The organism is Idiomarina sp. T82-3, assembly GCF_001577655.1.
GTDB lineage: Bacteria > Pseudomonadota > Gammaproteobacteria > Enterobacterales > Alteromonadaceae > Idiomarina > Idiomarina baltica.
The window spans coordinates 1-57,671 of the sequence record NZ_LSBQ01000011.1; the positions used below are offsets into that span (position 1 = coordinate 1).

A 57,671-nucleotide genomic window follows, 5' to 3' on the forward strand; every position below is an offset into this window, starting at 1 on the left:
AGGAAAACACTGGGCTTTATTCAGCCAGACATAATTTTTAAAGAGCAATTGCAACACGCTAAGAGCGAGTGTTGCAGTTATTAGTTGAATCTAGGTTTTCCATCGCTTGATTAATGGCTTTTAATGGACGCACGATACTTCGAATAATTAATAAAAAGAGAACGAGCAATGGCACTGATAGAAATATCGCCAGTAACACTAGCTTAAAAAATTGCGCCCAAAGTAGGTCGGCGATGTTATCAACGTATTGGCCGGTGCCGACAATCAAGTTCCATGGCTGAAACACTTGCACTCGACTGATCTTATCAACCAAATTATTCTTGTCGGCACCTTTTTGCCAAATATATTCAACCGTTGCGCGATCTTGATTTTTTACCCCGTCCACCATTTGTTGAAATAGTCGCGTACCGTTGGGATCTTTGTAATCGAGTACATTTGTACCCACAAGTTGCTTAGCAAATGGATGTTGCACCATGTCACCGCTACGGTTGATGGTGAAAATATATTCTTCTCCCTCGTAGCGGATTTCATTAAGACGGGCAAACGCGCGTTGTTTGGCTTGGGTTTCAGTCAGTTCACCTTGTTCTTGAAGACTATGATAGTAGCTTATAACGCTTATCGCAGAATCCAGCACGGCATCAAGTTTGTGTTTTTCCTCATCGACAAATACACCACGCAGAATAAACATCATAAAGGCAACCATCAGTGCGGTGCCAATAGCTGCGATGCCGAGCAGGGCAATGAGTCGTTGAACGATCGAGTAGCGATTGAGTATAGCCATGTTTGCTCCAATGCAGATAACGCTTCCTAAATAGGTTTATCGGCAAAATTACAGAATATTTACAGTTTTATTTTTAATCGAAATCAAACACGCCGTCGTATTATTCGATGCCCTAATTATTCGAGGAGGCATATTATGTTTCGTAAATTCATGTTTGCAGTAGTAGGCGGTGTACTCGCATTTTCATCAACCCAAGCGTTGGCCGATCATCACGGTGGTAAAAAAGAGATGAAAGGTGATTGGGATATTGTACAAATTGCATCTAAAGATCCGCAGTTCTCAACCCTAGTCACGGCAATTAAAGAAGCCGGTTTAGTGGGCACGTTGAAAGGTGATGGTCCATTTACCGTGTTCGCACCGACTAATGATGCGTTCGCGGAGCTTCCAGACGGCGCACTTGACGAGTTGCTTAAAGACAAAGATAAGTTGCGTGCGGTACTGACTTATCACGTAGTGCCTGGCAACATTATGAGCGCAGATATCAAAGGTAAAACCACCGATGTAGAAACCGTCGAAGGCTCTACTATTGCCGTTGATGCAACAAATGGCGTAATGATAAATGATGCGATGGTCATTAAAGCGGATATCAAAGCCAAAAATGGCGTGATCCACGTAATTGATGCCGTGTTAATGCCTGGCCAATAAGTTTAGATTTCCCCCCTAGAAACTAAGCGGCAATGATATTGCCGCTTTTTTTATGTCCGCTATGCTATGCTCGTTTAATTACAATGAAAACGAGATAACTATGCTAAAAGCTGCACACGTATGCCTTCTAATAAGCACCTTACTCTTATCACCTTTAGCTTCGGCAGATGTTGTATCAAGCGATAATACTGGCTTTCATGTCAAACAAACGCATCGCTATGAAGACGACGCGACAAATGCGTATCGAGTATTTGTCGATGACATAGATAGCTGGTGGCCCGTTGATCACACTTGGTTTGGTGCCGACGGAACGTTAATGAGCTCATTTACTAAGTTTACTTCGCAAGAATAGTGCCGTTAATGCCGGTAACGTCGTTACTGTAACGATGGCTGCGCCCATTAAGCCAAACATCACGATGGTGCCGACTCCGCGATAAAGCTCGGTACCTTCGCCCGGGATGAATACTAACGGTGCGATACCGCACAAGGTAGTCACTATCGTTATGGCAATCGGGCGGATACGACTTTTCAATGCGCCGCTCAACGCTTCTTGAACCGAACACGCTTGTTGATGTTTTAAGTAAAGCGTGCGCTCAACAACGAGTATGGGGTTATTGATCACGGTACCCATGAGAATTAGGAAACCCAGCATCGTGATCATGTCGAAAGGTTGCTGAAATAAGCCAATTCCATTAAGCAGGGCTAATCCAGCGATACCTGCACTGATGCCCATGGGAATCGTCGTCATGATCAGTAACGGATGTCCCCAGTGAGCAAAAATGGCCACCATGAGTAAATAAACAATAGCCACCGCTAACAGATAATTCTCCATCAGTGCAGCTTGTGTCTCGGCAAGCTGGTCCGCTGCACCTGACAATTGTGTAGTCATGTCGTTAGGTATGACTCCTTGTTCACGCAAATAGCCAATAACATCGTTGCGAACTTGCTCGACACCTTGCTCCAAGGCAACCGATTCAGGTGGAATGATATTTAAAGTGACAGTGCGACGACTATCTACGCGCCTTACAGTACTCGTATCCACCGTCTCCACAATATCGGCAACGGATGATAAAAATATTGGCCGTCCATCGCGTTGAATGACTGGCAGGCTATCGAGATCCGACGGTTTTACTGACGTTGCCTGATCACTGAATAGATACATATCAATTTTGTCATCCCCCCGAAAGAACTCACCCACAAAGGCGCCATCCGAGAGGGAAGCCACAGCACTGCCAAGCACCTCAGCACTGATATCCAATTCGCTCAAGCGGTCCCAGTCCGGCTTTACCTCAATCAGTGGTTGCGCCAAGGTTAATGCATTGGGTGTTGTTTGAATTCGGGGTTGCTCAAACACCACCTGACTGCGTTGATAAATTGCGCGCGCAGCGGCGTACAAAGGTGCTAGCTCGTTGCCCGAGACATCGACATTGATGCTTCGCGTGCCACCATCATTACTACTGATAATCGAACCTTTCGCAGCAAACGCGCGCATGCCAGGGTAACGTTCATAGACTTCAGTGATGCGCGCCATGAGCTCATCGATGCGGTCGGGATCACGGGTTTCTGCAATAATACGCATATTGGTCGGCTGCACACTGTAGGAAATTGTTTTAAGTGCGGGGATAGTAAGCCCGCTCCGTTTGACTTCAGTGTTTTCTGTGACCAATGCAGGGTCAAAAATAGCGCGGATCTCTTTAGCGATATTCGACATGGTAGATAGGTTGTAACCCGGTGGCGCTGACATCGTCGCGAAAGTCTTAGCTTCTTCACCTTCCGGCAGATATTCAGCAGGGGGCATTAACCACCACCAAATACCAACAACAACGACCGTAGTAATTCCCACTGTGGTTAGACTGCGGCCTCGGTGCTTATATAGCTTTTCAGTACGTGAAGTGATGGCATCTGCCCAATCCATATTTTGCTTTTTAAGTGGTGGAGGAAACTGAGCGGCTAATAGTGGAACCAGTGTGACGGAAAGGATCATCGAAGCGACGATTGCTGATGAAATCGCTATTGCGACATCAGAATATAACTGTCCGGCTTCCTGTTGAATAAATAGAATGGGTAAAAAGACTAACACCGTTGTCAGTGTCGATGTGAGTACTGCCGTCCAAACCTGCTTGACGCCATCAATGGCCGCCTGCATGGGTTTTTTATTTTGCCGCCGCTCGTGCTCAATACTCTCAAGTACCACGATCGCATTATCGAGCGTCATTCCAAGAGCGAAAGCGATACCTGCAAGTGAGATTACATTAATCGTGCGATCAAGGAGTAGTAAACCAATAAACCCTGCCAGGGTACAAATCGGAATACCAATCACCGCCATCATGGTGCCACGGAAGGTTCGCATGAACGCGTACATGACTATTGTGGCGAACACCGCACCGATCAACAGGTTCACTAATACATTTGAGATTGACTGTTCGACATACCGTACATCATCGGAATTTAAGATAATCTCCATACCCGCAGGACGCAGTAATTCTTGGTTAATGCGCTCCACCTCGTCAAGCATGGCGTATTTAATATCGATAACATTACTGCCGCTTTCGCGTTGGACTTGCAGACTCAGCACTTGATTGTCTTTAAACCAAGATTCGCTGCGCAGTTCAAAGTGGGAGAGGGTAATTGATGCAACATCGCTCAACCGCACTAATTGCTGGCCATCACGACGAATAATAGTATCGCCGATATCCTCTAATGCATCGTAACGTCCCGTTGTGCGAAGCAGGTATAGCCGTTTACCTTGCTCTAAATCGCCGGCAGAGGTGTCCTGATTCCGAGCGCGTAACACGCGCTGAACATCAGCGACTGAAACGTTGTGTTGAACCAATGCTGCATCATCAAGCTGGATTCTTACTTGTCGCTCAGCACCGCCGCTTACCTCAACTTGAGAGACGCCGGTAACGGACGACATGCGCGGTCTTACATTGTCTTCGATGTAATCCCGCATCATTATCATGTCCAGTTGCTGAGGATTTCCCTCAACAGGCGCCACTCGGAAGTACATGAACGCATTACTCGAGAATGAGGCGGCAAAAATCTTAGGTTCATCGACATTTTCTGGATAATTTGGCACTTGAGTTAACGCATTGTTAACCAGTATTAATGTTTCGGCAACGTTGATGGAGTACGGAAAATCCAATTCGATGGTTGCTTGCCCTGTACTCGCCGTGCTTTCCATGCGCTGTAAGTTCGGAATCGTTCTTAAAAACTCTTCCTGCTCGATGAGGATTTCCTTTTCAATATCTTGCGGTGTTGCTCCTGGCCACTGTGTCTGAACACTGATGGTTCTGACTTCAAGATCGGGGATCATCTGGATTGGAATGCGAAACGCTGCCGTGATACCAAGCAGACAAAGGATCACGACTGCAACGATGGTCGTGTGCTTATGTCGGATGAGCCATTCAATCATATTGATCACCCGATACGATGGTTACTTTATCCCCATCATTCAACGATTCATTTCCACGCACAATAATCTGCGTAGTTTCAGGTAAACGTTCTTCAATGGCTATAAAGTCGCCAAAACGGTAGGTCACGTTAACAAACTGCTGCTTTGCGAGCGTTTGATTACCTTCGCTCTCAACCAGCCAAATCGATGTCCGTCCGTCACTGTAGCGTATCAGCGCATCCTTGTTTATTACCGTGCTTGGCTCTGACAGCTTTACTTCAAATTGAACATCAACGGGCATACCCACATAGAGCCTATCGGCCGGGAATTCACTGATGCGTACTCTAAAAGCGCGTTCACTGTTTGTCGTCGTCGGCACAATATCCGAAATGGACGCCTCATATTGCTGTATATCACCGGAAAGATCTTTGCGAACCACGGTTACATCGGTCGTTTTATCAACATACGGTAAGTAACGAAAAGGTAAGAAGGCATCAATGTATAGCTTATCCAAACGCGTTAGCTCAAACGCCGAGGTGCCAGGCGTTACCCATTCACCTAGATCGATATAGCGCGCCGATACAACGCCATCAAACGGCGCTTTTAACGAATGAAAATCAAGTTCAACTTGTGCACGCTGCAACGCCGCCTTACGGCTTTCTAATTCAGCGCGTGCCATATTGAGCGCGGCACGAGCGCGTCTAAGTTCACTTTTTGCCACGGATTGACTCGCGGTGAGTGCGTTCAGCTCATCAAACTGTTGTTGTTGATCATCCAATGTCGCTTGACTTGCGCGCACTTGCGCGCTCAACTCCGCCAACTGTGCTTCGCTTTGTTGTTTATCGAGTTCCGCGATAGTGTCGCCCTGAGATACTTTGGCGCCCACGTCAACGTTGTGGGCTTTAAGTAGGCCTTCCACAGCAAAGCTCAGCTGGCTTTGTTCTATGGTATTTACAACCGAAGGTACACGCACTTCCTTTATCGGTGCACGAAAGTGAGCCTTATCAACGGTCACTTGCGTATCTTGTGCTACAGTCAATGAAGGCATAGCAACTAGCGATGCAAATAGAAAAGTATAGGGTTTCATAACAGCCTGCGGTCGTTATTGAGTTTACTTGTATACGCGAAAAACGACGCGGTTGGATTTTAATCATTGCCGTGTACTGGAGTGTAGCGATGAGTTTAGCTGAAGCAAGAACGTTTGAATGCCCATATTGTATGGCCATTAATGAACTCGAGTTAGATTGGATTAATGATTTAGGCACACGCCAAATCGTCGACTGCCAGATTTGCTGTCAGCCAATAGAATTAGAGATCTTACAAATAGGGGACGACGCGCAACTGATTGCGCGCCGCGATGACGAATAAGTTTATAACTGTTCGATTTGCTCGGCTGCGTTTTTGAACCCTTGTTCGCGTGCTTCATCACCCATGTTCATGCCTTCAGCACGTACGACCTCGACATCCGTGATGCCAATAAAGGCGAGGGCATGTTTAAGGTAGCTTTCTTGATGATCAAGTGCAGTTAAATCGCCTGTTGAATACACACCGCCACGGCCTGAGGCAATAATTGCTTTTTTGCCCTTAAGCAGCCCTTCAGGACCTTGCTCGGTGTACTGGAAAGTCACACCAGCTTGTAAAACACGGTCAATCCATGCTTTCAACTGAGACGGAATAGTAAAGTTGTACATCGGTGCACCAATCACGAGTACATCAGCCTCTTGTAACTGGCTTACGTACTTGTCGAAATGCGGTTTTTCTTCAGCCAACAACTCTTCTGCTGTTAGATGACCAAGCGGGGCTTGAATAAGGTCAACATGGGTGACGCGTGCGTTCTGATTGCTTGCTTTTAACTGCGCTACAACATCAGCGCTGAGCTTACGGCTGACTGATTGCTCGACGAAAATACCAGAATCTACGTGTAAAATGTTCATAAACCACCTCCAATTATTTGATACTGCTATTGTATGGTGTTCCATAAAATTAAAAAGATGTCTAAAATGAGAACTCTCGTTCCATAATTGGTACACTCTATGGCGCTTCCGGATATCACTAACTATTATTTATTCGCCAAAGTGGTTGAGGCTGGCAGTATTTCATCTGCGGCTCGGGCGTTAAGCTTGCCCAAAGCCACGGTGAGCCGGCGATTACAACAGCTCGAAACAGAGCAGGGCATGCGTTTGTTTAACCGGTCTCAGTCGGGGGTGCGGCTCACCGATGTAGGCGAAGCTTTTTTATTACATTGCCAGCAACTGGTCGAAGCCGCAGAAAGTGCACAGCAAGTTACCCAGCGCTTATTAGAAAAGCCACGCGGTCGAGTTAATTTCAGTGCGCCTTATGCATTAAGCCAAAGTTTACTTGTGGATGTATTGCCCGAGTTTATGACACTGTATCCAGAAATAAACATTAATTTAGTAGTAACTAATCGCCCGATTAACTTAATTGATGAAGGCATCGATGTTGCTTTACGGGTGCGTCCAAATATTGAGGACTCGAGTTTAATTGCACGTCCATTGAGCGAATCGCCACTGACATTATTTGCCGCACCGGCATTGCTAGAACAACACCCAATAAACGAGCCTAGCGACTTATTAGCACTGAATCATTTGTCTTTGCATTACACCAGCGGTCAGTATCGTTATTTGTTGACCCACGAGAAAGGCGAGCAGCAAACCATTAAATTTGAGCCACGGCTAATTACCGACGATATGATTGTTTTGCGTGAATCGGCTATCAAGGCACAAGGTGTAACCGCATTACCAACGTACTTATGTAATGAAGCCGTACAAAACCAACAATTAGTGCAAGTGTTACCCGAATGGACATTGCCAGTGGGCATTATGCATCTCACGTATCCACACCGACGCGGATTACTGCCAGCGGTACGCGTGTTGATAGATTATCTCACCGAAAACTTACCCAAACGCGCCGAACTATTTAATTACTGACAGCCATACGCAGGGCGGCGCTCACGTAAAAATGTGTAGGTCACACGTATCATTGTCATTAAAAAAGCCCCCCAAAGACCACGAAGGCCAGTTTCCAAATAACACGTTGTCGACTTTGCTATTGGTATGGCTACCGCTGTCAAATAGAAAAGGCGTTAATATTTCTTTCCATCATGCGATGTCATCCAAATGCTGCGAGTCCAAATCCTAAAACAAGCAACAGCACAAATAATATAGCCGCTAAACCAAACGCTTGAAGCCCCCCTTGTTTGATTACACTAAAGTGAGTAAGTATACCTAAAGCGGCCATAGCCACACATAGCAAATACATTGCCACGCTCGATAAAATATCGATGAATGATGACGGTAATATTTCAAGCGAATTAATCACAATGACGCCGATGAATAAAAATGCGAACCAAGGAACCGTGATTCGTTTCTCAACAGTAGATACGTTCGAACCTTGAAAACGGTACTTTGTCCAGATAGCAACAATCAGTAGTACTGGAACCAGTAATACGACGCGAAACATCTTTTCTAAAACAGCAATATGCGCTGCTGATTCACTTATTGCATCTCCTGCAACAACCACTTGAGCGACCTCATGGATGGATACGCCAGCCCAGAGACCATATTGGTGATGCGTCAAGGGTACTAATTCCAACAATATCGGAAGCATAAGCATTGATAATGTGCCAAAGACGACCACTGTGCTAATGGCTGTCAGAACTTTGTGCGGCTTTGCATTAATGATCGGTTCGAATGCGGCGACAGCTGCCGCACCACAAATAGCACTCCCAGCTGCAACCAATATGGATTGCTCAGTATCTAAACCAAACAGCCGTATTCCCAGCCACACACCTACGCATAGAATCGTTGCTACCATGATAACCGCACTGAGTACACCATATAATCCAATATCTGCAAACGCTTGAAACGTAATATTGAAGCCGTATAAGACGATCGCGGTTCGCAAGACAGTGCCTTTTGCTACGTTCAATCCAGACGCTAACCGAAATTTCCAACCGTTGGGTAAAGCGTGGCTTATCACTATGCCTAACGCAATACTTATTAGAAGCGGAGATACCGTTTCTAAAAATGAAATTTGATGCTTTCCCCATAATACAATGGCGGCTATACCCATTGATGCGACTAGCCCGGGAATTATATTTTTCATGTGTTCCTCATCATTATCTTTTCCTAGTATTAAAACTATATCTCAATTAATATTGAATAAAACAAATTATAAATCGATAAAGATAAGTATTATTTATGATTAATTTGAGGCAACTATACATTTTTTCAGTGGTCGCAGAGTCGAATAGTCTCGCGGCAGCCAGTGAGCTGTTGAATATGACGGCTGCTGCCGTTTCGTTAAGTCTAAAGGGGTTAGAACAACAACTTAATACCCGTCTACTTCAACGCGCGCCTGGCAGAAAGAGTACAGACAAAACTATCTTGTTGACAGCAGAAGGAATCTGGTTGAAGCGAAGAGCGCAAGACATCTTAGCGCTTGAAAAAAGCACTCAAACGTATTTTAAGCAACGACAGGAATCTGAGCCGACAGCGCTGAACATTGGCGCGAGTCAGACTGTTGGAAATTATTGGCTGCCCGGTTATATTCGGGACATCAAACAACGCTATCCATGCTGCCAAGTCAACGTTTTTATCGGTAACACTGATGAGGCTTTAGATCGTGTGCAAACATTTCGTGACGATATTGCCCTAGTAGAAGGCCCAAATCACCATAATGCATTGAAGAGCCGATGCTTTAAAAAAGATAGTCTCATGCTTATCGCGCCACCTGACAACGACTTTGAGTCACTACAAACCGCGCCTTGGTTGATCCGGGAACGAGGCTCAGCAACGCGAAAATATACCGAACAACTATGGGCAGAATTAGCCATCGAACCAAAAGACGTGACACAATTAAATACCAATGAAAGCATCATTCATTCTGTAGCATCAGGTGTCGGTATCGCTTATGTTCCTCGAATCACGACACCTCTTCTATTGGATGCAGCTCTGATAAAAGAGATACCTATAAATAATAATTGTTATCGCTCCTTGTTTATTGTGAAACATAAGGAGCGGGACTCCGAGTTGGCTTGGATCGACGGACTAGTTTAGTCTCGTAATTACAACAAATCTAATTATAGGTATTCTGAATAACTGCATTATGGAAGTAGGGCGTTTCAATCGCTGTATTGGTTTCTCATTATTTAACTGGTAAAAAGTCAGCCTTATGGCATTGGCTTAACCGTCCCTAGCATGCCTGTAGCTTCTGTTGGCGAGGAGATGCAGGCTCGGTTTCAGCCTTATACAGTCTATGAAGTCAAAAAAATGACCCAGTGACACACTGTTCAGCAGATAGATAACGCCTGGTACAAAACCAAATGACAGGGTGTGCAAAAAATCACAATGACACGTGCGAACTGCAAATGTGAGCACTTCACCTTGCTCTTATGCTGATATACCAATAATTTAACATAATATACATTATACGCAATCATTAATATGGTAGTTTGGGGCGGTCGATAAGCGGCTTCGCTCGCTCGGCCCTTGCCGTAGTCGATTTAAGGATTTCGACTCTAAAATGCGCCTGTTTATTCAGGCGCTGCTACGTGAAATTTTGTCCAGTTTTGGCTGTTATGTATCGCAGATTTTGCGTACGAGCTTTAGCAATATCGTCGTGCTATTAGCTAACAGCTAAAGCCAACCTGTGCTAACATCGGTCGATTAATTTCATCTAAGATTGTTGTGGTCATATCTAAGCTGGCCATAGGATAAGGAACTCGATTTATATGCAGCTGAGCGCTTCGCAACTAACTCCTCAAACACACACATGGTTATCGCAACGGCCGAAAGAATGCAGTTCACAATTGCTTGTCGGTCAACAGCGTGCCTTAAACGGTTTAGCGGCCGCTTTACGGCAAACGGGTGCTTACGGTCACTGTTTTGCGATCGTCCCTCGTGGCTTTAATCATAGAGAGGTATTTGATGAGTGTTTTGCGACGACCACATGGCAACACAGTCGGTGGTTTGATTGGCTTTATTTAGCTGACCCGGACGATGCGTTGCGCCCGCTGTGTGTCAATGTGCCATCGGGTAACGCGTTTGCGGTAATTGGTGCGTTACAACACATCTTGCAGCAACCGCTCGATCAGCGCGATGAGCTTGTCGAAGAACTGGTTACGTCGTTCGATACACGCGCTCTACGCGACTATATCCAACGTGTTAAGCAAAAAACCTTTGATGATTTTGCGTCCGACCAATTTGCGACAGTGGTTGTCGGACATGAGCACCCTGCTCCTTATTATTATTGTGATCGGGTATCAGAATCGCAGTTATTCGGCCAAATGGGTGTACAGTCCATTGGTGGCACTGTGCGTTCAGATCTTCACCTTTTAGAGCCCGGTTGGATTCTAAAAGCCAATGGCGGTGTCCTAGCCATCGATATTGATGCTTTGTTGGACCAACCGGCAATGTACAAGCGTTTAAAAGAAGTGCTTAAGAGTGGCTATTTTGAGTGGCCGCAGCCCACCATGGAGGCGGGAGCCGCTTATTTTTATCGTCCAGAGCCGGTACCTATCGATATTAAAATCATCTTGGTGGGAAGCCGTAGCAGTTATGCGACGCTCACTGACTATGACGACGACTTCAGCGATCTATTCCCGTTTTTAGCGGACTTTCAGTCGCGTTACGACACAACACAGCAGCCCGTTTCAGAATATTTTAAATTCCTCGACTATGTATGGGATGTTGCCGACGTATTGCCATTAACCGAAGACGCATACGCCGCTGTGCTAACGGAATTGTCGCGCTGGGCTGAGCATCAACATGAACTGAGCTTAGATGCCATCGCCCTCCTTCAATTGCTTAAACAAGCGAATGCCGTTGCCTCACACGAGGAAAAGACACAAATAGACAGTGACAGCATACGTAGTGTCGTGAAACAGCAACGTGAGCGCGGTGGTTATATAGAAGAAGTGAGTCGGCGCAGTATTCTAAATAATGAAGTCCGTATCGATACTGCGGGTGAAGTAGTGGGTCAGGTGAACGGTTTAACGGTCGTCAGTGTCGCTGGCGTGGAGTTCGGCGAGCCATCGCGGATCACGGCAACCATCCATTATGGCGATGGCGATATTATCGATATCGAACGCAAATCGGAGCTCTCGGGTAACATTCACACAAAAGGTGTGATGATTTTGAGCGCTTATTTGGCACATCATTTTGCACGCCATGAACCCATGTCGGTTTCTGCTACGGTGGTATTTGAGCAGTCTTATCATGAGGTCGACGGTGATAGCGCCTCCTTAGGTGAGCTCTGCTGCTTAATCAGTGCACTTGCTGATGTCCCTTTTAAGCAGTCGGTTGCGCTGACCGGTGCGATTGACCAGTTTGGTCAGGTGCAAGCGATTGGCGGTGTAAATGAAAAAATCGAAGGCTTTTTTGATTTATGTGCATTAAGAGGCCTCGATGGCAGCCATCGTGTGTTGATTCCAGAGTCAAACCAAAAGCAGTTGGTGTTACGGCCGGATATTGTCCAAGCAGTCGAACAAGGTCAGTTTCATATCCATACCGTTGACCACGTTGATGAGGCGTTGTCATATTTATGTGATATGCCTGTGAAAGACTTATATCGGCAAGTCAAACTAAACGCACATCATGAACAAGAATCGGAGAATCGTTCATGGTGGCAACGCTGGTTTAGTTGATTCAAAGCAACCACTTCCACTAATCGGAGTTGTTTAGCGTACAGCTGTACGCTAAACTGCAATCTGATTTCAGTGGTATACAACATAAAAGGTCGTTATGAATCAATCGAGTTTTTCTCGCGAAGATCTGATTGCATGCAGTGAAGGCGAATTATTTGGCCCAGGTAACAGTCGCTTACCCGCCCCTAACATGTTGATGATGGATCGCATCGTGAACATTACCGAGAAAGGTGGCGCGCATGACAAAGGGTTTATTCATGCAGAATTAGATATTAATCCTGACTTGTGGTTTTTTGACTGTCACTTTAAGGGTGACCCTGTGATGCCAGGTTGTTTAGGCCTAGACGCTATGTGGCAATTAGTTGGGTTTTATCTAGGTTGGTCAGGTGGCCCCGGTCGTGGACGTGCGCTTGGTGTGGGTGAAGTCAAATTCACGGGTCAAATCTTGCCGCACCATAGCAAAGTCACCTATAAGATCGACATGAAACGTGTCATCAAGCGCAAACTTTTCATGGGTGTGGGTGATGGCGTAGTCGAAGTTGACGGCCGCCCTATCTATACCGCTAAAGACTTAAAGGTTGGTTTATTTACCGATACCAGTACATTCTAAAACGATGTACCAAGTGCAATAAAAAAACGCCGGCTACTTGCCGGCGTTTGTATATTAATTTGCTGAGACATTTAGCGGAACAAGCCGGTCCCCCTAGCCTCCATGGCATCTCGCCAACCGCCTAACCATTGAGACCTGAAGTCGTCTTGGGTTTGATACGGACACTGATCCTTCGAGCGTCCTGATAATCCGGCTTTAAAGCCTTGAGTGTGGGCTCTTTCAAAGCGATCACGCTTCTGTCTTTTCATAAAACTACCCCTTTTTCACTTTCTTATTCGGTTGTGATTATCAAAAGAGCGCATTAACTAATGCCCTCCCTATAATTGATAACGCGAAACCAGGATAGTTCAATGTGAAAAAGTAACACAGCCTACTTGAAAAAACTTAACAAGTTGAAACTGTGTTACTTTTTTATGATATTTTCGTTATGATTTTTTGATATTTTTTAGCTGACGACGGCGCGAAAGTGTAATAAAGAAACCGAGTAGCGATAATCCCGCTAGCGGGAAGCCGCCAAAACTAGCGCCACTACGCTCTACTTTATTCTCTTCTTCACGACAGTTGTTCAACTCACCTTCGATCGGATCCATCTTGATAGTAACTGAAACCTGGCGGGTTTGAGTGTTCCCTTCACCATCAACGTACTCTTCAGTTTTAAGTGCCGAAGCGACGACCTCGCCAGAGTCTGTAATCGCGCGTGCGTCGACTATAAAGTACGGGCTGTCACACGCAATGGCATCGTTAAGGTTAATGAACTCAGCGTTTTCGGCAGCTGTATCGTACACGAACCCAACCCGGCGACGCGATGACGATAGCGAAGGCTCGATCTCTCCTGTACCGACCACTACGCCATTATTATTAATATCACTGGGCACCGTTGACGACCCCTCAAAGAAACCCGGTAACGTTTCGAGCGTGGCGCTATCCACGTCATAGTAAAAGCCTGTGTTTCTCAAATTTGCGGCGCGTGTTGAAGTTAAATAGCCGACAACACGATTGTTGTCGTTTATCGCATTCGCAGAGCCCCAATAATATTCATCACTCTCAGTGACTGGAATAGCTTCGCCATCAATAAAAATGGCTGGCATGCGAATGGGACCACGACTAGGGTGATAAGTGAAACTCTGACCAACAGCGATACCATTATTGTTGACAGCAAACGCGTAGCTTGAGAAGTCAGATTGATCGTCTTCGCGGCGCTCCGCAAGCGTGCCTAGTTCAGTGGATGAAATCACTTCACCGTTTGCATCTAACTGCCACAAAAAACCACGAATATCGTAAATCGAACGCCGTGAGGCGTAATTTGAACGACTGTAGAATAAAATCGGCGCAATGTTATTCGCTGTAGCGTTGTGCAAGTCTATCCACAGCTCAGAGGCACACACTTCCAACGGTCGTGTTTGTATCGCATCGCTATCTTCGGCAGGTGTACAGTTGTCGATAGTCGTGGTCGCGCCAGGGCTTAGACCAATACTGGCATAGCCTGCAGCTAGTCCGCTATCATTTACGTCCATCAATGCGCTCTCGCCACCCAATACAGATTGGTCAGGTGGCGCGATGGTGGTCGTCTGGCCATCTTGATACCAAACACCTCGAGAAATAAAATCTCGCACATAGTATGTGCGCGTGACATCTTCATCATCCGCATTTTTATACGTGAACTCGACCGGTTTATAAGCACCGTACCCCATCCCCACAGCGGTATTCGCAGCGTTGATACTGTTTAAGTGCGTTATTGTGGAGACATCATCAGGTTGATCAAAGAAAGACACTGACTGGGTCACACCGTCATACATAAACGCTTGATACGGCGCAATCGACTTTTGCAGAAAGTTATTGTTTACGTTAGCGGCCAACGCGTTGACGATGTAATCATATTGAGCAGGCGTCAATTCAGTCACCTCTTCAATATCTGTAATACCCAAAGCCGCAAGCTGCGTCGCAGTTAATTGGCTTAAATCGATGTCAACATTGGTCTGAAAACTTGAGACACCAACGATGAATCCTTGCTCGTTTAAGTCACGCGGAAAGCTATTACGAAAGTTATCCGCCGTTGCAATTTCTTCAATTGAGAACGTATCCGCGCTTGCCGTAACACTGCAACCTGCTAATACACTCGCTACCAATAAATGCTTAGAAAATGGTTTCATCACGATTAACTACTCTGTTTTGATAAATTTTCGAGTTCTTCCCAACGCTCTAAGTAGCTCATTAACTGCTCCTCTAGAGCGCCCGCTTGCTCCATCACGGGCTGCGTGATATCAATGGGTTGAGAGAAAAACTCCGGTTCGTTCATTTGTTGCTGCAAGGTTTCGATGTCACTTTCTATCTTTTCTATTGCTGCAGGCAACTCATCGAGTTCACGTTGTAACTTGTAGGATAACTTTTTCTGCTTTGTTACTGAACCCTTGTTATTACTTTGTTCTGAAGACGGCTTCTCTGACTCTTTAGACGCTGATTTTGTTCCATCATTGGGCAAACTTTTACGAGCGAGATAATGCTCAATTTCAGAGAATCCCCCGAAAATCTCGGTGATCTGACCTTCACCCTCAAATAACAAAACGGAGGTCGCCGTATTATCCACGAATTCACGGTCGTGACTTACTAATAAGACAGTGCCTTCGTAATCCGCAATAATCTGTTCGAGTAACTCTAAGGTCTCTATATCAAGATCATTAGTCGGCTCATCGAGTACTAAAATATTGCTTGGTTTTAGCAATATTTTAGCCAGCAAGGCACGGTTGCGTTCACCACCAGATAAGGCGCGTACCGGAGTCCTTGATTGTTTGGGACTAAATAAGAAGTCTTGCAAATAACTGAGAATATGACGTGGACGACCTTGAAACACAATGTCCTGCTTGCCATCGCCCACGTTGTCCATCACCGACTTTTCAGGATCAAGTTGGGAGCGGTGCTGATCAAAGTACGCGACTTCCAGATTTGTACCGAGCTTAATATTTCCCGCATCAACGGCTTGTTCGCCCAAAATAACTTTAATCAGCGTACTCTTACCACAACCGTTAGGTCCCACAAGCGCCACTTTATCGCCGCGCTGTAGCAGTAAGTCAAGATCACGAATGATCGGTTTATCAAAGCTCAGTTCAACATGTTCGCCCTCAAACACGCGCTTGCCAGACCGCTGCGCTTGATTGACCTGCATCTTGGCATTACCTTGCAACTCACGTCGCTGCGCACGCTCCTTACGCAATTGCTGTAGAGCCCGAACGCGTCCCTCATTACGAGTTCTACGTGCTTTAATTCCTTGGCGAATCCAGGTTTCTTCTGCCGCGAGCTTTTTATCAAACTCAGCGTTTTGTGATTGCTCAACTTCTAGCAACTCCTGCTTTTTCGTGACATAGCTGTCATAGTTACCTGGAAATGAAGTTAAAGCGCCGCGATCCAAATCAACGATTCGTGTCGCAAGTTTACGAATAAAGGCACGGTCGTGACTAATAAATAAAATCGCACCGTTAAATTGCAGTAATTGCTCTTCTAACCACTGCACCATTTCGACATCCAGATGGTTAGTCGGCTCGTCAAGTAGCAACACATCAGGATCAACGACGAGCGCACGCGCGAGTGCAACACGACGCAACCAGCCGCCCGATAATTGCGACATCGATACGTCGGCAGGCAGACTTAAGCGCGTTAAAACCTGCTCGATACGAGTCGCAAATTGCCAGCCATTCTTAGCATCGATCTGTGTTTGCAGACTATCGAGCGCTTTCATCATTTCATCACTCGGATCGTCTGCAATCATATTTGATAAACGATGAAACTCGTTTAATTTCTCGCCCACATCGGCTAACGCCTGAGCCACATAATCATAAACCGACATTTCGAGTTGCGCGGGCGGGTCTTGAGGCAACCGGGTGACTATCGTATCTCCCACATACTGAACTTGACCATCGTCTAAGTGAATTTCTTGATCGATGACCTTAAGAAGCGTCGACTTACCCGCGCCATTGCGTCCGACCAAACAAACTCGCTCACCAGCCTCTAAAATAAACTCAGCATGATCCAGAATTGCATCAGCGCCAAAAGCCAGCTGTGCATCCTGAACGCGTATCAAACTCATGATTCAATAAACTCCTTTGCCTTTTGAGCATCAAAAGGCCAACGCAGCTCGTTATCATTGGCATCAACTAACACCGGAACGAGCCAACCATATTCTTTTTGCAATCTTTCATCCGAACAAATATCGACAACACTCAATTCAATCGACTCATCTAAATCTATTTGATTGAGCAGCAGTAACGCCTCTTTACACAGAGGACAATGTGGCTTAGTTAATAAATAAAACACATTTCCACCTAGTACTCTTTACTAATAATGAAGTAGTGATGAATCCCTTTATGACGTTTAAAATCTTCAGGGATAGAGGCCTCAGTTTGGTTATTTACCGAATAACCCGCCTTCTCTAAACCCGCTTCATCAATTTTAAACTTCTTGCGGTTGTTAGAGAATAAGATCACGCCGCCCTCGTTCAGCAGTCGTCCAGCCGTTTTAATTAAGCCAACATGATCGCGCTGAATGTCCAGCGTACCCGTCATGCGTTTTGAGTTACTAAATGTTGGGGGATCGATAAAAATGACGTCGTAACGTCTGTCGTCGCGTTGATCACGCATCCAAGTAAAACAATCGGCTTGAATAAACTCGTATTGACGACCACGCAACCCATTCAAATGAAAATTACGCTCACCCCAAGCAAGGTACGTTTTCGACATATCTACCGACGTGACCGAATGCGCACCGCCCAACGCCGCTTGCACTGAAGCGGTACAGGTGTAACTAAATAAGTTCAGAACATCGAGATCTTCGCACTTATCAAACAGCTCTTTCCGAACCAAGCGATGATCGAGGAATAAGCCAGTGTCGAGATAGTCGGTCAGATTAACCTCAAACTCGGCGCCATATTCCTGCACGTTGAAAATAACACTATCTTGTTTCTGACGATTGCGACGCTCGTATTGCTCTTGCCCTTTCTGCCGTTTACGCACCTTTAATACAATGTGGCTTGAATCAAACGGCAAAGTCTCAGCGACCATTTCCACTAAGTGCCAAAGACGATCGGTTGCAACCCCATCAGGAATAGTTTTGGGGGGCGCATACTCTTGTATTACTAAGTGATCGCCATAGATATCAATCGCCGCATTATATTCCGGTAAGTCGGCATCATAAACACGCCATGCTTCGAGCCCTTCTTTACGCGCCCACCTGCTAAGTTTTGAATAATTCTTTTTAAGCCTGTTAGACAAATCTTCAGATTGACTTTCTGTAAACTCAACTTGCTCTTTAGTTAGGTCAAATAGCGCCAATGTGGTGGCGATCGGACCGTTCATAAACGCATATTTTTTATGACTACGCAGTTTTAGACGTTTTAATAATGTCTCGTCGCCAGCAAGAAGTGCTATTTGCCAGCCTAAGAAAGACTGTTTTAATCGACGGCCCAAACGGCGGTATAGTAATAGTGTTTCGACTTCTTCACCGAGGCGTTCACCATAAGGCGGGTTTGCAATCAGAAGACCTTGATCAGCAGGGGCCTGCATATCAAGCACATCGGATGTATCAAATTGAATAAATTGACCAAGCTGACAGCGGGCCGCATTTTCTTTCGCAATACCGATGAGTTTGGGATTCATATCACTGGCATAAAAACGCGCAGTCATCGTGTTGCGACCTTCCTTAAAGCGCTTTTCAGCGTCTTCAAGCACACTGTGCCAAATACTGCGGTCATGCCCTACCCATCGCAGGAAGCCCCAGTCGCGCCGGTTTAGGCCCGGCGCTTGATCGGCCGCTATCATGGCGGCTTCAATCACCAATGTGCCCGAACCACAGAACGGGTCAAGGATAACAGGTTCATCGTGTTCTAATTGTTGATGAATTCCAGCACGTATGAGCACCGCGGCTGCCAGTGTTTCTCGTAGTGGCGCTTCACCTTGTTGTTTGCGATAACCTCGCTGATGCAGCCCACCTCCAGAGAAATCTAAAGACCAGATAAGTTCATTCTTGTGATAACGCGCGTTTACTCGAATATCAGGAACCTGTTTATCGACATTCGGGCGCTGTGCGTTACGACCCCGAAAAAAGTCAATAATACCGTCCTTAACGACCTGGGCACCAAACTGCGTGTTACGTATCTCATCATTGGTGCCATGAAAGTCAACGACAAAGCTATGTGTATCACGCATGACCTGTGTCCAATCGAAGACACTAATCGCCTGCTGAATCTGTTCTGCGTTGAGTGTTTCAGCGCGGCCTAACTCGACGAGCACACGACTAGCTAAACGCGACCATAGAGCAATGGTGTACGCAAGTTTTAAGTCTGCATCGACATAGCACCCCGCCTGAGTCACAGTAATTGATTTGGCACCGAGCCCCTGCAACTCATTCTCTAATAATTGTTCCATGCCTTTTGCGCACGATACAAATAAACGCAACATAGTTTATTCCATTCAGTAATTTGGCCGCGATTATAGCGTTTCTCAATCAATGTGTCTTTAAAACACTGTAAACTGAACAAAGGTTGTTCGGTATGTGTGTTTTTTATGCATTTGAACTGTATTTTATTAAAAAGCGCTTGCGCAAGCGGTGGGACATGTATATTATGCACCCCACATCGGACGCGGGGTGGAGCAGTCTGGTAGCTCGTCGGGCTCATAACCCGAAGGTCGTAGGTTCAAATCCTGCCCCCGCAACCAACTCCGATGCCTTCATTAAGCATTTCTAGCTGTTACCAAGATCACATCTTCCATAAAAGTATTCTCGGCACACTATCGAAAGCACTCAATTGACTTCACGCGCAGTAATTTATGCGAGCTGTTGGCTAGATAACATTGTTTGACGCATTTCTAGGGTCGAGGGAAGCAACCGATTATGAAGCACTTTGATGACGTGATACTGTTTAATCGTTTTAATCGGTGACAATTTCATATCACCTGACAACAATAGACATGAAGCAAATTCATCATCACGGTCGATTATCAAGAATAAACCGTCATCAAAACCGCTATTCAATTCACAGATATGACGTTCGGGCGCCCATTCTTCAATGTTCGACTTTTGAAAATGCCAACTTTGAGGCATTTGCGGACACCCAAAACGAACAAATGCCGCTGCGCACAACGATGCCTCTTCGACACTCGTACCTAAGTCATCTGTTGAGTAACCTTCTAATACATCGACAAAATTCTGTAAGAGAGTCAAATCTTCAACATTAAAAGGCGCAGAGCAAAAATCGACATTCACGAGTTGTTTGCCTTTATAAGGCAAACGGAAAGGTGCGCCATCCCCCGCCTGAATTGACAGTGGCTGAGCTTTATCGTCGTATAGCCAACACATGTGTTGATTAATTTCCAACTTGCACACCTTTATTATTATGAATGTTGTTATAAATTTGGCAAATAGATTACCCAAAGTCACCTAGTTTTACAAGTTATTGACAATGTCCTTTACAAGCCTAGGTCCTTTGTAAATAAAACCGGTGTAAACCTGCACTAACGATGCGCCCGCCTCAAGCTTTTCTTTCGCGGCGCCTGCAGAATCGATGCCGCCTACTCCGATAATAGGAATTGACGAGTCCAACGCTGAACGTAACAGCCGAATAATACAGGTACTGCGATCACGCACTGGTTTGCCGCTCAAGCCACCCGCTTCATCCGCTAGTTTGCTATGCGAAACACCATCACGCGAAAGCGTTGTATTCGTTGCAATAACACCATCGATGCCCTGCTCGTTAAACGCCTCAGCCATCATACGCACTTCTTCTGGGCTCAGATCAGGTGCGACTTTAACAACAAGCGGTACATACTTGCTATGCACTTTTGCTAGTTCTTTCTGCTCAGCTTTTAAGCCTGCTAGCAAACCATTTAAAGCATCGCCGTGTTGAAAATTGCGTAAGCCCGGTGTATTTGGCGAAGAAATATTGATGGTCACGTAATCGGCATAACGATAAACCTGAGTTAGGCAGGCAACGTAGTCTTGTAAAGCATCTTGCTCTTCAGTGACTTTGTTTTTACCAATATTAATGCCCAGCACACCTTTATAAGTACGTCGCTTGACCTGTTCAACCAACGCCTCGACACCGTCATTATTAAAACCCATGCGGTTAATAATGGCCTCATCATCAACCAACCGAAACAGTCTTGGCTTTTCGTTGCCTGGCTGTGGTTTCGGCGTCACCGTACCCACTTCAATAAAACCGAAGCCCATCTGTCCAAATGCAGTCATGCAACGCGCATTTTTATCGAGACCCGCTGCAAGACCGACAGGATTCGGAAACTCGATCCCCATCACGGTCACAGGCTTGGCCGGCAGACGTTGACGCCACGCGAGTGACAATGGCGTATTAGCAAACCGCCGAAGCATACCGAGCGTCCAGTCGTGAGAACGCTCGGCATCTTGGTTAAACAGCCATTTTCTGACCAGGTTATACACTAGCCCGCAACCTTAGGCGCACAGTTGTGGCTCAACAACATGAGTTCACGCAATGCAACTGAGAACTTAGCAAACTCGTGGCTCTTCGTGGTGCGGAAGTCCGATAACATTGACTGCCAACGTTGCAGCAAGGATTCGTTTTGGTCCATCCAATCATCCAACATTTGCAACGGCTCACCTATCTCTGAGGCCGATTTCAATACAACTAAGGTCAACGCACGTTGCTGCCAATCCAGTTCTTCTCGGAATGCGGCACGTGCCAGCGCTTGCCAGTGGTTAGCAACCGGTTGATTATTAATTTGATTGAGGAACCAATGTAGATTCAGACGAGCACCTAAATAGAAGTACATGTTGCCAACGGTCTGATACGACTGTTCGGTTTCGTCAGCAATTTCGGCAATGTCCATTGCCGAAAATACGGTACTCAAGCTCGCCACTTCTTGAGCCAACTCTTTCGGAAGTCCTTGCTCAATATAGCGGTCGATCGTTTTTTGAATCACAGCCGCTTCATCTTCGTTCATATAACTTAGACAGTTTTTACGCAAGTCATCAAAAGCGGGCATGTAAAAGTCAATGTGCTCTTGAATACCATTTAATTTAGTGTTGCGGTGACGCAAGAACCAACGTGTAGCTCGACGCACCATACGGCGAACCTGGAACAGAATATCGTTCTGTGTTTCAGCCGGCACTTTATTGTTCAACGCTTCAATGGCATCCCAAAGTTCCTCAACGCGGAAACACTCGCGAGCGACTACAAATGACGATGCAACTTCAGCGATGGTCGCTCCGGTGGCTTCTTGTTTACGAAACACGAAGTTAGGACCCATATCATTAACGATCGTATTAGCTAACTTAGTCGCGATAATCTGTCCCTTCAACGGGTGTGAAGCCATCGAATCAGCAAACTGTTTTTGCAACGGTTTAGGGAACGAACGGAACAATGCTTTGCCATGGAACGGATCTTCAGTGATTTCATCGGTGATTAACTGCTCCTTAAGCACCATTTTGCCATAGGCTGTTAAAACCGATAGTTCTGGACGTGTCAAACCTTTATTCTGGGCTTGGCGTTCCGCCAGCTCGTCGTCTGAAGGTAAGAACTCCAGCGAACGATTTAATGCACCGTCACGTTCTAACTGGTGAATAAAGCGTTGCAATTCTTTGATTTGGTCACTACCTCGAAGCGCAGTAATCGAGAGCGATTGTGTTTGACGATTACAATCGTCAAGAACGATTTCAGCCACTTCGTCAGTCATGTCGTACAATAACTTATCGCGTTGCTTCTTCGTGAGGTCACCGTTATTGACCAAACCATTCAGCAAGATTTTGATATTCACTTCATTATCTGAACAGTCCACGCCGCCAACATTATCAACAAAGTCGGTATTAATACGACCGCCGCGCTGAGCAAATTCAATACGACCCAACTGAGTTAAACCTAAGTTACCGCCCTCGCCGATGACTTTGGCTTTCAATTCTGCACCATTAACGCGCAGTGCGTCATTGGCTCGGTCACCCACATCAGAATCGGTTTCATCCTTACCTTTGATGTAAGTACCGATACCGCCGTTCCAAATAAGATCAACGTCCATGGTTAGACACGCACGAATGAGCTCGTTAGGTGTCATTGATTTCTTCTGGGAGCCCAGCATCTTCTTCATTTCTGGCGACAGCTCTATTGCTTTAGCACTGCGACTGAAGATACCGCCACCTTTAGAAATCAACTCTTTGTTGTAATCTTCCCAGCTTGAGCGCGGCAATTTAAATAAGCGATCACGCTCTTTCCAAGAGCTGGCTGCGTCTGGTTCTGGGTCGATAAAAATATGCATGTGGTTGAACGCAGCTTGTAGGCGAGTATGTTTAGATAGCAACATGCCGTTACCAAACACATCCCCCGCCATGTCGCCAATCGCAACACAGGTAAAGTCAGTGGTTTGGCAATCAATGCCCATTTCACGGAAGTGGCGTTTAACCGACTCCCAAGCACCACGAGCGGTGATACCCATTTTCTTATGGTCGTAGCCAACTGAACCGCCAGAAGCAAAGGCGTCGCCCAGCCAAAAGTTATATTCAGCAGAAATACCGTTAGCGATATCTGAGAACGTCGCTGTGCCTTTATCAGCGGCGACAACCAAGTAAGGGTCGTCTTCGTCCTGACGAACGACGTCAACAGGTGGTACGATTTCACCCTCGACGATATTGTCGGTGATATCTAATAACGCACGAATAAACGTTTTATAACACGCCTGTCCTTCTGCAATCATACCTTCACGGTCTTCGGGCAGGTGTTTACAGTAGAAACCACCTTTTGCACCCACAGGTACAATAACGGTGTTCTTAACTTGTTGTGCTTTCACCAGGCCTAAAATTTCAGTACGGAAGTCTTCACGACGGTCCGACCAACGCAGGCCACCACGAGCCACTTTACCACCCCGTAAATGGACACCCTCTACCCGCGGCGAGTAGACAAAGATTTCGAACTTAGGCAACGGCAACGGCATCTCAGGTACCAGTTCAGGTAAGAACTTAACTGAGATGTAAGGTTTATCATTGCCTTTTTCATTCTTCTGGAAGAAGTTTGTACGTAAAGCGGCGTCAATTAATTCAACATAGCGACGGATAATACGATCGTCGTCCAAGTTAGCGACGCTATCTAATTCGGTATTGATGCGCGTATGTAACGCGTCCAGTTTCTTCTCAACACCTTTAGTGCCGGGCTCAAAACGCGTGTAGAACATCTTAATGACGAGTTTAGCGAGTAGCGGGTACTTGCTAAACGTGCTTTCAATATAGCTTTGACTGAAGGTCGTACCAATCTGACGCATGTACTTCGCAAACATACGTAAAATAGTGACTTGGCGACCCGTCATACCGGCACCAAGTACGAGCCGGTTAAAGCCATCATCTTCAAGTTCACCTTTCCAAACTTTTGCAAACGCATCTTGGAATAATTCGCGACTGGTTTCTAAATCGAGCGCCCCACCGGTATGGATCATATGAAAATCTAAAATCCAAAATACATTGCCGTCTGCCGCTTTAACGGGATAAGGGCTCTCGCCAATCACACGCAAGCCAAAGTTTTCGAGCATCGGCAGCACGTCTGATAAGTGGATGGGTTGATCTTTATGGAAAAGCTTGAGACGCAAGTATTTGCTGTCGTCTTTCTCTTCCTGAGCGCGATAAAGCACCATGCCGAGCTTATGTTCATCGTCAAGGGACTCAAGCTGGTTGATATCTGAAATCGCAACAGAAGGCAGCACATCCTCTTTATAAGCACGCGGGAACGCTTGACCATAACGTTTATTCAAACGTGTTGAGCGCGCCTCACCAAAGGTTGAGTTTAAAATACGCTCAAAGTTATCTTCCCAAGTGCGAGCGGCCTCAATAAGATTCTGTTCCAATTCCTTCACATTTACGTCCTGCTGGTCGTCTTCTAGGCGCACGGTGTAATGCGTTCGTGCGAGATTTGATTCGGAGAAATAAGTGGTAAAGTCAACGTCGTGTTGAGTACGCAAGGTTTGTTTTAAAATGCGCTGAGTGCGTTCACGTAATAGAGTGTTGTAACGCTCTTTAGGTACATACACCATGCATGTCATAAAGCGACCAAAAATATCGCGACGCAAGAAAATCCGAGTCATATCACGCTCTTGCATCTGCAAAACGCCCAAACCAACTTGCAGTAGATCATCATCCTCTGCTTGCACGACTTCATCACGCGGATAGGTCTCTAAAATATTAACTAATGCTTTTGCTGCATGCGATTGTGGAGCAAAACCAGACGCTTCAATCACGCGCTTGAGCTTCTGCGAAACCAGTGGAATATCACGCGCGCTATTGTTGTAGAAGTTCGACGCGTAAAGACCAATAAAGCGATGCTCACCAATGACCTCGCCTTCTTTATTAAAGCGTTTGACACCAATGTAGTCGCAATGCGCTGGGCGATGAACACGTGATTTTGAATTGGTTTTCGTGAGTAACAGAATGCGATCGTCCTGTGTAATTTCACGCGCATCCTCTGGCAAGCTTGAAATTAAACGACCTTTTTCACTGACCGAATTACGCATTAGGCCCAAACTGCTATCTTCGGTTTGGCTGAGTTCGTAATCGCCTTTAACAGGCTTTAAGTCATAAGAGCGATAGCCTGTAATGGTAAAGTTATCATCCGCCAACCAGCGTAAAAACGCTTGGATATTTTGTTTTTCTTCCTTCGAGCCTGGATAATAATCGGCAGTCACTTCTTCTGCGACTTCAGAGAGCTTGGTCACCATCGGCTGCCAATCGGAGACCGCCAAGCTGATCTCTTCCATGACAGAGCTCAATTCTTTCTTCAGCGCTTTTAATTCGTCCTTGGTGCTCTGGCGGTCGACCTCAATTAAGAATGCGGTATCGACAAAATTATCATCACGAGTACCCGGGCGTAATAAATCAGTGACCTGATTATCTTTATCACGCTTATGGCTAATAGGCATGTGCAACAATAAGTGGCTCGTGATACCCAAGCGTGATAAAGCCATGCGGACTGAGTCCACCATAAACGGCATGTCACTCTGAATAATTTCAATAATCGTGTGCGGTGATTCCCAGCCATCATTCGGCACGTCTGGGTTATATACTTTAATCAGTGCTTTATCGCCGGGTTTATATTCATTAAAGCTGTGCCATAAACCCAGCACAGCACCGTACATATCACTGTCATTACGGTGACTCAAATCATCTGAGGAAATATTACGATAAAGACGTTTCGCGAAATCTTGCACAAGCGGTGCTTGGCTTGAAGCAACTTTCTTTTGAATAAGTTCGACTACTTTTTCTAAAAGTACTGGGGATTGACCATCAACCAACGACATAATTGCAGAGTCCTTGAGATTATTTTTTTGATGAAACGTCGTAGGCAAGCCACAAAGCGGCCCACGGCCTGATAATCTACCTATGATTGATGTTATTGTCGGACATTTAAGGCAGGCTTTCAACGCATATTCGTGCAATAAATGAGTGTTTAGACCAGCGAGCAGTAAAGCTTATGAAAAATAACTCAATAACTATCCAAATTAGGAGCTAAATACGCTTGAGGGAAACGAATTTATTATTGTTATCGAGCTGTATAATGAACCGACCGGATACGCCAGTTGGGTCCACAAAAGGAACCATACGACCGGCCGGAATAGCAATTCGTACGTTAGTATCAGACAGTACAACTAAATGTTGGGCGCCACCACCGTAGTAAATATCGATAAATTCCTGATACGACATAGAAATTGAAAAACGATATTCAATCACAGGATGACTCCCAACTCGCTATTTCGTGAAAATAGTTATGCAGCTAAACTATTTTCTATTTTTTCTTGTAAATCACTTGCTAAGTTCGGCAACGCTTGGATTTTTTCCAGTTGTTGCTTCATCAATGCCTGTCGCTCGGCATCGTACCGTCTCCAAGACATAAAGCTTGATATTAAACGCGACGCTACCTGCGGATTTTTATCATTTAACTGACAAATGACATCACCAATTAACGCATAACCGGCTCCATCAAACTGATGAAATCTTGCGCTATTTTGTGTAAACGCCGCCAACAATGAATAAATTCGGTTCGGATTATCTAGACTGAAATCGGGGTGTTTCATTAAGGTTTTAACATTGGCAATGGTACCGTCCGTATCGGCTAATGCCTGCGTCTGGAACCACTTATCCATCACCAGTTTATCACCGCGCCATTGCTGATCAAAAGCTTCCACAAGCGTGATAGCATTTGATGCGTTGCCCCAAACCGATGCCTGCAGTGCCGCCAGTCGATCCGTCATATTCGTTGCGTTATCAAACTGCGTTTGACTCAGATTCACGTAATTATCGCCCGCTACGGTGAGGTAACTCAATAGTACATTTTGCAATTGCCGTAGCGCTATATCCTCACCTGACAAGCGGTAGTCACGCTGCTGCAATTCATCATAAATAGCGGCATAACGTGCACTCATCGTGCCGTGCAACTGTTCAGCTAAATGACGTTTTAACTGTCGCAAGTTGTGAACAATGGTATCAATCTCAATGGTTTCAAAATACTCGCCAACGGTAGCCGCATTTGGCAACGTCAGCGTCAATGCGATTAACGCAGGATCAGTATCCGACGTGATCAAACGTTCACACGCATCGACAAGCGCCTTATCCACTTCGACTGTTGATTGCGACTTGACCGCATCCACCACGCGACTTGTAAATAGCTGCTGTGCAGCGTCCCAGCGACTCACCGGATCGTCTGCATGCGCCATTAAGGTCAACATCGCTGCTTCAGGTAAATCACGTTGCACTTTAACGGGTGCAGAAAAATCATCGAAGACCGAGACAATCGGTTCTTCATTCGACGCCAATTGAGCTGCAAATTCGCCATTGACGTAAAAGCTTTGACGTTCTTCAGTCAGTTCGAGCAGGTTTTCAGCGAGCACTATACGGTTACCGTTAGGTGCATAGGCAGATATACGCATTGGAATATGCATGGGTCGTTTTTCCGCCTGACCTGGTGTAGCTGGAACCGTCTGACGGGTGTTGATAATGAGTTGTTGCTTGTCAGTATCAAACGCGGTTTCGACTTCCACACTCGGTGTCCCAGCTTGCTCATACCAGCGACGGAATAGTGTAAAATCCCGATCGTTGGCATCTTCCATCGCTTTGACAAAATCTTCACAGGTCACTGCGGCACCGTCATGGCGTTCGACATAAAACTTCATGCCACGCTGAAAGCCAGTTTCGCCCAGTAATGTATGCATCATACGAATGACTTCAGCGCCTTTGTTATACACGGTCACCGTATAAAAGTTATTCATCTCCACAACTTTGTCAGGTCGAATGGGGTGAGCCATTGGCCCTGCGTCCTCAGTAAACTGGTGACTACGAATCACCTTGACGTTTTGAATACGATTAACCGCACGTGAACCTAAATCTGAGCTAAATTCTTGATCACGGAATACCGTCAGGCCTTCTTTCAGCGAAAGCTGGAACCAATCGCGGCAAGTAATTCGGTTTCCCGTCCAGTTGTGAAAGTATTCATGACCGATCACCGATTCGATATTTAAAAAATCTTGGTCGGTGCCGGTTTTGGGATTAGCAAGCACATATTTAGAATTAAAGACATTAAGTCCTTTGTTCTCCATAGCGCCCATATTGAAGAAATCGACCGCGACAATCATGTAGATATCGAGATCGTAAACCAGACCAAAGCGTTCCTCGTCCCAACGCATTGCATTTTTTAACGACACCATCGCGTGCTCACTGCGATCTAAGTTACCTTTATCGACAAATAACTGCAGTGCGACTTCGCGTCCTTCGCGCGTCACGAAGGTGTCCTCAAGTAAATCAAAATCACCACACACCAACGCAAATAAATAGCTCGGTTTAGGGTATGGGTCATGCCAAGTGACAAACGGCTTGCCCTCTTCCTCACCGTGCTCAACGCTGTTGCCATTCGCCAAAATATGCGGATAGTCTGCACTCGGTGCGATAACTTTGGTAGTAAAAGTCGCCAATACATCGGGGCGATCTAAGTAGTAAGTTATACGGCGGAAACCCTCTGCCTCGCATTGGGTACAAAAAGTACCTTCAGCCAGATAAAGCCCTTCCAGCGCTTTATTGGTCGATGGGTTCAATGTATTGACCACTGTCAGTGTGAACTCATTTTGCTCAACCTCAATGGTCAGCGTTGAGTCAGTGACTGTATAATCTGAAGTGCTGAGAGCTTGGTCGTTTAAAACAACCTTTTCCAGTTCGATGTGCTCTCCATCGAGTACCAACGCATCACTGTGCTCGCCTTGGCGCTTTATTTTCATGGTATTAGTGATGCGTGTGTTTGTCTCGTCCAATTCAACAACTAAGTTCACCGTATCGATGGTGAACTTAGGTGCTTGGTAATCTTTCCGATACTTCGCGGTTTTTTGTGACATAAACCCTCTTTACGACGTTTGAGTATTTTCAGTCATTTCTGGCTCACGGCGTAAAATCGTCCATCCAGTATAAGCCAGTACAATCGCAATTAATGGTGTCAAATAGTTAAAGAATGCATATATACCATAGTCTAGCGGACTTACAGCCAGAACACTAAACATGTATGCGCCACAGGTGTTCCATGGAATCAATGCGGAAGTCAAAGTACCACTGTCTTCCAATGTACGAGAAAGTACTCGAGGATCCAGCCCTCGACGTTGATATTCTTCTTTAAACATACGGCCAGGCAATACGATGGCCATGTATTGGTCGGCAGTTAATACGTTGGCACCAAAACAGGTAAATAACGTACCAGTGATCAAACTGCCTACTGACTTCGCTGACTTTAGCATGCCCTGGATAAAGCGCTTTAACAGCCCGAGCTTTTCCATGACGGCGCCGAACGTCATTGCACTTAAAATCAACCATAGGGTATTAAGCATGCTCGACATACCGCCGCCACTCAGCAGCGAATCAAGGTTTGTGCTTCCGGTACTGACCGTCGTACCATCAGACATTGCGAGCCAAATTACTTTCAGGTGCGATAATAAGGTGTCATTACCACCCGCCATCTGCTGCACCATATCAGGTTGAAAAATGAGTGCCCAAACGCCACCTAGCAACGCACCAAAAAACACAGTCGGTAACGCAGGTTTACGGGTTGCTGCTAAAAATAGCAGAACACCTAAGGGTACTAACATTGCCCAACCTACATTAAAGGTATTGTCGAGCAGGCTTTGCATTTGATTCAGCTTTTCAAGAGATACCGATGAGTCGGCATTCAGCCCCAAGAATAGGAAAATTGTCACTGAAATAATAAACGCGGGGCCTGCGGTATAGCCCATGTAACGGATATGTGCGAACAGTTCGGTTCCACTGACTGCAGGTGCCAAGTTCGTGGTGTCTGATAGCGGCGACATTTTGTCACCGAAATATGAGCCCGAAACGATAGCACCAGCGGCGATAGCAGGGTCAAGACCCATGCCCGATGCGACTCCCATTAACGCAACACCAATGGTTGCAGCCGTCGTCCAAGAGCTACCAATCGACAATGCAATGATACCGCAAATAATACAGCTAGCAGCATAAAACAGCCCCGGGTTTAACAACTCTAAACCGTAGTAAATCAGCGTCGGTACGGTACCTGAGAGCAACCAAGTACCAATCAAGGAGCCTACCGCAAGAATAATCAACATGGCGCCTAAAGCAACAGAGATACCTTCTTGAATACCTTTTTCAATTTGCTCCCAGCTGAAGCCATTCTTAAAGCCGATAATACAGGCAATACCTGCAGCTATCCAAAGCGCTATTTGGTTAGGTCCATAGGATGAGTCTTCGCCAAAGAAATACACTGATGAGGCCAACATAATCACCAAAGCGACCAGCGGAATCAGTGCCTGAAAAAGTGTGGGCTGTTTTATTTGTTGTGTCATGAATGCGTTATCCTAAATCTCGATAATGCCGATAAGTTGAAGAAAAATTATAATAATAGCGATCGGTGCAACGTATTTGAGGCACAAATGCCAAATATCAAAAATGTGGTTGCCAGCATCAAGCTCGTCTTTAGCGTTATCACGCGTCATTACCCAGCCCGCTAAAACGGCGAGCAGTAAGCCACCTAACGGTAATAATAGACTCGATGTGAGTAAGTCAATCACATCAAAAATTGAATTCAATGGCTTACCCAGCCACTGTGTACTCAGTTGCGCCCACGAGCTCCCGGAGAACGAATGGATCGTGAGCTGCCCCAGCAACCATAATACACTGGCGGAAATGATCGTTGAGGGCCAACGCGATAGATTGAATTTTTCTGAGACAAAAGCCACCGACGCTTCAATCATTGCTATCGCCGAAGTAAATGCGGCGATCACTAACATGGTGAAAAATAGAGTGCCTACCCATTGTCCCCCTGGCATTTCACCAAAAGCCAGTGGCAAGGTGGTAAAGATTAATCCAGGTCCTTCACTCGGTGTAAGATTAAAGCCAAATACCAACGGGAAAATGGCGAGACCTGCAATTAAAGCAACCAGTGTGTCAATCACCGCTATCCAAACGCTTGTTTGTACGACCGAAGTTTCCTTGGGCAAGTAAGCGCCATACATAATGACAACGCCGGATGCTAAACCGAGCGTGAAGAAAGAGTGACCCAGCGCAATCATCACGCCGTTAATCGAAAGCTTTGAAAAGTCAGGTTTAAACATGAACTCTACGGCTTCGCCAAACGCCCCAATATTTCCAGCATAGACCGCCAAAGCGATCAGCAATACAAACATAGCCGGCAATAAAAAACGAACCGAGCGTTCGAGTCCTTTATTGACCCCCTTGCCCACGACAACCACTACGCCAATCAATATGAGTGTGTGCCACAGCATCAACTCGCTCGCCGATGACAACATGCCAGAGAATAGCCCCCCGACTTGCTCGGCTGAGGCACCATTGAATGCGCCGCCCGCCGCTTTAAACACGTAATCGAGCGCCCACCCTGCAATAACGGCATAAAAGCTCAAGACGAGAAAGCCCGTCAACATGCCTAACCAACCTGCCAATTGCCAATGCCGGCTGCGTTTAGACTCGACTGCGACTTGCTCTGCCGCGTATCCCGGTGAGTGACGACCTCGTCGACCAATGACCACTTCGGCCATCATGATAGGGATGCCAATGAATGCGATACAAAGCAGATATACTAAAACGAAAGCACCGCCTCCGTTTTCTCCCATCACGTAGGGAAACTTCCAGATATTGCCAAGGCCTACGGCGGCCGCCGACGATGCCAAAATAAATGACAATCGACTTGACCAACGACTTGATATTGATGCTGAGTTTTTCATTGTTGTTCTAGATCATTTTTTTAGTATAACGCGGTAGTTGACCACAAACTGCGTGGGTTGCCAAGCATACGTAAAAAAACCGCCATAAAGCGGCGGTTTTTTGAGCATATCTATGACTATTGACTTAGTCGTTTTGAGCGAGCTTCACATCATCAATAAATTCAAATGCAACAGAAATGGTCTCATCAAGATACGGATCCACTTCAAGCACCTCGTCGTCAACATCATCAATCGATTCAACTGGCTTCATTCCCATCCGTTTGAGACGATCATTGACTCGGGCTAGGCGCTCTTTCTTGTCCGCAGCTTGCTCACTCTCACGCTCTTCAATATTCAAGCTAACCCACGTTTTTTCCATGTTTTTACGTAGCTCATCGATATCTTTGAATATGTACGAAAACTCAGGATCTTTCTCTAAACGCTCATGAGCGTTCTTGTTTAACGACTGGATTTCAGCGCTATCAAGATAACTGAAGGTGTCATATTGCGCTGGCTTGATTTGATCCCACGGTAGCGCGTTGTCTTCACGACTCTCGCCCCACTCCGACGCTTCCACGTATGAAGGCAAGGTGACATCAGGCGCCACACCTTTTAACTGCGTACTACCACCATCAATCCGATAAAATTTCGCGATTGTATATTGCACGCTGCCTAACGGCTCACTGAAGAAATCAAAACGACGGTTAAGCCCGCGATGCTGTTGGACAGTCCCTTTACCGAACGTATTCTCGCCCACAATCAGCGCACGCTTATAGTCTTGCATTGCCGCAGCAAAGATTTCCGATGCGGACGCACTATAGCGGTCAACTAACACCACCAGCGGACCTTCGTAATAGGTAACACCATCTCGATCTTTACTGATTTCAACATGGCCGCGCCCATCACTGACCTGAACGACGGGGCCTTGGTCAATAAATAAGCCCGTTAATCCAATCGCTTCATTAAGTGCGCCACCACCGTTACTTCGAAGGTCAATAACGATGCCTTCGACCTCTTTAGACTTAAGATCCTCAAGCAGCTTTTTGACATCTGCAGTCAAGTTGTTGTAAAAGCCAGGTATCTCAATGACACCCATTTTACGCCCTTTATTAGGTCCCTCTTCCGGTACCTCTACGTGCGCTTTTGCAGCTCGATCCTCTAACTTGACCTTGTCGCGGACTATTTCAACCACTTTCGGTGTGCCGCCAACGCCTTGTGAAGCCTCTAAGACTTGTAGGCGAACAGAAGAACCTTTCGGCCCTTTGATCATATCGACAACGTCATCGAGACGCATGCCAATGATATCCACAAAATCCTCAGCGTCCTCACCAACACCTTGCCCAACGGCAACGATTTTGTCCTCTGGAGAGAGCTCACCCGTCTTGTCAGCAGGTCCTCCTGGAACCAAACTACGAATCACAGTGTAGTCGTATTCTGATTGTAAGACGGCGCCAATACCTTCCAACTCAAGATTCATGTTTTGCTGAAATCGTTCAGAGTTAGCGGGTGATAAGTAGCTCGTATGAGGTTCGATGGAACGAGCAAACGCATTCATCAGCGTTTGAAAGGCATCTTCATTCTTTGAGTTAGTGAGTCGGTTCAACGCACTATTGTAGCGTTTACCAAGGGTCTCAACGATATCTGGCCACTCTTTGCCCGCCAATTTCAAGTTCAGAGCATCATATTTGACGCGCTTTTGCCAAAGCTCGTTCAATGCCTCTTCATCTTTCGCCCAGTCGGCATCTTCACGATCGTAGTAATATTTTTCGCCCTTTTCATCGAAGCTCATGGGCTTATCTTTATCAAGCAAAGAAAGCGCATATACATAACGTTGAAAACGACGTTCTAAACTTGTTTGGTAAAGCTCATAGGCAATTTCGAGCTCACCGCTCTCAAGCATGTCATCAAACAACCGAGCATACTCTTCTGACGCGTCAACGTCAGACTTCAACAAAAACATTTTATTGAAATCGAGCATTTCTAAGTAACGGTCGTGAATCTGCTCTGATAACGAGTCATCTAGCTCAGGCTGAGAGAAGTGATAACGTGTAAAATACGCTAACACACGCTCACTGACTGTGTCGTGCTGACTATCTTGCGTTAATTGGGGTAATTCAGAAATATCGTGCGTCGGTGGAATCGCCAGCGCGCTCGGGGCTACAACTAACAGAGCTAACGCGTTTAACTTGAATAATCCTGACTTCATATTGACGACTCCTGACAGACGCTTATTGTTTTACGAATACGTTTTCGGCTTTTACTTTCATACTCAGACCATTGGCAAGCTGGACTTGAACATCGCTTTTATCGATCTCAACCACCGTGCCTGGCATCGGTCTGTTACCTGCTTTAACTTGAACCTGTTGACCCACAGAAAGACTATTAAGTTCCACATCTTTCAATTTAGGGGTTGGTTTTCGCGCTGGCTTTGGCTTTCTAGCAGCCTTGTTCGCACTGGGTGCTCTCCGCTTCGGTTTAGTACGTGCTTCTTCAGATTTTGTATCTGTTGCTTTACGCTGCTTCGCTCGCTCAGCGGCACGTTCCTTTGATTCCTTAAGTGCCTCCGCAGCATGTTGTTGATGCTCGTCAAGTACCTTTTCAACAGCTTCACCGTCCAGATTGACACGCTCTGTTCCTGTTTTCACACTGCGAAGATAACGCCAACTGTTCGTGTAATGACGTAATGCAGTACGCAAGCGAGTTTTGCTTACCTTTTCGTCGTCTTCTAGACGCTTCGCAAGATCTTCAAAAATCCCGATCTTTAATGGCTTTGCATCACCCTGAAGGCTAAAACAGTTCGGAAACTGTTCAGCCAAATACGCAATGACGTCTTTACTTTTCGTCAGTTTTTCAGACTCACTCATTCCAATCTTCTTCCTGTTCACGGACGTTTTCTAAAACAGTACGAACAAACATGTCCATATCATCGAATTCAAGTTCAAGCAGCCGAGGCTCCTCGATCCACTCATATAACGTAAGGCGCACAGCCTCTTCCAGCTGCTCTACGGTATCGGTTTCTATACGCTGATCATTAATTAGATGCAGCATTTCATTGATTTGGTCAGCCGCGGCTTCTTCCTCGCCTTCAAAGAAAATTGTGTCTTCGTAGTTGACCAAATAAAGTTGGATATCAAAATCTGCAAACATAGGGTTAGGCTTGATTCCAATTAAAAGTAGCACAGATTGCCGCAATTCTCGCGAACATCTCTGCGTCTTCTGCGCTGAATCGTCCTACGGTAGGACTATCTATATCGAGTACGCCGACAGTTTTTCCATCGACAATAATAGGGGCTACAACCTCTGCGTTTGAAGCGGCATCACAGGCGATATGACCGCTGAACTCATGCACATCGTGCACGTGTTGCAAGGCTTGTGAGTCGGCTGCTACACCACATACACCCTGACCGAAGGGAATCCGTACACAAGCAACCTTGCCTTGAAACGGCCCTAATACGAGCTCGCGCTCACCTCGAGTGAGGTAAAACCCAGCCCAATTAATGTCTTCAAACTGGTCAAAAATGAGTGCTGAAATATTCGCTAAATTAGCAATTAAATCGGATTCTCCACTTGTGATGGCTTCGCATTGAGTCACGATATCATCACGTACTGATACTACTTGCATGGTACCTCTTATCTCTCATCTTCATTTAGGTTAAAACGCGCAATGGTATCGGCTCCGCTCTGCTCCGAGAACTGCCGCTTAAGCTCACTTTTAGATTTAGTGACTATACGTCCATCTTTACCTACTGAGTAATGTTGGTCGCTATCAAGAAACCGTGCTTGATAAGCCATTACTAGTTGGAGCGAGTTTTCCAGTTGTTCTTCCGATAATTTTGCACCGTCAGGCCAACGTCCTGTTTCGACGGCACTGACCAAGCGTTCATACGTATCTTGGCTCATACTGTTGATGAGATCTTCAAATTGCATTATTAGCTTTACCGCTTTCTTTTAAGCATGATGAGGCGTACACGGTTAATGACAAACCAAACCAAACCAATGCCAATAAACAACAATGCAGCGCTACGCTGCCAACTATTGGCGAGAGGTTGTTGGAAAAATAGATAGACAAAGGCAGCAATGGAGAGCAACAAGGCCAACATCGATTGAGAAACCAATTTATCTGACTTTTCCTGCCTCAATCGAATCGCTTCACGCTCGATGTCTTCTTTTGAATTGCCCGCAAAAACAAATTGGCAATGAGGGCAATCTTTTGCCTTAGAAGACACGCGCTTACCACACGAAGGGCAATTAACTAATGCCATATCAAACACCTTTACCGATATATACCAAGCAATATAAGGCTTTTATCACTAAATTCAAGGGACAGCCCCAATAAATGAGGTTTAAATAAAAAAAGCGAGGCGCTTGCCTCGCTTTTTTAGAATAAACGTTATGGCTATTTACGTTTTTGTTCTTTATTAAAGTCCTGCCAGTACGACTTAACAGTACTCTTCATCTCTTTGTGTAATAACAACATACCGATCAGGTTTGGTAAGGTCATTAACACGATGGCGACCGCTGATGCTGTCCAAATCAATGTCGTATCGGCAAACGATGCCCAGAAAAAGCCTGCTACGTATAAAATACGGTATGGCATGACACCCTTCTGACCAAATAGATAGACCACAGCGCGATCACCATAGTAGGACCAAGCAATCGCCGTCGAAAAGGCAAACAGCAATAGCGTCACAGGAATAATGTACTGCCCAAAGTCACCCAAGTAACCGTTTGCAAAAGCGAGTGACGTTAGCGCCGCCGAGTGAACCAACGACTTACCGACTACTTCGATATCGTCTTTGATCAAATTACCATCTTTAACTTTCACCGTCCCGGTATAAGCATCCTCGCCGGCCACAATAAAGCGTACATCTTCAGCCACCGAACGCGCATGTAAGATAGTAAACTCATCATTAGTCTGAGCAACACCATTCTCAACGCTCACCACACCACTATACCGCTTGATCTGGTTCTCATCCGTCTGATTCAGATACGCATAGAGTTTCTCACGGTCAGCCGTTATGGTGTCATCATAGTGCCCAGCAATGAAGTCGAGGTCACTTCGTGCGAAGTTATTCTCAAATTTCTGGGTCCAAACGCCTGAGGATAGAATCACGAGACCCGTCAGCGTACAGATTAAGATGGTATCTAGGAAAGGCTCAAGAATTGAAACCAAACCTTCGGAAACCGGATCTTTCGCGCGTGCTGATGCGTGGGCAATCGGTGCAGAACCCTGACCCGCCTCGTTCGAGAACAAACCTCGGTTAACACCGCGGTTAAAGGCATAAGCAAAACTTGCGCCTAAGAAACCGCCAGCGGCCGCAGAGCCGGTAAATGCATCGCGGAAAATAGAAACAAAAGACTCACCGATATTATCAATGTTAAATGCAATGACACTCAGCGAGCCAAGCACATACAAGATACCCATAATAGGTACAATCTTGGAGGTGACCGCTGCAATACGCTTAATACCGCCGATAATAACCATGGCGAGTAGAATCGATAACACCGCACCAGTAACAACAGGGTCTATCTCGAACGTTTGTTCCATTGACTGAGCGATGTTATTGATTTGGGGCATGTTACCCGTACCGAAGGAGCTGATAATGGTTGCGATAGCGAAAATCACTGCTAACCATTTCATGTTTAAGCGGCGATCCATGTAATACATAGGTCCGCCCGCCATGGTGCCATCTTCAGTTTTTACACGATACTTATGCGATAAGGTGACCTCAACAAACTTAGTGGTCATCCCCATGAACGCAGTCATCCACATCCAAAAAATAGCGGCGGGGCCACCTAAGAAGATAGCCAATGCTACACCACCAATATTACCGGTACCCACGGTTCCAGAGAGCGCCGTCGAAAGCGCTTGGAAGTGGCTGGTATCCCCTTGTGAGTCTTTTTTATCGAACTTACCGCTCAATACGCGCCACGCGTGACGAAAGTAGCGCACTTGAGGAAAGCCCAAATAAAGTGTGAAGAATAAGCCCACACCTAACAAAAGAAATGGGAAATAGGCTGCCGAGCCCAAAAACCCATCAATCCATAACAAAATATTATTCAGCGTTTCCAAGGTGTATCCCCTTTATTTATTGTTATTTTCACCGAGCTTGTTAAGCCTTACGCAAGATAGGTGACACGGCCAATATAGCCGTTAGCAAGTCCTCGCCTAGACGTTGGCTACGTGTCAACGACCACCCAAAGTCTTCATCAGGTAAGTCGGCATTATCCTTAAATGGCATTTCTAAAGTGTACGATAAGCATTTAAAACGCTCACCAACGGCGGTACACGCAACCGTCATATTCGCTTTGCCTGGCTCATCTTTCTCGTAGCCATATTCATCTTGGAATTCAGGCGTTGCCGCTAACAAAGCATTTTTAAACGTTTCTTCTAACTGCTTATGTCGCTCATCATACGAGGGAATACCCTCACAACCCGCTACGAAATTATAGGGAAGCGCTTCGTCACCATGCACATCTAAAAACATGTCGACGCCGGTTTCCTGCATCCGCTTAAGTACATAAAAGACTTCTGGGCTTTTCTCTAGGCTAGGTTCCGCCCACTCTCGATTCAGGTTAGTACCTACCGCGTTAGTTCGCAAATGACCTCGAACACTGCCGTCTGGGTTCATATTGGGTACGACATAGAACACATTTTCATCTAACAGTTTCCGAGCGACGCCATCCTCATCATCTAACAAACGCCCTAAAAATCCTTCCATTAGCCATTCAGCCATCGACTCGCCGGGATGCTGACGTGCAGTCACCCAAATGGTATTTTTATCGTCGCTGGGTTCGCCGATTATCAGCAAGTTTAACTCACGTCCATCAAGCGTTTCACCGAGTAACTCGTGATAGCAATCCACAGATTGTTGTGCCTGCTGAATCAAATCTAAATGACGCTCATACGAATACGGGACAAAGTAGGCGTAGTAGACTGATTCTTGCTCTGGCGTATGGCGGATGGTGAGTTGCTTACCATCATACTCGGTCGGTACGCGAAACCACGTATCGCGATCATACGAAGCCAACGCTTGGTAATCTTTCCAGCCATCGGGATACGCTGATTGACCTGCATTTTCAATGACCATCACATGTTCCTCGCCAATCTCGGCAAACAACTTGTAATGAAACCACTGATAGAAGTCCGATTGATGGTCCTTGCGAATTGCAAGACGAATATTCTCACAAGACTGCGCTTCAATAACGTCGATGTTACCGCTATCAAAGGCTGTATTAATACGTATCATGCGTTTCCTTAATAGTAATTAAAACGAGTGCATACCAGTATACGAAAAAAGCGCCACCGAGGGCGCTTTTTTCGATTTTTCGCATTTAGCGAGGCAAGTTTGGCACTTTAAGACCTGCCATTTGCTCAGCAACACGCACAACTTGGCAGCTATAGCCGAATTCGTTGTCATACCACACATACAACACAGCGCGGTTGTCTTCAACGATCGTTGCTTGTGAATCAACAATACCCGCATAGCGACTACCTACCAAATCACTCGACACAATTTCAGTCGAGGCAGTGTAATCGATCTGGCTTTCAAGAGAAGAATGCAAAGCGGTTTTACGAAGGTATTCGTTCAACGCTTCGCGATCAGTTGACTGGCCTAAATTCAAATTCATGATAGCCATGGACACATTAGGCGTCGGTACACGAATCGCATTACCTGTTAATTTGCCTTTTAATGCAGGAAAAGCCTTCGCAACGGCCTTAGCCGCTCCGGTTGAGGTAATGACCATGTTGAGGGGCGCTGAACGACCGCGACGCTCTGCTTTATGGTAGTTATCAATCAGATTTTGATCGTTAGTGTAGGAGTGAACCGTTTCTACGTGACCATTTTCAATGCCATACTCATCATGAACCGCTTTAAGTACTGGCGTAATTGCATTGGTTGTGCAGCTTGCTGCAGAGAGAATCCGGTCATCTTCTAAAATGTCGCTATCGTTGACGCCAAACACGACATTTTTGATGTCACCTTTTGCAGGCGCAGTTAACAATACCTTAGCGACACCTTTAGATTTAAGGTGGAGACCTAAACCTGCTTCGTCTTTCCAGATACCGGTATTGTCAATTACGATTGCATTATCAATGCCATACTGCGTGTAATCGACTTGATCAGGGCCATCGGAATAAATGACTTTAATTGAGGTGCCGTTGGCTTTGATGCTATTTGTTTCTTTATCAATAGTAATAGAACCATTGAACTGGCCATGAATTGAATCGCGACGTAGCAAGCTCGCACGCTTTTCAAGATCACCCTCGCGACCCCCACGGACAACTATCGCACGTAAACGCATTTTATTGTTCGCACCATTCTTCTCAATCAGTAAGCGCGCCAATAAGCGTCCAATACGTCCAAAACCGTATAACACGATATCGCGTGGTTCGATGCTATCGTCTGCATCAACAACGTCACTCAATTCACGACGCAAATAGTCTTCAATTGATAAGCCGTCGGCTTTGCCACCGTGGTGATAACCGTAAGCAAGTTTACCGAGATCGACACGTGCCGGCGCCATCTGCATTTTTGCCATAGCCTCTAGGAATGGGAAGCTCTCACGTAAACGTACTTTCTGACCTTCATAACGGCGAATCAAACGATGTGCTTTGATAATATTGATTGTCGAGACGTTTAAAAGTGAACGACCATAAACAAGAATCTCAACACCAAAGTTACGGTACAATTTACCGATCAATGGCTGCATGAGTTCTGCGTACTCTTGGCGCTCCTGCCAACTTGAGAGTGTCGGGTCCTGCTGGTTAGCATTCATTAGCTAAGTCCTCATGGTATGATATGCTCAAAAAATCTCGATGCATATTGTACTGAAAAGCGCACAGATAAGCCAACCTATGCTGGCCAAGTTATTAGTTACTCGTTTACTTAACGGAAAATAGCGATGAAATATGGATATATTATCGGAGTCTGCAGTGTCGTGTTGGCGTCGCTCGTCGTCGGGTGTGGCGATCGCCCAATAACTGTCCGTGAAGCTTGTAACTCCGACCCGACTATGTGTTCAGACTTAAATCAAGATAATTGGTGCAATGCTGAACGGCGTCAGCTGATATTAACGCGCTACAGTCATAAGATGAATCCATCTGCAGAAAGTAAATATTATTTACTGAAGGATTTACAAAATTACTCTCAGTGCATTGAGCTCGCTTCGGCGATTGAACACAAAAAGCTCAAGGAAAAGCAATCACATCGTATCGAAGCTTATATTAATAGTCTGCGCAATATCGAAAAGCGAGCGCAAGAGACTCGTCAAAGTGAGCACCCTTTATTACTCTACTGGCACTGGGCGAACCGCAACAACCAAGCGGCACTCAAACGTTTATTAGCGCTTGAGGGGGCACCCATCATGCAAACCTCTGAACTACAATTTGCTTTAGCCACCTATTACGCGAAAGAAAACACCGATAAAATGCTTGCCTATCTTTATCGCGCATTACGGCTGTATCAACCGGGTCAACGCTTCAATGTCGAGATCCCCGAATCTTTAGCAACCTATTACCTAAACCAAGGAGCGGTTGATAAAGCCTATGTCTGGTCTCTCGTTGCCGTCAATTTCAAATCCAAGGTACTCGATGTAGAGCAGCTCGATGATATTTTTACGCAACCCGATGAGCGCAAAAAGCAACTTCGTGACATTGCTGACAGACTCACAGACCGAATCACGGAGGGACGTTTTAATCTTCGCCCCGATTGGTCAGTGCCAACGAATTAACACAATAGCGTTGCCCTGTTTCCGTTGGGCCATCGTTAAAAACATGACCCAAGTGGCCTTTACAGCGGCTACAGACAATTTCAATACGTTGCATGCCGTGACTACTATCCTCACGGTATTCGATAGCTCCATCGATAGCTTCATCAAAACTTGGCCAGCCACAATGACCTTCAAACTGTTGTTGTCCAGTAAACAATAATTGCCCGCAGCCAGCACAGTGATATTCACCGTGTTCATTTACCTGAATAAAGTCGCCGCTAAATGGTGCCTCGGTACCCTGTTGACGCAGGATCTGATATTGCTCAGGTGTTAATCGCTCACGCCATTGTTCATCACTCAGGTCGTTCCAATTAGTATCGCTTTGTTGATTACTCATGACTCACCTATGTCTCTGTTCTGTCTTACCTTGTTAACAAACACTGTGTTAGACTTAACATCTAATCACTTTCAGCTGCTCGGAGTTTTACATGTTGCGCCGTACAAAGATCGTTACCACCCTAGGTCCTGCTACTGATGACCCTAGTGTTCTTAAATCACTTATACAAGCAGGTGCTAATGTAGTACGTCTAAACTTCTCTCATGGTTCGGCGGACGACCATATCAAACGTGCTGAAATGGTTCGTAAGCTATCCGCTGAATTAAAAGCACATGTCGCTATCTTAGGTGATCTGCAAGGCCCAAAGATACGGGTAGCACGCTTCAAAAACGACAAAGTCACACTTTCGCAGGGTGAAAAGTTTACCCTCGATGCCCAGTACGATAGCCAATCGGGTGATGAGCACATTGTCGGACTTGATTATAAAGAACTACCACATGACGTTGAGCCGGGTGACATCCTCCTACTGGATGATGGCCGAATTCGTTTGCAAGTTGAACGTATCGATGGGTCTGCTGTACATACGCTGATCGTTGTTGGCGGTCAGTTATCGAATAATAAAGGTATTAATCGACTCGGTGGCGGACTCTCTGCAAAAGCACTGACAGAAAAGGACTTAGAAGACATAAAAACAGCCGCACAAATCGGTGTGGATTATTTGGCAGTCTCTTTTCCTCGTAGCGGTGACGATATTAACGAGGCGCGTCAGCTATTACGTGCGGCAGGCGGGAATGGCGTACTTTGTGCCAAAATTGAACGTGCAGAAGCCGTCGCATCGGAGCACGCGTTGGATGAGATTATAAGAGCATCCGACGCTGTGATGGTTGCACGGGGTGACTTAGGTGTCGAAATTGGCGACGCACAACTCGTCGGTAAACAAAAACTGATAATTAGTCGGGCACGCCAACTCAATAAAGTCGTTATTACGGCAACCCAAATGATGGAGTCCATGATAGAAAATCCGATGCCAACCCGCGCAGAGGTGATGGATGTTGCCAACGCAGTGCTAGATGGCACAGATGCCGTGATGCTATCTGCTGAAACGGCGGCAGGCAAACATCCAGTTGCAACCGTAAAAGCAATGGCTGAAATCTGTCTGGGTGCAGAAACGCATCCAAGTGCCCAACTTAAACATCACGATTTAGAAGAACATTTTTCAAGTATTTCCGAGGCGGCGGCCATGTCCGCAATGTATGCAGCCACCCACCTAACGGGTGTAAAAGCAATTATCGCACTCACGGAATCCGGATTTACGGCTAAATTGATGTCTCGTATTACCTCTCATTTGCCTATTTTCTCGCTATCTCGTCACTCGGGTAGTCGTCATAAGTGTGCATTGTACAGAGGCGTATACCCTATTCAATTTGACTCAACCGAATCAAAAAATCCGATATTAGACGCGATTGCGGTAATAAAGGGTTTGGGGCATGTTGCAAAAGGTGATCTCGTTGTGCTTACACACGGCGATGTCATGGAAACCGTTGGCTCAAGCAATACCTGTAAAGTTATCGAGGTTCAGTAAGCTGACCGCACTTCGGCGTCACGCGCCGAAGTGCGCCTCAATGTCACGACATAACTCGATATATTCATCAAGCTGCTCGATGAGGTTCTCGCGTTGCTCTTGCGTTAGATTTCCACTGAGCTTGGCAAGATAACGATGGCGAATCGTGCTTTTTGCGCGGCGATTATCCTGCTGGGCCTCTGATAACATTTGTTCAGGGTCCGTAATCAGCGACTTTATCACCTTAGCCTGCATAGGCGATGCTAATAGTGCCTGTTTGAAACTATCGAGCCAACGCTGGCGGTAAGCTAACCAATCATACTCATTAGGAACAGCGTCAGACTCAGATACCCAGGATTTGACCAACTGGCGCTGTTCATCGGTGAGTGAGCCTAGCCGCTCTTCCAAAGCCTCTTGACGACGCTTAACGCGATCATAAGAAGCAAATAAGTCATCGCCCTCTTCCGCTTCTTCCTCGCGCTGCTCATCAAGCTTTTCTTGCATCGAGGTAATTAACTGCTGCTTTTGATCAACTGAGAGCTCATTCAGAAACGCAGTATGCGCCGCTATTTGGTCCTTAATCTGCTGCCAAAAATACCACGCATCGCTTTCAAGTTGTGCGATGAGTTCCTTATCGACTGTGTCTTCAGCAAGCGCCTGCCGCAAACTTTGTAAACGCATTCGATACTGAGGAATTTGTTGGGTAGCGTGCCACTGGTGCAACTCATCGATAATCCTCGATGCGCGCGTTTGTTGGTCATCAGTTAATTCAACATAATCATCGAGTTGCCACTCGATAAAAGTGTCTAAATAACGATAACCAAACTGTGCGGTACAGCCTATTAGCAACGCAGATAAACAAAGTACTGCCGTATAAATTCGACGCATTAGTTTAAGATAAGTTGTTTGATCCTATCTTTGTAACTACGGCTGACTTTTAGTTTTTGACCATTCTTAAGCGAAATATGATATTCACCATTCTGACGCGTGCACAATTTTTCGACTTGGTTCACATTAACGATGGCAGAACGATGGATGCGCTGAAATAAATGAGGATTTAATTCTTTTTCAAGCTCTTTCATGGTTCGACGAAGAATAAACGTTTCCCCGCTCGCATGAATACACATGTAATCACCCGCCGCATCAACCCACTCAATAGCATTCACGGGTACTCGCGTGATCTCGCCACTGTCTTTAATCGCAATGTGTTCCGGGTAACGACTCATCGGAACGTCGTCACCGCTTGCTAAACGCTCCAGAATAACATCACAGTCTTCGCCAGTAACCTCGGCGACCAAGTTGACTAATTTCTGCTGCGTCGCATCGAACTCATTGGGTTCTAATTCTTGCTTCACTCGCTCGATAGTCTCTACTAAACGTTCTTCATCAACAGGTTTAAGCAAGTAATCCAGAGCACGCACTTCGAAAGCACGTATCGCGTATTGGTCGAACGCCGTAACAAACACAATCGCGGGTAACGTCGGCATACATTGTTGCAAAGACTTTAGCACATCAAACCCGTTCAAACCGGGCATCTGAATATCCAAAAATACAATGTCGGGCTTCAACGCACTGATCTCAGCAACCGCTTCGCGACTGTTCCCCTGATGCCCTACCAACGTGATTTCGTCAAATGATTCTAATCGGATCGCCAGTCCTTTACGTGCTAAAGACTCATCGTCCACGATGTAAGCAGTAAAACTACGACTCATACACTCTCCAACGTTTCAAAAGGCAATACGATCTCAACACATAAGCCTTGTGGTTCATTTTTTGTCATACTGAACGTAAATTCATCACCGTAGAGCGCGGCTAATCGCTCGCGTGTGTTTTTAAGACCCACGCCTGCATTCTTCATCAGCAATTCAGGCTGTTCAGGAGCATGAGGTCCATTGTCACACAATTGCACAATTAAGCGATTGCGCTCAACGTAAGCCTTTAGTGATAATACGCCTTGTTCCTCAGTTTTAGCAATTGCATACTTAATAGCATTTTCAATTAACGGCTGAAAAAGTAAACTCGGCACCAATGCCCGTTTAGCCTCATCACTCACATCTATCAGGATCTCTAAGCGCTCATCAAAGCGCACTTTTTCGATATCGAGGTACAACATCAACGCCTCGACTTCCTTTTTTAAGGTGATCTTCTTAATGGGATCGTTGTCGAGCGAGAAACGCAAGAAATGACTCAAGCGGTTAACCATCTTATTGGCGATAGCTGTATCTTGGACCAAGATCAGCGTAGAAATTGCATTAAGACTGTTGAACAAAAAGTGGGGGTTGAGTTGATAACGCAACATTTTCAACTGCGCTTGGTGCGCCATTGAGGAAGCCATCAGCGCCTTCTGTTTTTCGTTTTGCAACATACGGTAATATTTAATACCAAAATATAAGCCACTCCAGCTCAATACGATGTAGAACTTGGCTATATTATTTTTAAAATAGGCAAGATGACTGTCTGGTGTAAAACCAAACTTATAAATCTCCCAATATGTCGCGTTATCGACCACGGCCCAGAGACACGCGGTAATGTAACTTGCAAGAATAACAACAAACATTAATAACAGTGGATGCCATTCCCAAACGCGTTGGTAAAAATACCGTAACGGAAGCGTAAGCAAGAAACCAGAGTAAGCCCCTAAGACAAGTACAACACCATATATATCGCGCATTTCATGCATTAAGGAACCGATATAATTGACTAATGCATACCCTGCCCATCCGCCGAATTGCAGTAGCCAAAAGCCGCGGTCCGAACTTGGAAACCATGATTTGCTGAGCAATGATTTTAACAACCTTGAAACCTTCTCGTTGAGCGAGCTATAAGTTAGGACTGCGACCGCGAGAGCGCATCAATATCCACTAAGCTGCCGGAAAACAAGCTGTTAATAGCCTCTTTTTGCTGACTATTAAACTGAACACCTAGCGTCGTTTCAGTTTCTGCAGCCTTTACTTGACGTACAATACTTCCCAATTCAACAGTGTTGCCAGACTTCTGATTAACCGTAATGTTAACCCGCTGTCCTGTCTCCCATTTAATCGGACTGGCGGTATCGTCGGCAGCCGCTTCGGCGTTGACGTACTGTAATTTACACCCGGTTTCAGAAACATCGAGAATAATAGCTTCAACGGACGCATCCACCGAATTATCTTCAGACAAACGCGATACCTTGCAAGGTAAGTAAGCGTCAAAGCGTCGACCCTGACGAATAACGCGACTTTCAACCTGCTTAGGCCAGTCTAAAAACAACATTTTGGTTGGGTGGGCGACGACAAAGTCAATATCACTTCTAAACGCACAAATTTCGCCGTTTTCGTTCTCAAGAACAAAGCGAACAATAATCGGAACGCCCTCGTAAAGATGCTCCCGTAACTCTCCATAACGCCTAGAATCAGGCATATTGACAATGAACCAACGTCCTAAAACAGCACCGATAAACTCGGTTTGAAAACGTGCCGGTACATTGAGACCAGAAATTTGTATTTCAACTTTCTGCCCTACCGTCAACTGCTTGATTTTTGCTGCCATGCAATCCCCTACTAATAAAATCAAGTATGCTAATATGTTCGCTATAAGTCATTGACTGTCAAGCAAAGGAGTATCCGTTTGATCCATTATCAGATTACCCCAATTGACCCCAAAGGTCATTTATTTGAGGTCTCGCTGCATATTGAAAAGCCCGATCCCAATGGTCAAGAACTTTGGCTACCTAATTGGATACCGGGAAGTTATCTCATACGCGACTTTAGCAAACATATCGTCGGTATCTATGCAGAAAGCGATGGACGTTCCCTTAAGCTCGATCAAATCAGCAAAAACCGCTGGCGCCTTGAATCCTCGGAGCATGCTATTCAGGTAAAGTACCAAGTATACGCGTTCGACCTCTCCGTGCGAAGCGCTTATCTTGACGAACTACAAGGCTTTTTCAACAACACATCACTCTGTCTTGCCGTCGCCGGGCAAGAGCAAAACCCTTGTCGCTTGAGCCTCGAGCCAAGCGATGCCATCGCACACTGGCGTATTGCAACCGGTATGCCGCGCGTATCCGGAAATGCGCACGGTTGGGGTGAATTTGAAGCGGAAAACTACGATAAATTAATCGACTATCCTTTCTTGCTCGGTGAACTGACCATTGAAGAGTTTATTGCCCATGGAATAAAACACTCGTTAGTACTGAGCGGCCGACACAAAGCCGATACTTCGCGCATCACCGCTGACCTAGCGCGTATTTGTGAATATCAGCTAAAAATGTTTGGCGAACCCGCACCCTTTAAGCACTACACATTCTTAACCATGGTCGTAGGCGATGGATTTGGCGGACTTGAGCACAACAACTCGACTGCGCTGGTGTGCAGCCGCAAGGACCTCATTAAACCTGGGCAGACTAAGGTAGACGATAACTATGAGACGTTTTTAAGCTTATGCTGCCACGAGTATTTCCATAGCTGGAATATTAAAACGCTGAAGCCTAAAGCTTTTATTCCCTACCCGCTGGAGCAAGAAACCTACACAGAACAACTGTGGTTCTACGAGGGCATGACCTCATATTTTGATGATTACCTACTTCATCGTGCCGGCATTATTTCTGCTGATCGTTATTTACGTTTGCTGGGCAACACCTTGGCGCGTGTTGAACGCGGTGTCGGACAGCATCAACAATCCGTGACTGAATCGAGCTTTTTAGCTTGGACCAAGTTCTACCAACAGAATGAAAACGCGCCCAATAGCATTGTTAGTTACTATGCTAAAGGGGCTCTTATCGCCTTGTGTTTGGACTTAACCATTCGTCTACAAAGCGATCATCAACTCGATTTACAGCAAATAATGCATGACTTTTGGCATCGGTACGGTAAAACCGGCGAAGGTACTGAAGATCACACTTTTTTCGAATACTTGAGCCACTATACAGCCCTTGACGTGAATGAGTTCCTTCACGACGCTTTATATTCTCGTGAGCAACTGCCCGTGTCAGAGCTGTTAGAGAATTTTGGCGTAAAGGTGTCACGACATGTGCCCGCCAACGACTTACAAAGTAACGGCAAATTACCCGAAAAGTCCGCTAAAGTGACCTTAGGAGCGCGTTACAAAAACCATCCTCAAGGATTGGAGTTAACGCAGGTATACCACGATGAAAGCGCTTATGAAGCAGGGTTATCAGCCAATGACCGCTTAATAGCCATCGACCATCTCCAAGTTACCAGCGATAACATCAACGAAATATTAGATGCATTCAAGCCGGGCGATAGCGTTACTGTGCACGCCTTTAGACGTGACGAATTGCGAACATTAAAGCTGACTTGGCAAGCACCTAAGAAAACAAGCTACGTGCTTTCTATCACGCAGCCTGAGTATCTTAATGATTGGTTGAAAACCAACCTTTAGTTATTTACGAGAGGATATAGCTGGGGTAATAGTGCAGGATCGAGGCGCTCATTGCCCCAGTTTACGCGCCAATCAAGGTGTGGGCCCGTGGCGCGGCCCGATGCGCCTACTTCACCAATCTTTTCACCCTGCTGAATGGTATCACCGACCTCAACCGAGAGCTTGCTTAGGTGCAGGTACGTGGTATTCACACGGTACCCATGATCGATAATGAGTGTGCCACCTGAATAGAACAAATCAGGTTCTGCTAGCGTCACCACACCACTCCAAGGCGCGTAGACGGGGGTTCCAGTCGGTGCGGCAATATCTTCGCCATAATGAGGGCGGCGAGGTTCACCATTATAGAATCGCTGTGAACCATAAACACCACTGATACGCCCTTCCGCAGGCTTACGTACCGGGGTCATAAAGTCCATTCGTTTCGAGTCAGTTTGGCGAGCACGCCATACTTTAGCTGCTTCAGCCTTGGCGCGTTTAACCTGCTCGGGATCCGGGGTGACTGTTTTTTGCGGCACACCTTCAACTCGATCAATCTTGTATTCGCGTTTGCTTAAAGTCAGATTAATCGGTGTTTTTTCTGAGCCTTCAACCACTTCAAGGGTTTGATTTAACGCAGCATCGCGACCAAAACCAATAACAAAGTAACCATCATCACTGATATCAAGGCGCTCACCTTGATAAACTACCTCTGAGTTGGGCTCAACTTGACCGATCAGCAACGCCCCCTGAGTCAACTCGCCGTACCATGTCACGGGTGTCTCTTCCTGAGCCGCTTTAGCTGCGCTGCCAAACGCAATACTCACTATCGATAATAGTGGGATAATCACTTTGAAACGGTTAAGCATAAGCAATTGCTCCTTTGCCTACTCCCTCGAACGCTCTAACCCGTACACGTTGCTCAGGATGGTCTTGTTTGATTTTTGCAGCAATAAACTCTGCAATACACTCCACCGTAGAGTCCGAATCAATAAAATCGTTCTCACTCTTAGGTACGATCAATTCAAACAAGCCTTGATCAGCAACATAACTGTAACCCACATGAGTCGCTTCACTCAGCTGCTTAGCCGATTCTGACCGCTGTAACCGTTTAATCTCTGCTTTGTCTTCTTCTGAACCAATGTAAATATCAGCCCATCGCTCAGACCATTGTTTCTCGAGCACTGGTTGACGAATATTATCCAACGCAATTTGAATTTTTGAACGGTGACCGTGAGCGATACGCTGGCAGTTACCGTCATGCTTCTTGAGCCCATGCGTATAATGATAATAGAAGCCATCGATTGCTTCGGGGCGCAGCGACAAGCGCAATCCTTGTACGTTACCGGGCAATTCGCGTTTTATTACTGCGCGTAAGTAGTCGGTCACGGTCAGTGCATCCACTTTTTCCGCATCGATATAAGCAAAGGCTTCAGCAGGACAAAATAGATGAATCGAGCGCCCTTCGGGACGCATAAAGTCAACCCAGTGAGACTCGTCGTCATCAGAGTGTGTGACACGTGTGTATGCGTGGCTACTCGGTACCAGTAGCTTATGATCAACTGACCGATCAATAATCGCTTTGATCTGCTTCTTCACGCGACCAAAATCAAGCACCATCGACTGTTCATTAAGTGAGCCATCGAGCTCAATATCTACAATCCAGCTTTCGCCCACGATGCCGCGCTCGGCACATAGGTAAGAACAATCAATCACGGTCAAATCATCTACAAATAACAGCATAGCTCTCGCTTACATCTCATAAAAATCGGTTCAATTATAACGCTATTCATTGGGTTACGCACCCAGTGCTCATCGGCTTAAACAATAATTTTCAGTTCGCTGAGTACATCAATGAATAAATGCACAGCGAGGGCAATCAATAACACACCCATGAGTCGATCAACCCAGTGCATGTAACGCCACACGCGTTTAAATACGCGCTCCGACGACAGCACTCGGGACAGAAACAAAAACCATACGCCCGTGGCGAGAATTAAATAAATGGCATAGCTTAACTGCCAAGCAAATGGTGTGTCAGGGCTAATCACTACAGTAAACAATGTCAGAAAGAACAACGTTGCTTTGACATTCAACCCATTAGTAATAAAGCCCGTCATAAACGCGCGCCTTTCAGACGGACGTTGCGGGTCGTGCTCATGGGTGTCGGGCGCAGGTTTCGGTTTTGACTGCAATGCGCCCACGCCCATGTAGGCTAAATAGAGCGCACCCGCTGTCAAAATAGCTGCATATAACCACTGCGTTTGTTTAATAATAATGGCTACACCCACCAGTGAATAAGTCACATGCAAAATAATACCTGCGGCTACGCCCAAGCTCACAAACGCGCCGATTTTGCGACCGTAAGATAAGCTATAACGCGTCACCACCGCGAAGTCTGGACCAGGACTTGCAACGGCGAGCAGATGATAGGTGGCAATAGTAATAAACTCAGCCCAATAAGACACGACTTGCGCCTCCATGCAATTAAGGTTAACTTTTAGTTAATTCAAATTAAATAAAACTGGTCAACTATGAGCACTAAATCAAACTTATCGCTGAATGCTCTGCGCGTGTTTGACGTCGCGGCGCGTGCAGGCACCTTCAAACAAGCCGCTCAGCAGTTGGGCGTCACCCAAGCGGCTGTCACACGACAGATTCAGACACTCGAAAATCAGTTAGGCATGCGCTTATTTCAACGCGACAACCGTGTTCATGCACTAACGCCGGCGGGATTAGAGCTTGCCCCCGCACTCGAAAGTATTTTTCGCGAGTTAGATCACACCATACAACGTGCCCGCTCCACCGCGGATCATAACATTACCCGGCTTACACTGGCTATTAGTTCTGAGCGTCTACGTTACTGGCTACAAGATCGCCTTGCTGACTTTCACTCGATTTACCCACATATCCAACTCAGCTTTGTTCGTAGCGATGAGCAAGTCAATGATGCACAGCAAGCTGACTGGGCGAGTCAAATTCAACACGAAAACATTGATCTGCTTATCAGCCAAAGTCTTTTACGGGATACGCAAATACAGCAAACCACACTCTATAAACCGAGTTATGTCGCGATCAGCCCCGATGCAAATTGTGACTCGACTCAGGCAACGTGGTTTGTCGATAAGGCACACCCCATGCATCAACGAGTGATAGAACAGCACACAAACCGCACTCACCCGCTGACTATTAATCAATGTGCCGATACGACTATGGCGCTCGACTTGGCACACACATATCAAGGAGTGGCTATTGTCGATGAACAACTGACACAGCATCCATCATTATCAGACTGGCACACTTTGGGCAAAACTGAGTCGTCACGGAGTGTAGCTGTGTATGCGCAGTATCGTAAAAAGCGTCGCTATTCCGTTGCGCTCGTCGCGCTACTTAACTGGCTTAAGTTACAAGTCAAAGATATCGATGCATCCTAGGAGTCGCCAATATGCCCAATTCCAGCCTAAAGACTGAGCGCTTTAATTTAGATCGTCACGCGATTGCAAAGGTGGTATCTATCGAACAACAGCTCTACGATAACCTCGCCTATCCTGAACTATTGTTCTATCAGGCCGCACATCAATGGCCGAACTCTCAGTTTATTTGTCGTGATAACAATGACATCCTTGCGTATGCCATGTACGCGCCGGCCGAAAAGGCCAATACATTATGGTTGATGTCCGCCGCAGTAAAGCCAGGTTGCCAAGGCCGTGGCGTGGGCACAAAACTGTTAAGCGATAGTTTGCGTAGTTTAGATGAGCAGGGGGTGACATGTGTCCTTCTAAGCGTCGCCCCAAGCAACGCAGCCGCAATCAGCGTATACCAAAAACTTGGTTTCGAAGTTGTTAGAAAGGCTGAGCATTACCTCGGGCTGCGTGAACACAGACTCATAATGCAGAGGAAAATCACAAACAAGGATTAGCCATGAATTTTTTACAAGAGTGGGCAAATGCAGCACACACCAGTGTTGGCTTCTTTTGGATGGCCTTGTGGGCGTTCGCGCTCGGATATCTAATAAGTAGTCTTATTCAGGTCATGATCAGTCGTGGACATATGAAAAGCCTGATGGGTGACGACTCAGCTAAATCGATGACACTCGGCACTTTTTTTGGGTTTATTTCGAGCTCTTGCAGTTTCGCAGCGCTTTCAACAACGCGCGCTTTGTTTAATAAAGGCGCCTCCTTCCCCGCCTCCATGGCATTTTTACTTGCATCCACCAACCTCGTTATCGAACTTGGGTTCGTGATTGCGATCTTCTTGAGTTGGCAGTTTGTCGCAGGTGAATATATTGGTGGCGTGTTACTTATCGCTTTTGCTTGGCTATATATTAAGCTGACATCACCTACGGGTTTGATTAAATCGGCTCGCAAAAACGAAAACGCTGAAGATGAGGACAACTCAACGAAGCCATGGAGCGCCTTGCTGACACGCGAAACATGGCAACAAGTCGCAAAAAAATACCAAATGGAATGGCAGATGGTGTGGCAAGACGTGCTTCTTGGCTTCACTGCTGCGGGTATCATTTCCGCCTTTGTACCCAGTGAGTTTTTTAACTGGTTATTCCAAGGTTCTGGCGCCAATGTCGCTGACGCATCGTTTTTGGAAGTGCTACAACAGACCATTGTGGGTCCTTTAGCCGCGTTCTTCACCTTTATTGGTTCAATGGGTAACATTCCGCTCGCCGCAGTGCTATACGGTGAGGGAGTCGCCTTTGCGGGCGTCATGGCGTTTATATTCTCCGACTTAATCGTATTGCCAGTGTTGCGTATCAACGCTAAGTACTACGGTTGGAAAATGGCGTTATACATTGCCCTGATGTTATTCGTCTGTTTGGTATTAACCGCCTTAACGTTGCATTATGGCTTGTTTGCTTTTGACGCCCTGCCCGACCATTCCCAACAACAAAAAATCACCGAACGTGCGTTCTTCTCGGTCGACTACGGGTTCATTCTTAACCTGATCTTTTTAGCTGTGAGCGCGGGTTTAATCTATTTGACTCAGCGGCAGAAAAAGCAACATAACCATCACGAACACCACCATCATCATGATCACGACCATGGTAGCAGTAACTCATGGCGCGACTCTCTGATGAACGGTCTTTGTATTATTGCCGGCGTTTGGTTAATTGCAGGTCTGATACTGTATGGGACGCTTTAATGCCTCTGTTGGACGCGTCTGAACCCATTGAGTTTGCGCCTGGGGCATGGCTCTTTCCGAATCATGCCTCAGAACAGGCTGCGGATATACTGGTGGCGATACGTGAGTGTGTGCGTCAAGCGCCGCTTCGTCATTTTATGACGCCTGGCAATAAGACGATGTCAGTGTTGAGTAGTAACTGCGGTGATTTCGGGTGGGTTTCGGATAGCAAAGGCTACCGCTATCAAGCAACCGACCCCAAGTCAGATAAACCTTGGCCTGAAATGCCGTCGATTTTGCTTAATGACGCAACACAAGTCGCTGAACAAGCAGGCTACCCCGGATTTTTGCCTAATACCTGCTTAATAAATGTATACAAACCCAGTGCTAAAATGGGACTGCATCAGGATCGCGATGAGTCAGATCTTAGCCAACCGGTGGTGTCCTTTTCATTTGGCTTGCCCGCGCGTTTTATTTGGGCGGGTCAAACGCGCACAGGCTCAAAGCAGCGTATTCCCCTTAATCACGGTGATGTATTAGTTTGGGGCGGACCTAGCCGACTCAATTATCATGGAATTGATAAACTCGTCGAAGGCACCCACCCGCTCACGCAACAAACACGTGTGAATCTCACATTAAGAAAAGCTTAATTTTTTCTGATCCTTTTACATACAGTCACGTATGTATCATTACCTGTATGTGAGAGGAAGTAGTATGAGCAGTATCAAAACCGCGGCTGTCGCATTGGCAGCCGCAACCTTTTTATTACCTGTAAAAGCCGATGAATGGCACGTATCCGCTTCGTATTCCACCGACCAATTGCGTGGTGCACGAATTGGCTACCGCACTGAGAGTACGCAATTCAGCTTTTTAGATTGGGCAGGCAGCCCGCAAGTAAGTCTCGAGATGGGTCTCAATCATTGGCAGGACTCAAATGACACATCGGATAACATCACCGCATTGACCGTGTCACCTGTGTTCCAATGGCAATTGACCGAAAGCGCCACGCCACTCTATTTAGAGGCCGGCATCGGCGGTAGTTATTTTGATAAAACCCGTATTAGCGACCGCCGTTTATCAACACAATTTCAGTTTGAAGATCGCGTAGGATTGTCTTGGCAGTATAGCGCTAATAGTAAAGCAAGAATTACAGTACAGTACTCCCATTATTCTAATGCGGATATCGAAAGACCCAACGATGGATTGGACTTTTATTCGATTTATTGGGTACTACCTATATGAATAGCTTAACAAAGGAGGCGATTATGATTCCCCAGTTTGGTATGGGTACCTTTAGATTAGAAGGACAGGAACTCACCGACCTCGTTAGTGCTGCCATTGATATGGGTTACGAGCACATCGATACCGCGCAGTTTTACGATAACGAAGCCGATGTCGGTAAAGCACTCGCTCAACACACCAACAAGGACGTGTTTGTCACGACCAAAGTGTGGTACGAAAAGCTTGCCTATCAAGACGTGCTTGATTCGCTACAAGTGAGCCGCGATAAACTACAACGCGACACCATCGATCTTGCGCTGATTCATTGGCCCTCACCAAATGACGAAGTGCCTGTTGAGGAAACCCTAGACGCGCTGCAGAAAGCCCAGCAAGATGGGTTAATCAAGCACCTAGGTGTCTCCAATTTCACCATCGATTTGTTAAATCGTGCGGTTGCGCACGTGGGGAAAGATAAAATCCTCACCAATCAGATCGAGGTCCATCCATTCTTTCAAAACCATGCGATAACCGATGCCTGTAAGCAAATGGGTGTTAAAGTAACGGCTTATTTACCGTTGGCAAAAGGCGCTGTGATGGATAACTCAGTGATGCAAGATATTGCTGAGAAACACAATGTCTCGCCGGCACAAGTCGCTATTGCATGGCAGTTGGCGAATGACTATGTCGCGATTCCGTCAACCACCAAGGTGGAACATTTGAAGTCGAATTTTGATGCGCAAAACTTGAAGCTCGACCAAGATGACATGAAGGCAATCGCGGATATTGATAAAGACGATCGCCTCATCGATCCCGACTTCTCGCCTGACTGGGACTAACGAGTTCGTAAAAGGCAGTGTGCGCAGCACGCTGCCTATTGAACATCGCTTACGTTCTGGCACAATACAGTAAATAATACTGAATAGTCAGCGGTGCCATGACCCCCTTCTCTAAAACACAAAAGCCCTCTTTCATTGCGGTGTGTGTCGCACTCGCGGTGGTCTTTGTGTTGTGTTGGGGTAACCGTTTTAATCTAATTAATACCTGTCAGCTGAATGACCAACATAATTCAGTCACAGCATCGTTCGACACGAGTAATAAGACGCCTCAAGCGAGTCATAAACAGTGTGATCACGCCTCACACTTGCTAAAAGTCAGTCAATTAGATATCAGCGCAATGGCATTATTTGTTGCGTTTATTGGCTTTGTACTCTTTTCCAAAAGCGATACGCCAGCACCTAGCTATGCGAATCGATTCGTAAAGCCCAAACGAAGGTGCCACACCCTCTTCTGCTTATTTCTGGAATAGCTTCTTACGTTTGCTTCGAAAACGTATTTTTTAGCTATTTTAGGAGTATCAATGAACACAGCAAAATTTGTAGGCTACCTACGCTGGTTTAGCGTATGTTTAAGCCTTTTGATGTCACCGTTCAGCTGGGCACAAGGCTCAACTTCCACGGGTTGGTTAACGAGTCCCGATCACGACGCGGTCAAGGTCAAACTTGCAGTGACAGGCGAATTCAATCCCGAAACCCGCGTATTACCGGCACTGTTAACGGTGCAACTTAAAGATGAATGGAAAACGTACTGGCGAGCACCTGGTGAAGGCGGTATTCCACCGCGTATCGACTTGGCTTCGTCAAAAGGTATTGAACGCATCAACTGGCATTGGCCAACACCGAGTGAGTATTACGTACAATCCATTCGCACAGCCGGCTATAAACACCAAGTCACGTTTCCCCTCGAAATCGTTGTATCTGAAACAACTGAAAGTGCTCAGTTGGATGCTGTATTCACGTTATCGAGCTGCACGAATATCTGTGTGCTAACCGATTTTCCGCTGCAACTGAATATTGATGTTAACCAACTTACGCCAGACAGCGAACAGAGCTTTGCGTTTGCACAAGCAATGAGTCAAGTACCGCAGCCACTCCGCAGCGCGGAGGTGACGCGCGCTGACTACAACGCTGATGATCAACAACTGAGTTTTGTGTTATCGCGCACATCGCGCTGGGATTCGCCACAGGTGTTTGTGCACAGTGAAGATAA

51 protein-coding genes and 1 tRNA gene (1 of these 52 running past the window's edge) are annotated in these 57,671 nt (G+C 46.1%); 18 read left to right on the plus strand and 34 right to left on the minus strand.

Translation table 11 applies throughout. The annotated features are described in order from the left end of the window. Positions 1–58: 58 nt before the first annotated feature. Positions 59–781: a cache domain-containing protein gene (locus tag AWU56_RS08050; protein WP_286682208.1), complete on the minus strand. Its 723-nt coding sequence runs from the start codon at positions 779–781 to the stop codon at positions 59–61. 135 nt (positions 782–916) lie between these two features. Here AWU56_RS08050 and AWU56_RS08055 point away from each other — a divergent pair, with 135 nt between their 5' ends. Together AWU56_RS08055 and AWU56_RS08060 are read left to right on the plus strand one after the other, a co-directional pair. Further along, a complete protein-coding gene (locus AWU56_RS08055) occupies positions 917–1,426 on the plus strand; it encodes a fasciclin domain-containing protein (RefSeq protein ID WP_006955757.1) in 510 nt (169 codons plus the stop codon). A gap of 100 nt (positions 1,427–1,526) precedes the next feature. After that, the gene (locus AWU56_RS08060) at positions 1,527–1,778 is read left to right on the plus strand and encodes a hypothetical protein (protein ID WP_286682209.1); all 252 of its coding nucleotides are present in this window, start codon (positions 1,527–1,529) and stop codon (positions 1,776–1,778) included. On the opposite strand, the gene AWU56_RS08065 is transcribed toward AWU56_RS08060, so the two are convergent. Next, entirely contained in the window at positions 1,749–4,841 is a 3,093-nt protein-coding gene (locus AWU56_RS08065; protein WP_286682210.1) for an efflux RND transporter permease subunit, read from the minus strand. The genes AWU56_RS08060 and AWU56_RS08065 overlap by 30 nt on opposite strands. Further along, a complete protein-coding gene (locus tag AWU56_RS08070; RefSeq protein ID WP_286682211.1) occupies positions 4,834–5,907 on the minus strand; it encodes an efflux RND transporter periplasmic adaptor subunit in 1,074 nt (357 codons plus the stop codon). Before AWU56_RS08070 ends, AWU56_RS08065 begins: the two co-directional genes overlap by 8 nt. 89 nt (positions 5,908–5,996) lie before the next feature. Here AWU56_RS08070 and AWU56_RS08075 point away from each other — a divergent pair, with 89 nt between their 5' ends. Continuing rightward, positions 5,997–6,188 (plus strand): zinc ribbon domain-containing protein, encoded by a 192-nt coding sequence (locus AWU56_RS08075; RefSeq protein ID WP_071462751.1) that lies wholly within the window; start codon positions 5,997–5,999, stop codon positions 6,186–6,188. Between the two features lie 2 nt (positions 6,189–6,190). Here AWU56_RS08075 and AWU56_RS08080 read toward each other — a convergent pair whose 3' ends face one another. Then, positions 6,191–6,754 carry an FMN-dependent NADH-azoreductase gene (locus AWU56_RS08080; protein WP_006955751.1) on the minus strand — a complete coding sequence of 188 codons (564 nt, stop codon included), beginning with the start codon at positions 6,752–6,754 and terminating at the stop codon, positions 6,191–6,193. Positions 6,755–6,853: 99 nt separating this feature from the next. Between AWU56_RS08080 and AWU56_RS08085 the strand changes: the two genes are divergently transcribed. Next, on the plus strand, positions 6,854–7,768 hold the full coding sequence (locus AWU56_RS08085; protein WP_286682212.1) for a LysR family transcriptional regulator: 915 nt from the start codon (positions 6,854–6,856) through the stop codon (positions 7,766–7,768). 181 nt (positions 7,769–7,949) lie between these two features. On the opposite strand, the gene AWU56_RS08090 is transcribed toward AWU56_RS08085, so the two are convergent. Then, positions 7,950–8,945 carry a YeiH family protein gene (locus tag AWU56_RS08090; RefSeq protein WP_286682213.1) on the minus strand — a complete coding sequence of 332 codons (996 nt, stop codon included), beginning with the start codon at positions 8,943–8,945 and terminating at the stop codon, positions 7,950–7,952. 95 nt (positions 8,946–9,040) lie between these two features. Between AWU56_RS08090 and AWU56_RS08095 the strand changes: the two genes are divergently transcribed. The 3 genes from AWU56_RS08095 (at position 9,041) to fabA (ending at position 13,096) form a co-directional block, all read left to right on the plus strand. Beyond that, complete coding sequence (locus AWU56_RS08095) at positions 9,041–9,898, plus strand: LysR family transcriptional regulator (RefSeq protein ID WP_286682214.1); 858 nt, start codon at positions 9,041–9,043, stop codon at positions 9,896–9,898. Between the two features lie 674 nt (positions 9,899–10,572). Further along, the gene (locus tag AWU56_RS08100; protein WP_286682215.1) at positions 10,573–12,486 is read left to right on the plus strand and encodes an AAA family ATPase; all 1,914 of its coding nucleotides are present in this window, start codon (positions 10,573–10,575) and stop codon (positions 12,484–12,486) included. Between the two features lie 97 nt (positions 12,487–12,583). Further along, positions 12,584–13,096 carry a 3-hydroxyacyl-[acyl-carrier-protein] dehydratase FabA gene (fabA, locus tag AWU56_RS08105; protein ID WP_272977596.1) on the plus strand — a complete coding sequence of 171 codons (513 nt, stop codon included), beginning with the start codon at positions 12,584–12,586 and terminating at the stop codon, positions 13,094–13,096. Between the two features lie 71 nt (positions 13,097–13,167). Here fabA and rmf read toward each other — a convergent pair whose 3' ends face one another. The 5 genes from rmf to rlmKL all read right to left on the minus strand — a co-directional run bounded on the left by rmf (position 13,168) and on the right by rlmKL (position 19,539). Beyond that, positions 13,168–13,344: a ribosome modulation factor gene (rmf, locus tag AWU56_RS08110; protein WP_006955790.1), complete on the minus strand. Its 177-nt coding sequence runs from the start codon at positions 13,342–13,344 to the stop codon at positions 13,168–13,170. A gap of 177 nt (positions 13,345–13,521) precedes the next feature. Next, a complete protein-coding gene (locus AWU56_RS08115) occupies positions 13,522–15,246 on the minus strand; it encodes a DUF3466 family protein (protein WP_006955791.1) in 1,725 nt (574 codons plus the stop codon). Positions 15,247–15,251: 5 nt separating this feature from the next. Then, positions 15,252–17,174, minus strand: a complete 1,923-nt coding sequence (uup, locus tag AWU56_RS08120) for an ATP-binding cassette ATPase Uup (protein ID WP_006955792.1) — start codon at positions 17,172–17,174, stop codon at positions 15,252–15,254. Further along, complete coding sequence (locus AWU56_RS08125; protein WP_006955793.1) at positions 17,171–17,401, minus strand: glutaredoxin family protein; 231 nt, start codon at positions 17,399–17,401, stop codon at positions 17,171–17,173. Before AWU56_RS08125 ends, uup begins: the two co-directional genes overlap by 4 nt. Before the next feature lie 8 nt (positions 17,402–17,409). Beyond that, positions 17,410–19,539: a bifunctional 23S rRNA (guanine(2069)-N(7))-methyltransferase RlmK/23S rRNA (guanine(2445)-N(2))-methyltransferase RlmL gene (rlmKL, locus tag AWU56_RS08130; protein WP_286682216.1), complete on the minus strand. Its 2,130-nt coding sequence runs from the start codon at positions 19,537–19,539 to the stop codon at positions 17,410–17,412. Positions 19,540–19,720: 181 nt separating this feature from the next. Here rlmKL and AWU56_RS08135 point away from each other — a divergent pair. After that, a tRNA-Met gene (locus AWU56_RS08135) sits at positions 19,721–19,797 on the plus strand. A 109-nt stretch (positions 19,798–19,906) separates the two neighbouring features. Here the strand turns inward: AWU56_RS08135 and AWU56_RS08140 are convergent. The 16 genes from AWU56_RS08140 to AWU56_RS08215 form a co-directional block, all read right to left on the minus strand. After that, the gene (locus AWU56_RS08140; RefSeq protein WP_006955796.1) at positions 19,907–20,455 is read right to left on the minus strand and encodes a cell division protein ZapC domain-containing protein; all 549 of its coding nucleotides are present in this window, start codon (positions 20,453–20,455) and stop codon (positions 19,907–19,909) included. A 69-nt stretch (positions 20,456–20,524) separates the two neighbouring features. Further along, positions 20,525–21,532, minus strand: coding sequence for a quinone-dependent dihydroorotate dehydrogenase (gene pyrD / locus AWU56_RS08145; RefSeq protein ID WP_286682217.1), 1,008 nt, complete (start codon positions 21,530–21,532; stop codon positions 20,525–20,527). Next, positions 21,532–26,376 (minus strand): NAD-glutamate dehydrogenase, encoded by a 4,845-nt coding sequence (locus tag AWU56_RS08150; RefSeq protein WP_272978834.1) that lies wholly within the window; start codon positions 26,374–26,376, stop codon positions 21,532–21,534. The genes pyrD and AWU56_RS08150 overlap by 1 nt, the downstream gene beginning before the upstream one ends. 208 nt (positions 26,377–26,584) lie before the next feature. Next, a complete protein-coding gene (locus tag AWU56_RS08155) occupies positions 26,585–26,806 on the minus strand; it encodes a DUF2835 family protein (RefSeq protein WP_272978833.1) in 222 nt (73 codons plus the stop codon). A gap of 35 nt (positions 26,807–26,841) precedes the next feature. Then, positions 26,842–29,454 carry an aminopeptidase N gene (pepN, locus tag AWU56_RS08160; protein ID WP_272978832.1) on the minus strand — a complete coding sequence of 871 codons (2,613 nt, stop codon included), beginning with the start codon at positions 29,452–29,454 and terminating at the stop codon, positions 26,842–26,844. Positions 29,455–29,463: 9 nt separating this feature from the next. Further along, a complete protein-coding gene (gene nhaC, locus AWU56_RS08165) occupies positions 29,464–30,927 on the minus strand; it encodes a Na+/H+ antiporter NhaC (RefSeq protein WP_272978831.1) in 1,464 nt (487 codons plus the stop codon). 12 nt (positions 30,928–30,939) lie between these two features. Then, the gene (locus AWU56_RS08170; RefSeq protein WP_272978830.1) at positions 30,940–32,322 is read right to left on the minus strand and encodes a sodium-dependent transporter; all 1,383 of its coding nucleotides are present in this window, start codon (positions 32,320–32,322) and stop codon (positions 30,940–30,942) included. 124 nt (positions 32,323–32,446) lie between these two features. Then, positions 32,447–34,507 (minus strand): carboxy terminal-processing peptidase, encoded by a 2,061-nt coding sequence (gene prc, locus AWU56_RS08175; RefSeq protein ID WP_272978829.1) that lies wholly within the window; start codon positions 34,505–34,507, stop codon positions 32,447–32,449. Positions 34,508–34,529: 22 nt separating this feature from the next. Then, complete coding sequence (proQ, locus tag AWU56_RS08180) at positions 34,530–35,165, minus strand: RNA chaperone ProQ (RefSeq protein WP_272978828.1); 636 nt, start codon at positions 35,163–35,165, stop codon at positions 34,530–34,532. Next, positions 35,158–35,448: a hypothetical protein gene (locus tag AWU56_RS08185; protein WP_006955815.1), complete on the minus strand. Its 291-nt coding sequence runs from the start codon at positions 35,446–35,448 to the stop codon at positions 35,158–35,160. The genes proQ and AWU56_RS08185 overlap by 8 nt, the downstream gene beginning before the upstream one ends. Positions 35,449–35,452: 4 nt before the next feature. Further along, entirely contained in the window at positions 35,453–35,923 is a 471-nt protein-coding gene (gene msrC / locus AWU56_RS08190; protein WP_006955817.1) for a free L-methionine (R)-S-oxide reductase MsrC, read from the minus strand. An 8-nt stretch (positions 35,924–35,931) separates the two neighbouring features. Next, positions 35,932–36,228, minus strand: a complete 297-nt coding sequence (locus AWU56_RS08195; RefSeq protein ID WP_006955819.1) for a YeaC family protein — start codon at positions 36,226–36,228, stop codon at positions 35,932–35,934. 8 nt (positions 36,229–36,236) lie between these two features. Continuing rightward, positions 36,237–36,563 (minus strand): zinc ribbon domain-containing protein, encoded by a 327-nt coding sequence (locus AWU56_RS08200; RefSeq protein ID WP_006955821.1) that lies wholly within the window; start codon positions 36,561–36,563, stop codon positions 36,237–36,239. Positions 36,564–36,697: 134 nt separating this feature from the next. Beyond that, a complete protein-coding gene (locus AWU56_RS08205; protein ID WP_006955823.1) occupies positions 36,698–38,374 on the minus strand; it encodes an alanine/glycine:cation symporter family protein in 1,677 nt (558 codons plus the stop codon). Between the two features lie 40 nt (positions 38,375–38,414). Next, entirely contained in the window at positions 38,415–39,548 is a 1,134-nt protein-coding gene (locus AWU56_RS08210; protein WP_040487989.1) for a M14 family metallopeptidase, read from the minus strand. 88 nt (positions 39,549–39,636) lie between these two features. Continuing rightward, on the minus strand, positions 39,637–41,082 hold the full coding sequence (locus tag AWU56_RS08215; protein WP_006955827.1) for a glyceraldehyde-3-phosphate dehydrogenase: 1,446 nt from the start codon (positions 41,080–41,082) through the stop codon (positions 39,637–39,639). A gap of 126 nt (positions 41,083–41,208) precedes the next feature. Between AWU56_RS08215 and AWU56_RS08220 the strand changes: the two genes are divergently transcribed. After that, positions 41,209–42,036, plus strand: a complete 828-nt coding sequence (locus AWU56_RS08220; protein ID WP_006955831.1) for a DUF2989 domain-containing protein — start codon at positions 41,209–41,211, stop codon at positions 42,034–42,036. On the opposite strand, the gene msrB is transcribed toward AWU56_RS08220, so the two are convergent. Then, complete coding sequence (gene msrB, locus AWU56_RS08225) at positions 41,999–42,412, minus strand: peptide-methionine (R)-S-oxide reductase MsrB (RefSeq protein ID WP_006955833.1); 414 nt, start codon at positions 42,410–42,412, stop codon at positions 41,999–42,001. The genes AWU56_RS08220 and msrB overlap by 38 nt on opposite strands. A gap of 91 nt (positions 42,413–42,503) precedes the next feature. Between msrB and pyk the strand changes: the two genes are divergently transcribed. Continuing rightward, positions 42,504–43,934, plus strand: a complete 1,431-nt coding sequence (gene pyk / locus AWU56_RS08230) for a pyruvate kinase (RefSeq protein WP_006955835.1) — start codon at positions 42,504–42,506, stop codon at positions 43,932–43,934. 18 nt (positions 43,935–43,952) lie between these two features. Here the strand turns inward: pyk and AWU56_RS08235 are convergent, their stop codons facing one another. The 4 genes from AWU56_RS08235 to AWU56_RS08250 are packed head-to-tail and all read right to left on the minus strand — an operon-like array spanning position 43,953 to position 47,441. Further along, the gene (locus AWU56_RS08235) at positions 43,953–44,801 is read right to left on the minus strand and encodes a DUF6279 family lipoprotein (RefSeq protein WP_006955837.1); all 849 of its coding nucleotides are present in this window, start codon (positions 44,799–44,801) and stop codon (positions 43,953–43,955) included. Next, the gene (locus AWU56_RS08240) at positions 44,801–45,625 is read right to left on the minus strand and encodes a LytR/AlgR family response regulator transcription factor (RefSeq protein WP_006955839.1); all 825 of its coding nucleotides are present in this window, start codon (positions 45,623–45,625) and stop codon (positions 44,801–44,803) included. Before AWU56_RS08240 ends, AWU56_RS08235 begins: the two co-directional genes overlap by 1 nt. Beyond that, positions 45,622–46,707: a sensor histidine kinase gene (locus AWU56_RS08245; RefSeq protein WP_006955840.1), complete on the minus strand. Its 1,086-nt coding sequence runs from the start codon at positions 46,705–46,707 to the stop codon at positions 45,622–45,624. Before AWU56_RS08245 ends, AWU56_RS08240 begins: the two co-directional genes overlap by 4 nt. Positions 46,708–46,739: 32 nt before the next feature. After that, positions 46,740–47,441: a flagellar brake domain-containing protein gene (locus tag AWU56_RS08250; protein WP_006955841.1), complete on the minus strand. Its 702-nt coding sequence runs from the start codon at positions 47,439–47,441 to the stop codon at positions 46,740–46,742. A 78-nt stretch (positions 47,442–47,519) separates the two neighbouring features. Between AWU56_RS08250 and AWU56_RS08255 the strand changes: the two genes are divergently transcribed. Beyond that, positions 47,520–49,295, plus strand: coding sequence for a M61 family metallopeptidase (locus tag AWU56_RS08255; protein ID WP_272978823.1), 1,776 nt, complete (start codon positions 47,520–47,522; stop codon positions 49,293–49,295). Here AWU56_RS08255 and AWU56_RS08260 read toward each other — a convergent pair. The 3 genes from AWU56_RS08260 to AWU56_RS08270 form a co-directional block, all read right to left on the minus strand. Then, the gene (locus AWU56_RS08260) at positions 49,292–50,140 is read right to left on the minus strand and encodes a M23 family metallopeptidase (protein ID WP_006955843.1); all 849 of its coding nucleotides are present in this window, start codon (positions 50,138–50,140) and stop codon (positions 49,292–49,294) included. The two genes, AWU56_RS08255 and AWU56_RS08260, sit on opposite strands and share 4 nt — an antisense overlap. Continuing rightward, entirely contained in the window at positions 50,133–51,014 is an 882-nt protein-coding gene (locus AWU56_RS08265) for a 6-carboxytetrahydropterin synthase (protein ID WP_006955844.1), read from the minus strand. Before AWU56_RS08265 ends, AWU56_RS08260 begins: the two co-directional genes overlap by 8 nt. 77 nt (positions 51,015–51,091) lie before the next feature. Next, positions 51,092–51,739, minus strand: coding sequence for a LysE family translocator (locus tag AWU56_RS08270; protein ID WP_050749996.1), 648 nt, complete (start codon positions 51,737–51,739; stop codon positions 51,092–51,094). 66 nt (positions 51,740–51,805) lie between these two features. Here AWU56_RS08270 and AWU56_RS08275 point away from each other — a divergent pair, with 66 nt between their 5' ends. The 7 genes from AWU56_RS08275 to AWU56_RS08305 form a co-directional block, all read left to right on the plus strand. Further along, positions 51,806–52,705: a LysR family transcriptional regulator gene (locus AWU56_RS08275; RefSeq protein ID WP_006955846.1), complete on the plus strand. Its 900-nt coding sequence runs from the start codon at positions 51,806–51,808 to the stop codon at positions 52,703–52,705. Between the two features lie 11 nt (positions 52,706–52,716). Continuing rightward, positions 52,717–53,190 (plus strand): GNAT family N-acetyltransferase, encoded by a 474-nt coding sequence (locus tag AWU56_RS08280; RefSeq protein ID WP_272978817.1) that lies wholly within the window; start codon positions 52,717–52,719, stop codon positions 53,188–53,190. Between the two features lie 2 nt (positions 53,191–53,192). Beyond that, a complete protein-coding gene (locus AWU56_RS08285) occupies positions 53,193–54,425 on the plus strand; it encodes a permease (RefSeq protein WP_272978816.1) in 1,233 nt (410 codons plus the stop codon). Further along, positions 54,425–55,054 carry a DNA oxidative demethylase AlkB gene (gene alkB, locus AWU56_RS08290; protein WP_286682218.1) on the plus strand — a complete coding sequence of 210 codons (630 nt, stop codon included), beginning with the start codon at positions 54,425–54,427 and terminating at the stop codon, positions 55,052–55,054. The genes AWU56_RS08285 and alkB overlap by 1 nt, the downstream gene beginning before the upstream one ends. Before the next feature lie 64 nt (positions 55,055–55,118). Next, positions 55,119–55,646: an acyloxyacyl hydrolase gene (locus AWU56_RS08295; RefSeq protein ID WP_272978812.1), complete on the plus strand. Its 528-nt coding sequence runs from the start codon at positions 55,119–55,121 to the stop codon at positions 55,644–55,646. A gap of 23 nt (positions 55,647–55,669) precedes the next feature. Further along, entirely contained in the window at positions 55,670–56,461 is a 792-nt protein-coding gene (gene dkgB, locus AWU56_RS08300; RefSeq protein WP_272978810.1) for a 2,5-didehydrogluconate reductase DkgB, read from the plus strand. A gap of 521 nt (positions 56,462–56,982) precedes the next feature. After that, on the plus strand, positions 56,983–57,671 hold the 5' end (the start) of the coding sequence (locus tag AWU56_RS08305) for a protein-disulfide reductase DsbD family protein (RefSeq protein WP_272978808.1). 1,288 nt of this gene lie beyond the right edge of the window; the window shows 689 of its 1,977 coding nt (coding positions 1–689); its start codon is at positions 56,983–56,985; its stop codon lies beyond the right edge, outside the window.

Bases quoted from the DNA above. Each gene is read 5' to 3' on its own strand.
- AWU56_RS08150 (WP_272978834.1), bottom strand. From the start codon at position 26,376: ATGTCGTTGGTTGATGGTCAATCCCCAGTACTTTTAGAAAAAGTAGTC.
- pepN (WP_272978832.1), bottom strand. From the start codon at position 29,454: ATGTCACAAAAAACCGCGAAGTATCGGAAAGATTACCAAGCACCTAAG.
- AWU56_RS08065 (WP_286682210.1), bottom strand. From the start codon at position 4,841: ATGATTGAATGGCTCATCCGACATAAGCACACGACCATCGTTGCAGTC.
- AWU56_RS08060 (WP_286682209.1), top strand. From the start codon at position 1,527: ATGCTAAAAGCTGCACACGTATGCCTTCTAATAAGCACCTTACTCTTA.
- AWU56_RS08055 (WP_006955757.1), top strand. From the start codon at position 917: ATGTTTCGTAAATTCATGTTTGCAGTAGTAGGCGGTGTACTCGCATTT.
- msrB (WP_006955833.1), bottom strand. From the start codon at position 42,412: ATGAGTAATCAACAAAGCGATACTAATTGGAACGACCTGAGTGATGAA.
- nhaC (WP_272978831.1), bottom strand. From the start codon at position 30,927: ATGACACAACAAATAAAACAGCCCACACTTTTTCAGGCACTGATTCCG.
- dkgB (WP_272978810.1), top strand. From the start codon at position 55,670: ATGATTCCCCAGTTTGGTATGGGTACCTTTAGATTAGAAGGACAGGAA.
- AWU56_RS08080 (WP_006955751.1), bottom strand. From the start codon at position 6,754: ATGAACATTTTACACGTAGATTCTGGTATTTTCGTCGAGCAATCAGTC.
- rmf (WP_006955790.1), bottom strand. From the start codon at position 13,344: ATGAAAAGACAGAAGCGTGATCGCTTTGAAAGAGCCCACACTCAAGGC.
- AWU56_RS08215 (WP_006955827.1), bottom strand. From the start codon at position 41,082: ATGAATGCTAACCAGCAGGACCCGACACTCTCAAGTTGGCAGGAGCGC.
- fabA (WP_272977596.1), top strand. From the start codon at position 12,584: ATGAATCAATCGAGTTTTTCTCGCGAAGATCTGATTGCATGCAGTGAA.
- AWU56_RS08265 (WP_006955844.1), bottom strand. From the start codon at position 51,014: ATGCTGTTATTTGTAGATGATTTGACCGTGATTGATTGTTCTTACCTA.
- AWU56_RS08070 (WP_286682211.1), bottom strand. From the start codon at position 5,907: ATGAAACCCTATACTTTTCTATTTGCATCGCTAGTTGCTATGCCTTCA.
- AWU56_RS08170 (WP_272978830.1), bottom strand. From the start codon at position 32,322: ATGAAAAACTCAGCATCAATATCAAGTCGTTGGTCAAGTCGATTGTCA.
- AWU56_RS08250 (WP_006955841.1), bottom strand. From the start codon at position 47,441: ATGGCAGCAAAAATCAAGCAGTTGACGGTAGGGCAGAAAGTTGAAATA.
- AWU56_RS08100 (WP_286682215.1), top strand. From the start codon at position 10,573: ATGCAGCTGAGCGCTTCGCAACTAACTCCTCAAACACACACATGGTTA.
- uup (WP_006955792.1), bottom strand. From the start codon at position 17,174: ATGAGTTTGATACGCGTTCAGGATGCACAGCTGGCTTTTGGCGCTGAT.
- AWU56_RS08195 (WP_006955819.1), bottom strand. From the start codon at position 36,228: ATGCAATTTGAAGATCTCATCAACAGTATGAGCCAAGATACGTATGAA.
- prc (WP_272978829.1), bottom strand. From the start codon at position 34,507: ATGAAGTCAGGATTATTCAAGTTAAACGCGTTAGCTCTGTTAGTTGTA.
- AWU56_RS08260 (WP_006955843.1), bottom strand. From the start codon at position 50,140: ATGCTTAACCGTTTCAAAGTGATTATCCCACTATTATCGATAGTGAGT.
- proQ (WP_272978828.1), bottom strand. From the start codon at position 35,165: ATGAGTGAGTCTGAAAAACTGACGAAAAGTAAAGACGTCATTGCGTAT.
- AWU56_RS08085 (WP_286682212.1), top strand. From the start codon at position 6,854: ATGGCGCTTCCGGATATCACTAACTATTATTTATTCGCCAAAGTGGTT.
- AWU56_RS08075 (WP_071462751.1), top strand. From the start codon at position 5,997: ATGAGTTTAGCTGAAGCAAGAACGTTTGAATGCCCATATTGTATGGCC.
- AWU56_RS08095 (WP_286682214.1), top strand. From the start codon at position 9,041: ATGATTAATTTGAGGCAACTATACATTTTTTCAGTGGTCGCAGAGTCG.
- AWU56_RS08220 (WP_006955831.1), top strand. From the start codon at position 41,209: ATGAAATATGGATATATTATCGGAGTCTGCAGTGTCGTGTTGGCGTCG.
- AWU56_RS08200 (WP_006955821.1), bottom strand. From the start codon at position 36,563: ATGGCATTAGTTAATTGCCCTTCGTGTGGTAAGCGCGTGTCTTCTAAG.
- AWU56_RS08050 (WP_286682208.1), bottom strand. From the start codon at position 781: ATGGCTATACTCAATCGCTACTCGATCGTTCAACGACTCATTGCCCTG.
- AWU56_RS08275 (WP_006955846.1), top strand. From the start codon at position 51,806: ATGAGCACTAAATCAAACTTATCGCTGAATGCTCTGCGCGTGTTTGAC.
- AWU56_RS08115 (WP_006955791.1), bottom strand. From the start codon at position 15,246: ATGAAACCATTTTCTAAGCATTTATTGGTAGCGAGTGTATTAGCAGGT.
- rlmKL (WP_286682216.1), bottom strand. From the start codon at position 19,539: ATGTTGCGTTTATTTGTATCGTGCGCAAAAGGCATGGAACAATTATTA.
- alkB (WP_286682218.1), top strand. From the start codon at position 54,425: ATGCCTCTGTTGGACGCGTCTGAACCCATTGAGTTTGCGCCTGGGGCA.
- pyk (WP_006955835.1), top strand. From the start codon at position 42,504: ATGTTGCGCCGTACAAAGATCGTTACCACCCTAGGTCCTGCTACTGAT.
- AWU56_RS08280 (WP_272978817.1), top strand. From the start codon at position 52,717: ATGCCCAATTCCAGCCTAAAGACTGAGCGCTTTAATTTAGATCGTCAC.
- msrC (WP_006955817.1), bottom strand. From the start codon at position 35,923: ATGCAAGTAGTATCAGTACGTGATGATATCGTGACTCAATGCGAAGCC.
- AWU56_RS08285 (WP_272978816.1), top strand. From the start codon at position 53,193: ATGAATTTTTTACAAGAGTGGGCAAATGCAGCACACACCAGTGTTGGC.
- AWU56_RS08090 (WP_286682213.1), bottom strand. From the start codon at position 8,945: ATGAAAAATATAATTCCCGGGCTAGTCGCATCAATGGGTATAGCCGCC.
- AWU56_RS08295 (WP_272978812.1), top strand. From the start codon at position 55,119: ATGAGCAGTATCAAAACCGCGGCTGTCGCATTGGCAGCCGCAACCTTT.
- AWU56_RS08185 (WP_006955815.1), bottom strand. From the start codon at position 35,448: ATGTTTGCAGATTTTGATATCCAACTTTATTTGGTCAACTACGAAGAC.
- AWU56_RS08235 (WP_006955837.1), bottom strand. From the start codon at position 44,801: ATGCGTCGAATTTATACGGCAGTACTTTGTTTATCTGCGTTGCTAATA.
- AWU56_RS08240 (WP_006955839.1), bottom strand. From the start codon at position 45,625: ATGAGTCGTAGTTTTACTGCTTACATCGTGGACGATGAGTCTTTAGCA.